The sequence below is a fragment of the Streptomyces huiliensis genome (assembly GCF_020037025.1).
In the GTDB taxonomy this organism is placed as follows: domain Bacteria; phylum Actinomycetota; class Actinomycetes; order Streptomycetales; family Streptomycetaceae; genus Streptomyces; species Streptomyces huiliensis.
In genome coordinates this window covers 1-45,788 of the sequence record NZ_JAIQLH010000106.1, presented here as the reverse complement: position 1 = coordinate 45,788, position 45,788 = coordinate 1, and the positions used below count along the sequence as shown (strand labels likewise).

The following is a 45,788-nucleotide window of genomic DNA, read 5'->3' as shown; positions in this document are numbered from 1 at the left end:
GATGGTGTTGCCGCAGAGGTTGATGGGCACGTGGATCGGGATCTGGATGTTGTTGCCCGAGATCACACCCGGGGAGCCGACGGCCGCGCCCTTGGCCTCCGCGTCGGCGAGTGCGGTGCCGGTGGCGCCGGCGAGCGCCGCGCCCGCGGTGGCGGTGAGAGCCGCTGCCTTGGCGATTCGTGACATGGGGTGACACCTTCGTTCGGTCTGACAGGGTCGCTCACGGCCGGTGACGGCCGGGAGTCCGGATCAACGCCGGATCACCCCGAAGGTTTCGAATCGTGCGGCGGACGGGTGACCGGGCGCGGAACGGCCCCGCGGTCCGCCGGAACGTGCCGCTACGGCCGTGCGGTGCCCTTACAGGTCTGTACAGCCGCGCCCCGCACCGCGTACAAGGGACGGACGGGAGACGGGTACGGAGGGGCGACCATGGGCGGGATCGCGATCGTCGGAGCGGGGCAGGCCGGGCTGCACCTGGCGCTGGGGCTGCTGGGGGCCGGGGGCGGCGGCGCTGCCGGCTCCCCGGCCTCGTCAGGCTCCTCCGGCTCCTCCGGCTCGTCAGGCTCCTCAGGCTCCTCAGGCCACGAGGTGCTGCTGGTGTCCGACCGGACGCCGGACGAGATCCGCGCCGGGCGGGTGCAGTCGACGCAGCAGATGTTCGCCCCGGCCCGCGCCCTGGAGCGGGCGGCGGGGCTGAACCTGTGGGACGGCGGGACGCCCTGGATCACGGGCAGCCGGCTGATCACCGCCGACCCGCCGGGCGAGGTCGCCCGGACGTTCGGGGGCACGCTGGACGAGCCCGCGCAGTCGGTGGACCTGCGGCTGAAGACCGCCCGCTGGCTGGAGCTGTTCGAGGAGCGCGGCGGCCGCGTCGAGTACCGCTCGGTGACCGCCGACGACCTGCCCGGCCTCGCCGCCGCCCACGACCTGACCCTGCTGGCCTCCGGCCGCGGCGGGCTCGGGTCCGTCCTCGGCCGCGACGAGCGGCACAGCCCCCACGACCGGCCACGGCGCCACCTCGCCGTCGTCTACCTGCACGGCGTCGCCCCGCATTCGGAGGAACCGGGGCGGATGCGGGTCATGTCCGTGCCGCGCGCCGGTGAGCTGTTCGTGCTGCCGGGCCGCACCCTCTCCGGCCCCTGCACGATCCTCTTGTGGGAGGCGGTGCCGGGCGGCCCGTTCGACCGCTGGCAGGACGCCCCCGGCCCCAAGGAAGTCCTCGCGCGCTCGCTGGAGCTGATGCGGGAGTACTTCCCGTGGGAATACGAGCTGTGCCAGGGCGCCGAGCCGACGGACGCGGGCGCCGCGCTGACCGGCGCGGTCACCCCCGTCGTCCGGCACCCGGTGGCGGAGGTGGCGCCCGGGGCGCACGTCCTCGGCATGGCGGACGCCGTCGTCCTCAACGACCCGCTGACCGGGCAGGGTTCCAACAGCGCGGCGCACTGCGCCGACGGGTACCTGCGGGCGATCCTTGACCGCGGCGACCGGCCGTTCGACCACGCCTGGCTGCACGGGACGTTCGCGTCCTGGTGGGAGCGGCACGCCCGGCACGCGGCCGCCTTCGCCAACCTGATGCTCGGCCCGGTCCCGGACCACGTGCGGCGCGTCGTGGCCGCGGCGGCGGAGTACCCGGAGATCGCCCGGCGTTACGTCAACGGCTTCGCCGACCCGGCCGGCTACCGCGACTGGCTGCTGGACGCGGACCGGGCGGACGCGTACCTGGCGGCGGTCACCGGGCGGCGGCCGGCGGAGGGCTGACAGTCGGCGGATGAAGGCCGGCGGGTGGCCGCGTGGATCGTGCGTTAGCGTGACCGGGTGAGCACGACACCGGCCGCCGCCCCGGCCCCCGCACGACGCCACGCAGGCCAGGGGCCCGTGGTGGCCGCGGTGTCCCTCGGCGGTGGCCTGGGCGCGGCGGCCCGCTACGGCGCCGGGCTGCTGTGGCCGACGCCGGACGGCGCCTTCCCCTGGACGACGTTCCTGGTCAACGCCACCGGCTGCGCGCTGATCGGCGTCCTGCTGGTGACGATCGCGGAACGGGGTTCGCCGCACCGGCTGCTGCGGCCCTTCCTCGGCACCGGCGTGCTCGGCGGCTACACGACGTTCTCCACCTACGCCGTCGACGTCCACCGCTTCCTGGCGGACGGCCGGACGGCCACCGGGCTGCTCTACCTGGCCGCGACGCCGCTCGCCGCGCTGGCGGCGGTGTGGGCCGCGTCCGCCGTGACGCGCCGGCTCGTCGGCGGGGGCCGGCGGTGATCCCGCGCGGTCCGGCGCTACGGCTGACGGTGTACCTCGGCGAGTCCGACACCGCGCACGGCAGGCCGCTCGCCTCGGAGCTCGTCCACCGTGCGCACCGGGCCGGGCTGGCGGGCGCGAGCGTGTTCCGGGGCGTCGAGGGCTACGGCGCCTCGTCCCGCGTGCACACCGCGCGGCTGCTGTCGCTGAGCGAGGACCTGCCGGTGGCGGTGGTGGTCGTGGACGTGCCGGAGCGGGTGCGGGCGTTCCTGCCCGTCGTCGACGAGCTGCTGGACGAGGGGTCCCCCGGCGGTCTCGTCACCCTGGACGAGGTCGAGGTCCACCGGGGGTGAACTGGCTGTTCGTCGTCGCCGGCGCCATGGCCGGCGCTCCGCTGCGCTACCTGACCGACCGGGCCGTCCAGGCGCGGCACGACTCGGTGTTCCCTTGGGGCACGTTCACGGTCAACGTCGTCGGCTGCCTGGTGCTGGGGGTGGTGACCGCCGCGGCCCCGGAGGGCGTCCGGCTGGGGCTGGGCACCGGGCTGTGCGGGGCGCTCACCACGTACTCGACGTTCTCGTACGAGACGCTGCGGCTGGCCGAGGACGGGGCACGGGGGCTGGCGGCGCTGAACGTCCTCGGGAGCGTGGCGGCGGGGCTGGGGGCGGCGTACGCGGGGGCGTGGCTCGGCGGAGCCCTCTGACCGTCACCCCACCTCTCCCAGGTGCTCCGTCCGACGTCACTCCGCCTCTCCCAGGTGCTCCAGCAGCACCTCCCACAGCTCCCGTGCCGCGCGCGGCGGGGGCGCGTCCTTGCGGTGGGCCACCGCCACCGTCCGCCGCATCCGGTCGCCCGCGAACGGCGTGACGCGCAGCCCCGAGCGGGCGGCGACCATGCCGGGGACCACGGCGACGCCCAGCCCGGCCCGGACGAAGCCCAGGACGGCGTCCATCTCGCCGCCCTCCACCGTGAACGACGGCTCGAAGCCGGCCGCCCGGCAGGCGGCGATGGTCATCTCCCGCAGGTCGTACCCCCGCCGGAACATGGCCATCGGCAGGCCGCGCAGGTCCTCGACCCGGATCCGGGTCCGGCGGACGGGCGGCGGGGCGGACGGGGACGAGACGACGACCAGGTCCTCGCGGAGCAGCTCGGTGGTGGTCAGGGCGGGGGCGCCGACGCCCAGCGGGGTGATGATCAGGGCGAGGTCGAGGTCGCCGGCGGCCAGGTCGCGGACCAGGTCGCGGGAGCCGCCCTCGTCGATGAACAGCTCGATGCCCGGGTAGCGCGCGTGGTAGGCCCGCAGCACGTCCGGCACCAGGCTGGCGCACAGGCTCGGCGGCGCGCCGAGCCGTACCCGGCCGCGCCGCAGCTGGGCGACCTCCTGGACCTCGCGCCGGGCGGTGTCGGTGTCGGCGAGGATGCGCCGGGCGAGCGGCAGCAGCGCCTCGCCGGCGTCGGTCAGCGTGATGTTGCCGCGCGCCCGGTGGAAGAGGTCGGCGCCCAGCTCCCGTTCCAGTGCCCGGATCTGCTGGGAGAGCGACGGCTGGGCGACGTGGAGGGTCTCGGCGGCGTGGGTGAAGTGACGTACTTCGGCCACTGTGACGAAGTAGCGGAGCTGCTGGAGTTGCACCCCACCAGGGTAGATAGGCGCTCCCTATGGAAACCAGGCCCATCATGTCTTGGACGCATGGAATCTTGCCGACCTACTGTCGGCGGCATGGCACTGGCGACCCGGACGGAGCGTTCCCCGTCCCTCATCGGCACCTTGTGGCGCTCGACCGTCGGCAAGAAGGCGGTCATGGCGACCACCGGGCTGATCATGCTGGCGTACCTGGTCGCCCACATGATGGGCAACCTCAAGGTCTTCTTCGGGCCGGGGGAGTTCAACCACTACGGGCACTGGATCCGCACCATCGGCGAGCCCTTCCTGCACCGCACCTGGTTCCTGTGGATCGCGCGGGTGGTGCTCGCGGCGTCCGTCGTGCTGCACGGTGTCGCCGCCTACCAGTTGAGCCGCCGGGACCTGGCCGCCCGCCCGGCGAAGTACGAACGGAAGCGGGCCCGGGCGAGCTACGCCACCCGCACCATGCGCTGGGGCGGGGTGATCCTCGGTTTGTTCGTGGTCTGGCACATCCTCGACCTCACCACCCTCACGGTGAACCCCAACGCCGAGGAGGGGCGCCCGTACCAGAACCTGGTGGCCTCGTTCGACCGCTGGTGGGTGAGCGCCTTCTACATCGCGGCGATGCTCGCCCTCGGCCTGCACATCCGGCACGGGTTCTGGAGCGCGGCCCAGACGCTCGGCGCCAACTCCCCGCGCCGGGACCGGGCGTTCAAGGTGATCGCCAACGGCCTCGCCGCCCTGCTGACCCTCGGCTTCCTCGCCGTCCCGATCGGCGTGCTGACAGGAATCGTGAGCTGACATGCCCGACCACGACGTTCGTTGGACCACCGGCGACCCGATCGCCGACACCAAGGCCCCCGACGGGCCGATAGCCGAGCGCTGGGACCGCCGCCGCTTCGACGCCAAGCTCGTCAACCCGGCCAACCGCCGCAAGCAGACCGTCATCGTCGTCGGCACCGGCCTGGCGGGCGGCGCGGCCGGCGCCACCCTCGCCGAACAGGGCTACCACGTCGTCCAGTTCTGCTACCAGGACTCGCCGCGCCGGGCGCACTCCATCGCCGCCCAGGGCGGCATCAACGCGGCGAAGAACTACCGCAACGACGGCGACTCCGTCCACCGCCTCTTCTACGACACCGTCAAGGGCGGCGACTTCCGGGCCCGCGAGTCCAACGTGCACCGCCTCGCCCAGGTGTCGGTGGAGATCATCGACCAGTGCGTGGCGCAGGGCGTGCCGTTCGCCCGCGAGTACGGCGGGCTGCTCGACACCCGTTCGTTCGGCGGCGTCCAGGTCTCGCGGACGTTCTACGCGCGGGGGCAGACGGGCCAGCAGCTGCTGCTCGGCGCGTACCAGGCGCTCTCGCGGCAGATCGCGGCCGGGAACGTCGAGATGCACGCGCGTACGGAGATGCTGGACCTGATCGTGGTGGACGGGCGGGCGCGCGGCATCGTGGCCCGCGACCTGATCACGGGGGCGGTGAGCACGTACGTCGCGGACGCGGTGGTGCTGGCGACGGGCGGCTACGGCAACGTCTTCTACCTCTCCACGAACGCCAAGAACTCCAACGCCACGGCCATCTGGCGGGCGCACCGGCGCGGCGCCTACTTCGCCAACCCCTGCTTCACCCAGATCCACCCCACCTGCATCCCGCGCTCCGGCGACCACCAGTCCAAGCTGACGCTGATGAGCGAGTCGCTCCGCAACGACGGCCGGATCTGGGTGCCGAAGGCGAAGGGCGACACGCGTCCGCCCGGGGAGATCCCGGAGGACGAGCGCGACTACTACCTGGAGCGGATCTACCCCGCCTTCGGCAACCTCGTTCCGCGCGACATCGCCTCGCGCGCCGCGAAGAACGTCTGCGACGAGGGCCGCGGCGTCGGCCCCGGCGGGCAGGGCGTCTACCTGGACTTCGCGGACGCGATCCGGCGGCTGGGCCGGAAGGCGGTGGAGGCGAAGTACGGCAACCTCTTCGAGATGTACGAGCGGATCACCGCCGAGGACCCGTACGAGGTGCCGATGCGCATCTATCCGGCGATCCACTACACGATGGGCGGCCTGTGGGTCGACTACGACCTCCAGACGACCATTCCGGGTCTGTTCGCGATCGGCGAGGCCAACTTCTCGGACCACGGCGCCAACCGGCTCGGCGCGTCCGCCCTGATGCAGGGCCTGGCCGACGGCTACTTCGTCCTCCCGTCGACGATCAACGACTACCTGGCCCGGCAGCCGCACACCCCCGTCGCGGAGGATCACCCGGCGGTGACGGAGGCGGTGGGCGAGGCGACGGACCGCCTGGCCCGGCTCCTGTCCGTCGACGGCGACCGCACCCCCGACTCGTTCCACCGCGAGCTGGGAGAGCTGCTGTGGGACGAGTGCGGCATGGCCCGGACGGAGAGCGGCCTGCGCAAGGCGCTGGACCGGATCCCCTCGTTGCGGGAGGAGTTCTGGCGCCGGATCAAGGTGCCGGGGACGGGCGAGGAGCTGAACCAGTCCCTGGAGAAGGCGAACCGCATCGTCGACTACCTGGAACTGGCCGAGCTGATGTGCCTGGACGCGCTGCACCGCACCGAGTCCTGCGGCGGCCACTTCCGCGAGGAGAGCCAGACGCCGGAGGGGGAGGCGGCGCGCAAGGACGAGGAGTTCTCGTACGCCGCGGCCTGGGAGTTCACGGGCACGGGCGCCCCTCCCGTCCTCCACAGGGAAGAGCTGACCTTCGAATACGTCCACCCCACCCAGCGGAGCTACGCGTGAACCTCACCCTGCGCATCTGGCGCCAGCGCGACGCCGGCTCGGCCGGCGCCATGACCACCTACGAGGTCAAGGGCATCAGCGAGGACATGTCCTTCCTGGAGATGCTCGACCACCTCAACGAGGAGCTGATCCTCGCGGGCGACGAGCCCGTCGCCTTCGACCACGACTGCCGCGAGGGCATCTGCGGCGCCTGCGGCATGGTCATCAACGGCGCGGCACACGGCCCGGAGCGCACCACCACCTGCCAGCTCCACATGCGGCACTTCTCCGACGGCGACACCATCGACGTCGAGCCGTGGCGGGCGGCGGCCTTCCCGGTCGTGAAGGACCTGGTCGTGGACCGCTCGGCCTTCGACCGCATCATCGGCGCCGGCGGCTACGTCTCCGCCCCCACCGGCTCCGCCCCCGACGCCCACGCCACCCCCGTCCCCAAGCCCGCCGCCGACCTCGCCTTCGAACACGCCGAGTGCATAGGCTGCGGCGCCTGCGTCGCCGCCTGCCCCAACGGCTCGGCCATGCTCTTCACTTCCGCCAAGGTCGTTCACCTCAACGTCCTCCCCCAGGGCGCCCCCGAACGCGAGTCCCGCGTCCTCGACATGGTCGACACCATGGACGCCCAGGGCTTCGGCGGCTGCACCAACACCGGCGAATGCGCCACGGCCTGCCCCAAGGGCATCCCCCTGACGGCCATCGGCCGCATGAACCGCGAGTACCTGCGGGCCACGGTGAAGGGGCGGGGGTGAGGACGCCCGCGCCGGGCGGGCCACCGTACGACGACCTTCCGGCGGCTCAAGGTGCCTAGCGGCCTGGGCTCGGGCCCCGGCCGGGGCCGGCCTGCGGCAGATGGAAGGGGCGAGCCGCGGGAGCGGGAGCCTGTGCGGGTCGGGGCACCTGGGGCTGGAGCTCAGGTGGCCGCCTCCTTGGGGAGGTCAGTCGGGCGGCCTTGGCCAGGGTGCTCTGGGGGCCGGCTGGTGCGGCACTCTGCGAGGCCGGGCCATTGACCAATAGCTTGCCAAAGGGGCCCTGAACCGTCGCCTTCCGCTGCGCCTGGCCCTGAGCGAGCGGCTTCTGCTGCGCCACGGGCGTGGCCTGCATGGATGCCTCGACCAAAGCCTTACTTGCGTGGTCCCAGGAGTATGCCTTGAGCGCCTCGCGGAGCTCCTTGGCGTTCTCACGCCTCTGGGGGAGGTCGGCCTTGAGTTCGCTGATGGCCTTGGCCCAGTTCCGGTACCGGTGGTCCGGATTCTTCGGCTCGGGGACGATACACGGCTGCCCGATCTCAGGCGGGAACTTCGAGTTGTCGCCCAGAAACTGCGCGGCGCCACTCTCCTGGTTCACCAGGATCGGCACGCCGTGCCCTGCCGCCTCTGTGGCCACCAGACCGAAGCCCTCGTGCTTGGACGGCATGATGACCGCATCGGCACTCTTGATGTCGTTCTTGAGCTCGTTGTCGTCCTCAGTGAACGGTTTGACGGTGACATTGCCCTTGCCGCCCCGCCATTCGGCTGCGTTCGCGATTTCGTCGAGCTTTTTCGGGTCTGCGCCACGGATGGTGAGGTGGACATCAAGGCCCGTCTCGTTCAACTTCTTCACGGCCCGCAATGCGTCATTCACCCCCTTCAGCGGGTCATCCGTACGTCCCATGAGCAGAAGGTTGAGCCGACCGTCGTGCGGTTGGCGCTTCACCAGCTCCCCGATCTTCACACCGGGGATCAGTTGGTGTGAATCGGGCACATGCTGCCCTGTCGAGGACAGCCGCTCGGCCTCCACCGTCAGCAATGGGCCAACGCCGACGACCATATCCGCACGGTCCATCACCTCGCGCTCGATCCGGGAATCCCGGGCGGCTTTAGTCTGGGCATGCACCGGGTCATCGGCGTGCTTGACCTCGGCGAGCCGTTCCGGGCTGGTGTGCAGGAAATGGGCGATCTTCGCGTCCGGGTACCAGCGGTCCCGCAGCTCGGCCGCAGCCGGGCCGGAAAACCGGGAGTGACCGACAATCAGATCGAAGGGGCGCCCCTGCGGGTCAGGAAGACCGTGGGTGCGGGGGTCGAGGGTGGACTGAAACTCCATCCACACGCGGCCGTCCACGCCGCTCGGTACCGGAGGAGTCGAGACTATCCTCGCGCCTCGGTGGGGCTGCGTGTCCGGATCGGTGGTGAACAACGTCACGTCGTGTTCTTTGGCGAGCGCCTCGGTGATGTGCTGGTTGAACACCGGAACGCCGCCACCGCCCATGCCGCTGATGTCACAGACGACAAGAATGCGGTACCGCTTGTCTGCCATGCGCCGCACTCCCCTCAGAACCCGACGTGATCGCTCAGCTCACGGCCGATCCTCCAGAGGAGGAACTGGCCGATCTCGTAGGCGCTGTAATGGATGAGCCCCGTGCTCCGCCCAGGCGTCAGACGTGCCGCGTATTCGTCGAGGATCTCGGCGAAGACCAAGGCACGGGTCGCGGAGATCACCACATTCTGCGTTTCGCCGCGGTCCGGGTAGTACTGCCGCTGGTACTCCTCCGGCGTCCACGGAAGGGAGCCCTTGGCGTTCAACCCTCGCCAGTCGGTGGCACATTTCTCGAAGGACACCGGCTTCGCGTCCTCTTCTGGGCCGGACACGAGCCCCACGACACTGTGCCGCGTCGGATCGATCTGCTCGTACTCCTCGCGCCACGCGGGGGCCGGGTGGCCGGCCAGCATCCGCTGGATGTCGGCGGCCGCCTGGGCCGCTGACAGCTCGACCGTGAAGTCCAGCGTGCCCTTCAGTTCCTCCGGAGAGGGCATCGCTTCCGCCGCGCTCCACGCCGCGCGGCGCAGGGTCTCGAAGCGCTCGGGAAGATCGGGAAGGTCCGACACTGGACGGGAAACCGAAGCGATCCAAGGCGCCTTCCCAGGATGCGGTGTCGGCGTGGCGATGCCCAGCGGTGCGCGCAGGGCGTCTGCGGCCTCGTGCGCCACGACGCAGAGATCCGTTGCGCCGGAGCCGATGGTCACCGCCGGCCTCCCCGGGGCCAGCCGGTGAAACAGCTCCGGGAAGATGCCAATCGTCGCGAAGTATGTCGAAGAGGGGATGATCACACAGGCGCCGGGCTCCATGTAGTAATCCGGGTACGGCTCCTGGCGTTCCACAAGGAATCCCGGGTCGGCGTCAAGCCGCTGCTTCCAGTCCAGTACCGCCTCGTCGAAGGCCAGCGGGCGGTTGCCCGGGCCCCGCCGGGAGATCAAGTGCCGCGCCGGATCGGAAGTTTCACCTGGATGGGGCGATCCCAATGCCTTTTCGGCGTCCCTCAGTGCCTGTTCCAGGTGCTGCCACGCCTTCCGTCGCGCAGTGGGCCATTCCGATTCATGCTCGTCCCGCCAGTCGGGCCCCTGTTGGGCCCACAACATGCGCGCCGCGGCCGAATAGACCTGCTCGTAGGCATCCGTCAACGTCATCTGTTCAGTCATCTGTACATCCTTGCGATAGAGCTTGATCGGCTAACCATCGGGCCGGGACGCCCGATGGTCGTCACGCGGGAAATTCCTCCACCGTAGGAGTTTGCTTCGGCCGGTGTCCGCCGATGCGGCATCCGGCGAAGGGGCCGTCGGGGTCTCGGAGCGTCTGCATCGTGGGTGCCAGGTAATCCCTGTGCCACATCGCCGGACCGGTCAGTCCTCCGTTCGGGCCCGTGAGTTCCTGCCAGGCGAGCCACAGCGCATGCAACTGGGCTACTGCTTCCAGGTGTTCCCACCACTGAGGGCACCACGGCAAGCGGGACGTAGCCTCCCGGCCGTAGACGGGGAGGAGGAGACCGCTCACCCAGCCGACGAGGCCTTCCATGGCCGCTCGCTGGTCTTCGCCTTCCAAATAAAGGATGAAAGGTGCGACCGGGTGAGCGGCCTCCGCGACAAGGTCGCTCATCTGAGCAACGTCCCCCTATTCGCCCGCGCTGTGATGGCCTTGACCTCGGCTCTAGCGGCCGCCTGAATGCGATCTGCCCCTGGTTCCTCGTACCAGGGGCGCAGCCGGATAAGGGCCGGTTTCACACCTGTGGCAAGAAGGAGAGCAGTGCCCTTGGGAAGGGCTCGGATCCGATCCGCCGGCATCACTCGCTGGAGACGGGTGGAGGTGGAGCGCGAGCGTGTGCCTTCACCCTTCGAGTAGCTCACCGTGGTGACGTCGTGTTCTCCGACGAGCCTGGAGATCTTCTCGATGAAGTCTGCGTCATCCAGCCCGGCACCGAGGAGTTTGACCGTGGCAGCCCCCCACAGTGCGTCCATTCCGGCCTCGCCCCACACACGACTGCCCTGCCGGTAGCTCTGCAGCAGGGTCACTACGTTGATCCCACGCGAGCCGAGGTGTGAGTAGAGGTCAGGCAGGTCGGAGATTCTGCAAACGTTCGCGGCCTCGTCGAGTACAGCGGTCATGGGGGGATCGAGGCGCCCGCCCATACGCTCGGCCGCCCGGACTCCGGCACGTAGAACGGAGTCGGCTACCGCGGCGATGACACCGGCGGCCGAACCTCCGCCGTCCTTCGAGAGGAGGTAGAGCGTGTCCTGACTCAGTGCGTGCGCCTCGGGACGGAACTGGGGGAAACGAGGGTCGGGGATCACCCAGGCGGCGATCTCCGGGTCCAGGAGACAGGCCACGCACTGGCGGGCGGTTTCATAGATGCCGTCGCGCGTTTCGACCGCGCCCCTGATCGTGCCCTGCAGTTGCTCGGCGAGGGCCACCATGCCAGCGTCGCGCAACAGGTCGACGGGCGTGCGGTCCGCCGGGTCAGCCAGCCAGGACAGTACGTCCGTCACCTGTCGATTCCCACGGTTCGCGGCATGGAACAGCGCGGTGAGCGTGTTCTGTGCGGCAGAGATCCAGAAGTCCCGCTTGGACGCATCATCGTTGACCGCTCCCACGAAGTGCCCGGCCAGTCGGCGGGCTCCCTCGATCGTGGCAGCGTCGGTGAGCATGTCCCACCACATCTCGCGAGGAGTATGCGCGATACCCTGCGGATCGAACTCCCATACCGTACCGACACGCGCCCGCTCGGCCTTGGTGACGCTGTAGACATCCGCCTTGTTCGAGGTGAGAAGCACAGCCCCCCGCGCGCGCAGGACTCGGGGGACGGCGATGCCCGTCGACTTGCCGGCTCGAGGAGCCATCAAGTCGAGCTCGACGTCCTCGAAGGACGAGCGCAGCTCCGGGCCGTTCGGCTCCAGGTTGCCCAGGAGATTGCCGGTGTCGTCGGGCTCCAGGCGCTTGACGCCGGCCAGCGCCGGCCGTAGCCGCCGCGCGCGTTCCGCCGCCCCCTTGGGCAACATGCCCGCCAGCTCGTTCCGGCCCGCCAAGCCGGACGGCTTCTTCCCCCACTTGCTCAGCACACGTACGGTGCCCCATCCGATGCCGGCGAACAGCAGGACCGTCAAGGCCCAGAAGAGCCAGGTGGGCGGGGCCGGCGAGTAGGCCGCGCCAGGGCCCCGGACGATGGCGAGAACGGCCGTCGTCGCCGGGTCGTCATGCACCCACCTCGGCCGTCCTCGCCCAGACAGCAACGCCGCCAGCGGAGCGGTAAGCAGGGTGCAGGCCAGCGACGCGACACCGATGAGGATCAGCGCGGGCGCCAGGAGGGAATCGGCGTCCGTTCGGGAGGGACGCGGGCTGCCGTGGGGTGACACCGTCAGATCACCATCCGCTCGTCGGTTTCGAAGAGCTTGCGCTCGGTATGGGAGAGCATGAGCTGGACCGCGTGGGAGCCGCCGCCGCGGCCGACCTTCCACAGGGCGCGGCCACGTTGTCCGGCGCCCCAGGAGCCGATGAGGTCGCATTCAGCGTCGGTGAGGCCGATGGCCTCACGGGTCAGGCGCAGGGGCTTGGTGTCCTGAGCGAGTTGGATGCGGGTCTCGCAGGAGGCGATGAGGTCCTTGGCGATGGCGACGGCCTCGCTGCCGGCGGAGCCGACGGCTTCGAAGTCGGACAGGCGGTGGGTGGCCAGGAGCTGGATGGTGCCGGTGGCGCGGGAGAGCCGGAGGTCGGCGTCGATCTTGCGGACCATGGCGGCGCCGCCGGAACGCATCTGCCGCCACAGCTCGTCGCGGACCACGATCCAGGGCCGTTCGCCGGGGCGGTCGATGGCGCTCTGGGCCCAGGAGGAGACGCAGGTGAGGACCATGGCGACGGTCTCGTCCCCGTACTGCTCCAGGGCGGAGATGTCCACGGACTGGATGGGGGCCTGCCAGTCCAGGCCGATGCTGGTCTGCTGGTCAAACAGGCCGCCGAGGTGACCGGTGATCATGCCGCCGAGGGCGGAGCGCAGGGAGGTCATCTGCTCGCGGGCGAGCTGGACGTCGTCGCCGCGGACGCGCAGTTCGCGGGCCATCGCGTCGGTGGGGTCCTTCAGCCGCTCGTAGACCAGCGGGAGGGTGGGCACGCTGAGGGTGCTCTGGCCGTGGAGTTCGCCGGTGACCTCGCGGACGGCGATGTCGAGGCACTCTTCTTCCTGCGGTTTGAGGGTACGCTTGAGCTGGAGTTCGAGGAGGGCCTTGAGCAGGGTGAGGCGGCGGCGGTGGATCTCCTGGAGCCGGGTCTTCAGCTCCGGGCCGCTGATCTTCTCCAGGCCGTGGCCGAGGGGGCCGGCGTCCAGCGGGTTGAGCCGGCCGGTCAGGCCGGGGCCGAGGCGGACGGGTTCGACCCCGAGGTGCTCGCACAGGGCCCGGTACTCGCCCTTGACGTCTCCGGCGATCAGGGTGCGGTGGCCGAGGGCCATCAGGCGGAAGCACAGGGCCTTGATGTGCGCGGACTTTCCGGACCCGGGGATGCCGGTGATCATCACGTTCGGGTTCGTGCACAGCCCTTCGCGCACCCAGGCGGCCGGATGGGCGGAGAACGCCTGCATGGTCAGGGTATTCCAGCCGATGTAGACGCCGATCGGCGGCAGGGAAGCGGCGTGCAGGAACGGGTAGATTCCGCTGGCCCGCTCGGTGTCGGCGCGCACCACCTCGACCTTGGCAGGGGACGCGGCGCGGCCGGCGAACGGCCCGGACCACCCGCGTTTGGGGGCCACGCGCATGGCCGCCGCCGGGTCCTCCAGCAGGCGCGAGCGCCGCAGATCTCGGGCGGAGACCTTGGTCTTCGCCGGGGCCGGCTCGGCGGGCGCGTCGAGGAGGTCGGAGATGGTGGCGGCCTTGAGGGAGGTGTCGTCCTTCCCCCGGGAGAACAGCGGCGCCATCAGATGCCCACCCTTCGCTCCGGCAGGCCCTGCCCGAGCGGGAGGGCGGCGACGGCGAAGGCGGCGTCCTGCGCGCCCCAGACCCGGCGGATCTCCAGCCCGGCGTCGGAGGCGTCGGCCTGGAGCTCGGCGCAGGCGGTCTCCAACTGGTCGAGGCTGGTGACAGTGACGGCGATCAGGCACGTCAGCCGGACGACGCCGTGGCCGGAGGCGCGGGCGATGTCCTGGGCGCGGGCGGTCATCGCCTCGCGGCGCTCGTCTTCGGACTCTGCCCGGCCGGTCTTCGCGCGCAGCTTGCGGGCGGTGTCGCGCTTGGTCTTCTCGCGGGCGAGTTCCTGGCGGGCCTTGGCCGGGCCAATCGGTTCGTAGACGAGGGAGAGCGAGCGGCGGGCGTTCTGGCGCGGGCGCAGCAGGGGCTGGAGGAAGGTGGCGTAGACCTCGCTGCGGGGGAAGGCGCGGACTTGGTAGGTGACGGTCCAGGCGCCGTCGTGCCGGTACAGGCCCCAGCCGGTCTCGGTCGCGGCCGGTCCGGCGAGTTCGGGGTCGACGCCGCGTTCGGCGCCCGACCAGGCCGGGTCATCGGCGGCGGTGTTGCGGGCGGCAAGGGCGAGTTGGGCCTCGGGGTCGTAGGCGGTGCGGATGGCCTGCGCGACGCCGCGGGGGCCGAGCCACTCGACGATCTGAAGGCCCGCGCTGGACAGGGAGCCCTGCATCGCGTGGATTTCGCGTACCAGGACGGCCGCGGCGCCGATCTGCCCGCCGCCGGCGCCCTTGATGGCCAGCCGCGCGCGCGAGGAGGACAGGGTCAGGGCGAGGTAGGTCTCGCGGATCGTCGCGGTCGGCCCGGCGCCTTCCATCAGCTCGCCCAGTGCCTGGACGGCCGCGGCCGGTGCCTCGGCGGCGGTGTGGCGCTCCGTCCACGACCGCAGGGCGGCGCCGTCATCGGGCAGGGAGCGCTGGTGGACGCTGATCCGGGTGATCGCACCGCCCTCCTTGCACTGGGAGCGCAGGAAGGCGCCCCAGGCGCGCACGCGGGCGTTCTGCCGGTCGGTGTCGACCAGCGCGAGGCCAGGGAAGGTCACGCGGCAGATGGCGGTGTAGGTGCCGTCGACCGGGTTGTGCATGACGCCGAGGGTGCCGCCCAGGCCGTCGGGGGCCTCCAGCAGGTGCAGGCGCGCGAGCACCCCGGGCAGGTCCATGGGCTGTTCGCCGTCCTTGGTGCGGGGGGCGAAGACGCCGGAGAGGAAGATGTTGCGGTTGGTGGCCACGGCGATCTGGTGCCTTACTGCGAGGACGATCCACTCGTCCGCGCTCAGCCCGAGCACCCGCCCGAAGGCGAGCACGAGCAGCAGTGCGGCGAGGGGGAGGAAGACGAGGGCGGCGGTCCAGCTGTGCTGGTAGATCGGGATGAGCGCGACCACGCAGGCGCCGGCCACCAGGGCGAAGCCGACGCCGCTGAGGTTGCCCATGAAGCCCGAGCGCTCGGACTGCCACCCGCTGAACGTGTTCGGAGTGGACATCAGGCGTCACCTCCCTGGGCGGGGGGCGTCGCGGTCGGGCTCGGCGGCGGCGTCGACTCCGGCCGCGGTGACGCGGGCGCGGTCGTCGGCGCGGTGGCGGCTGGCTGCGGGGGTTCGCTCTCGTTCGTTGGTGAACCGGCGGCCGGCGGGGCGGACTCACCGCCACCGCCACCGGCGCCGGCGCCGAAGCGCGGGGGTATGACGACGTGGCGTCCGCCGCCCTGGCCACCCTGGTCGAGCCCGGCGTGCGCGGCCGCGCTGCCGAAGCCGCTTTCGACGGCGTCCTTGCCGAGCGCGGCGAGCTGAAAGCCGAGCCCCGCGCTGGCGCGCGCCCGGGTTCCGAGGCTGCCGCCGCCGGTGCCCTTCAGGCGGCCCTTGACCGCGTCTGCCGACCAGAAGCCGCCGCCCCGGTTGCCGCCGTTGCCGGACCCGGAGCCGCCTCCCCCGCCTCCGCCGGCGGTCGCCGCGTTGTCGCCCTCCAGGGCGCGCGTGTAGTTGCTGCCGCCGCCGACGGTGCCCGGGCCCGCGAGCGCGGGCTGGTTGCCGCCGAACATCGACGACACGCTCGATCCCAGGGAGCTGACCATCCCGGAAGCCATGCCCGCACCGGCCCCCACGGTGGTGAAGGTGATGAACTTCGCGATCGCCGGCCAGGCGAAGCCGGAGAGGATGAAGATGACCAGGCCGACGAGAATGTTTTGCATCCCCTGGCCCTCCTTCATCGCGGAGAAGCCAATGGAGAAGCAGATGACGATCACGGGCTTCATCAGGATCATCGCGATCAAGGCGTTGCGGGCCTTGGGCCACCACTCCTTGGTCGCGTCCTGCATCTGTCCGGCGAGTGCGATCGGCATCATGGTGACCAGGATCATGATCGCCGCCTGGCGAACGAGCATCTCCATCCACAACATGCCGATGGCCAGGATCGTCAGGATGCCGAGCACGATAATCGCACCGATGGAGTGCGCCACGATGCCGCCGCCGCCTATGAGGGCGCCACCGGCTCCTGCGCCGCCGATCATGCCGGAGAACATCGTGCCCAACTGGACTTCCATGGCCTTCTTGGCGCCTTTGTCGCCGTCCTGGACCGTCAACTCGATCATCGAGGTGCTGAAGATGTCGCACCAGTTCAGGGCCGTCTGGACGCAAATCCAGTAGGTGGCGGTGATAAAGCCCCATTTCGCCAGCCCGGTAATCGCCGTGGCGAGCGGCCCTCCCTGCTGGGAGATGCCCACCTTGCCGAACTGAATAAGCAGCAGGAAGGCCGCGACGAGAGAGGATACCCCCATCATGATCTCAGTCGGCCGCTTGATTCCCGTCTGCGCCAGATTGACCCTAGAAACTTCATCGAAGAACGAGGCGAACTGTTGGAGCAGCCATATCACGGCCTCGCCGATGACCGCCGCGACCTCCTTGAGCGCCTTGAACGCCAGATCGGATATCTTGCCAGCCAGCCAATCGATCGGCCCAGTATTCTTTGTGAACTTGTCACCCAGCTCCAACTTGCATTTTTCAATAGGCTTACCTTGCTTCTTCAAGCAGTTGGTCATAAACTCGTCGAACTTTTTATAGTCCTCCGGCGAGTTATGCTTTCGCGCACCCTCACGCCACCGCCTCAGGGCGACGTCCTGTACGTTTTCCTTCTGCTTGTCGGTAGGGTGAGGGTTCTCTTCATCGCCGCAGACAGTTTGCGCCGGGAAGTCCTCAGGGCACTTTACCTGCGGTCGGCATGAGTGCTTTTGGTCGCCGTGTCGCCTCTCCCATGTCTCAGCATCAGTGCGGTTGCAATATGCGCGAGTTTTCTCGTCTACACCGATGGTGATGCTTTCCTTTTGTAGCCATTCGGGGTAGTCCTCCGGAGGGCCAGGCTTATCCGCTGCCGTCGCGAAGGAGACCAAAAAGGCCAGCATCATCATGGCCGCGCTGCAAACCGCGCCAAAGCGCGCCAGGAACCTACTCAACGTCGACCAGTCTCCAGTCATCTGCCCAGGCGTGTTTGCTATCCGGGTCCCACGGCATCGGGTAGGAGGTTTTCTTGACGTACTTCGGTTCTTCGGTGAGTTTCCAGTCGTCGCCTTCCCACTTGTAGAAGACGTGCGTCGTCTGGTCCTTCAGCGGGTTATCGTCAGTGGCCTTTCCCGGCAGGGAGGCGTATTGGTCATAGGCCATCCACACTTCCACGACGTCCTCACCGCTATCAGAGGCCACGGCGCGCATACGAGCGGCTTTCACCTGGGTCGTGAAGGTAATGCCTGCGGGAGTTCCGCCGGAGGGGGCAAGCCCGGCAGCTTCACGCGCCGTGCGCACCTTGGATACGTACTTGTCGACGCTTTCCTTGGAGTCCCGCGACACGATGGCCTCCATCTGGCGTCGCGCGATCGAGTCGTCGAGGAGGTCCAGCTCCTGCTGGTGACGGACCGCCGCTATCAGACCCCCCACCCAGCCCCGGGGGAAACCGACACTGGCGCCGTCTTTCACCCCCCGGCTCCGGGGAATCGTGTGGTGGCGAGACGTGGCGGGAGTCCAGTTCCCCGAGCGGCCCAGCACACGATCGGGGGCTGACGGCGACGCGGTAGGCGTCTTGGCAGTCTTTGCCGCCGGAGGGTTCTTCTCGCTGCTCTCGCCCCCACCGGTCAGCAGCAGGACACCACCGACAAGGAGCGCGACGACGGCGACACCGATGATCAACAGACGTATGCGCGCTCTGCGGGCGCTCGTTTGGTAGTCCACCGGGCGCTCACTTGCCCATGTTGTAGAACATCATCACCAAGCCGCTGGTGACGCTGATGCCCAGGCCGGCTATGAGGCTCCACAAGATCGCCTGCTTGCCGCGGGCCGCCAGGCCGGCGCGCTCGGAGTTGTGGCCGACGGCCACGCATCCCCATCCGGTCAGCCCGCCGAGCACCGCCAGGGCCAGGCCCAGACCGGCGGCCCAGCCGAGGATCTTGCTGGTGGGGTCCTTGAGCTTGTCCGGCACGGTGGGCTTGAAGTCCGGAACAGGCCCGTCGGCGGCAAGGTAGGTGACGGCGTGGTGCAGAAGCTGGCTCATGCCGACGCTCCTTCGAGTTCGGGGGAAGCATGGTCAAGTGAGCGGGCAGCAGGAAGTGCTGCCGGAACGGGGGCCGGTGGCAGGGGGTCGCCCCAGGCCGTCTTCGCGGCGTCGAGGACGGCCTGGGCCAGCTCGGTGCCGGCCTGGACGGTCCGGGCCTTGAGCCGGCCGAAGGCACGCAGACCGCCGACGCGGACCTGCGGGTCCCACGGCACGGTGACGACGGCCGACACCCTGCCCTGGAGCATGGTGATGGCCGCGCGTACGGGGGCGGGCAGACGACCGTCGGCGAGCGAGACCACGGCGACGACCGTGCGCTGGAGCGGCAGGCCCTCGGCGGTGGCGGCCTGGACGGCGGTCTGGAGCGCCTGGACGCCGTCGCCGTTGGCCGCCGCGCACAGCACGGGAACAGCGAACGGCAGTCCGCACCAGGCCGCCGTCGTCCCCGGCCGGCCTTCGCACCGGGCGGTCACGATGTCGTGGGCCACGGCGTGCCCAGTGTCGGCCACGACCGTCTGCCAGCCCCCAATGGCCGCCAGCTGGTACCAGGCCGCGGGGTCGGCGGGCAGCGACAGCGGCGGGCAGCTCCAGTCCTGATGGTCGGTCAGCACCTGCCACTCCCCGGCAGGGCCCTGACAGCGCGAGGCGGCATCCCGAACCTGACGGCGCGACAGAGGCACGTCGGAGGGGACGGCCGACAGGCCGCCGCCCGGGAAGGTGACCCACGCCGGCCAGGGCGAGGACAACCGCGGCACGGTGTCGAGCACGGCGGCGGTGCCCGCCGCGGCCAGGGAACCGGCCAGGAGGCCCGCCACCGTGGACCGGCCGCTGCCTCCGGCCGCCGACATTACAGGTAAGGCCAGACGGGCGTGAGTCGGCAGCGGAACGAGAATCGTTTTCCTGCCCAAAGCTCCCCCGGCATTGCAACCGTATTTTCTCGGCCAAACCTTGAGGTGCATTTCTAGCAGGTGTCCTTGGTAGGGCCAAGTTCTTTGCTGCACGCACACGGCACGGTCGGTCACCTCCCGTCAACAACCATGCCCTTTCGTCCCTTTCCTCGCTTTTTAGCGAACATGGGCCTTCAGTGGCTTAGCTTCTAGTTTGGGGCTTTTGGTGACTACCCACGGTGCTGGAGTGATTGACGGTGCGACTTGAGACCGACCATCCTTGGCCAGAGCTTCGCGGCGGACGATTCACCTGAGACCGGAATCTTCGCGCCATCAACACGAGGGGGGAGTTTGAATCTCAAGAAGATTCTGATACCCGGGATCGCACTTCTGGCCGTCAGTCCGCTTGCCATCGGTCTAGGGCTCTTGTTTTTTGTCGCCGCTTTCCTGACTGATGACGAGGGAGGGGACTACAACCTCGCCTCCAACACCCTGAAGGTAGGGAAAGGGGCCGTCCCTCCCGAATACGCGCCCCTTATCATAAAAGCCGCGAACGCTTGCGATGCCGGGCTCCCCGCCTCCATCCTCGCTGCCCAACTCTCGGCAGAGAGCAATTTCATGCGGGACGCGGAATCCAAAGACAAAGACAAGAATCCCCTCGCGAAGGGAATCGCCCAGTTCATCGACAGTACATGGGAAACTGAGGGGGTTGACGGGGACGGCGACGGGGTGAAGGACGTATGGAATCCCGCGGATGCCATTCCTGCCCAAGGGAGGATGATGTGCAGGCTCCTCAAGGACTTCAAGAAACACCCTGAATACAATGGCAGCCCCATCGAGCTAGCCCTGGCCGGGTACAATGCAGGACCGGGAGCCGTACATAATCGCAAGGGTGTCCCGGGTCCTTCATTCGCCGGCGGTGAAACATACCGATACGTGAGGGACATCATGGCGAATGCGCCACGGTTCGCCGGCTCGGTGGGGACGAGTGAAAACCCCGCGCAGAAAGCGCGCCAGGCGGTCGAGTGGGCCATGAAGCAGCGCGGCGGCTGGTACCAGCTCGGCGGAGACTGCACCGACCCGCTGGGGAGCAACTCCGCCAAGTGGTGCGACTGTTCGTCCCTGATGCAGCAGGCTTACAAGTCGGCAGGTGTCGACATTCCTCGGACCACCTGGGATCAGGTAAAAATCGGCCACCAAGTCGACATCGATCACCCGGCTCCGGGCGACCTGGTTTTCAACCCGGGGTACGACGGGTCGGACGCTCTGCCGGGCCACGTCGGGATGTACATCGGCGACGGGAAGATCGTGGAAGCGCCTCATACCGGCGCGCAGACCCGCGTGGTCTCGTACGACAGTTGGCGCCATTCTACGACCCCGATCACGCGCATCAGCAAGGTGGTCCGCGTCGTAGAGGCCGACACCGCTCCGGGGAATTGGGGGCGGCCTGTCCATGGCTCCATCGGAACCCCTTACCACCAGGCGGGCGGCATGTGGTCCAGTGGCTACCACACCGGCGTGGATTTCGTGGTCCCCTCCGGCACGCCCATCCACGCCATCGGCCCCGGCACGGTCGTCTCGGCCGGCCCGGGTGGCGCCTACGGCAACCAGGTCGTGATCAAGCACGAAGACGGCATGTACAGCCAGTACGCCCACATGACCCGGGTCGAAGTGTCCGCCGGTCAGACGGTCAAGGGCGGCCAGGAGATCGGCATATCGGGCGCCACCGGCAACGTCAGCGGCCCCCACCTCCACATGGAAGTCCGCACCGGCCCCGCATACGGCAGCGACGTCGACCCCGTGGCCTACATGCGGCGCAAGGGCATCGACATCTGACCGACCGTCCGGCGAACACAACGACGATCACGAACCACACGAGGAAACGGTGAACGACGACAACCTGCTCCACCGGCCCTGGGGGACCGTCACCCACGAGTTCTGGCAGGGCACTACACCGGAGCCGCACCACGAAGCCGAAAAGGAGAACGCCCTCCCCCCGGCTCGTCAGGCGCCAAGCTCGGACGTGACGGAAGCCGACAGCGCCGAGCCCGGCGACAGCCACCGCGGGGCCGCGGCGCCGCCGCCACCGCCCGAGAGCTACCGTGAACGCATCGCGTCCATCGCCGCGGCCTTCACCGACCCGCAGGACGTACCCCGTCTCCACGCGGCGAGTGCGGAGGCGGAGCGGGTCGACGAGGAGTTCACCGCCACCTACGGCGACAAGCACTCGCACACGATCCAGATCCGCGAGCTACGAGGATGGATCGCGCACCTGCTCGGCCAACCGGAGGTCGCCGCTCGCTGGTACCTGCACACCGCCGGCTTGCAAGCCCAGGCGCGAGGGACCGAGGATCCGCTGACTCAGGCCTCTGCTCAGCGGGCGGTTCAGCATTGGCGGGGCATTTCCGATCTTCAGGCGCGGCGCGCCGTAGGAGCCGAGTTGTCAGTTCTGCTCGCTGCCATCGTGGGTGAGAACAGCGAGCACTACCGAGCGGTCCGCGACAACGCTTCCCTCGGTGCGGTTTCCTGACGACGACGTTGAGTCCACGGTCGTAAAAGAGAGCAGGCAACCCGCGGCCGCGGTACGTGGTTGATCAACTGTTCATGCAGTCTAGGAACGACTGTTCAGATGGCTGTGGCGTTTCACAGCGACGAGTGGGGTATCAAGAGCAAACCACCGGGGACCGGGGCAGGCCGCCGCCTTGCTGCACGGCTCGGTACGTACCCGGACGAGGTGGAGCGCATCGAGGTCGGCGGCGTCCTGCCCGTGACGTCGGACCCGCTGCTCCGGCTTGCCGGCGCCTTGGACGTCGGCGTGGACGCGCTCAGGAGCGACGGTCCGGGCGGGTGAGGGGCCGGTGCCAGCGGATCTCGCCTTCGTGCCGCTCGTCGGTGGGGGTGAGGCCGGCGGCCGTGGCGACGGTGGCGGAGGCGTGGTGGGCGGGGTGGATGTGGGCGATGACGGTGTGGACCGGCTGCTGTCGGCCGAGCCAGTCGACGAGGGCCCGGGCCGCTTCGGTGGCGATGCCTCGGCCCTGCCACGGGGTCCCCACCACCCAGGCGATCTCGGCGACGCGGCCGGCGTCGTTGCCGGACGGGCCGACGGTCGCCTGGACGGTCCCCGTCAGGCGGGACTCGTCGCGGAGCCGGATCACCCAGTTCAGCCAGGAGACGGCCGGGTCCGGGGAGCCCGCGGTCATGCGCTCGTAGCGCGCGCGAAGGGCTTGCGGGCTGTCCGGGGTGCCGCCGGTGAAGGTGTGCAGGGCCGGGTCGGACAGCACGGCGGCCATCTCCCGGGCGTGGTCGACGCGCAGGGGCAGCAGGTCGAGCCGTGCGGTGCGGATCGGTTGGGCGGTGCGGGCGTTCACGCCGCGATGCTGCGGGGACGGGGGCGGGTCGTCAAGGCCGTCGGCCGTAGCATGGAACACATGACTGACGACGTGCGCGCGTCGACTGCCGAACGCGAGGCGGTCGTAGAGCGGTTGAACGAGGCGGTGGCCGAGGGGCGGCTCGACTTCGGCGAGTTGGGCGAGCGGGTGGAGCGGGCGCTGAGCGCCCGGACCCACGGCGAACTGGCCGCGCTCACCGCCGACCTGCCGCGCCCGGCCGGCGCGGACCCGGCCAAGCCGCTGACGCTCAACGGCGGCCTGCGCGGCGTGAAGCGCGAGGGTTACTGGACGGTGCCCGCGCGCATCGTCGCCAACGGCGGCATGGGCGGCGTCGTCCTCGACTTCACCGCGGCCGAGTGCCGGCTGCCGGAGGTCGTCGTGGAGGCGGACGGCGCGATGGGCGGCGTCGTGCTCGTCGTCCCCGAGGGCTGGGCGGTCGACACCGACGGCATGGAAGGCGGCGTCAGGGACAAGACCGCCACCACCCCCCGCCTCCCCGGCGCCCCGCTCATCCGGCTCAGCGGCACCCCGGGCATGGCGGGCGTTGTCGTCCGCCACCCCAAGCGGCGCGAACTGCGGCGCACCAAGCGGCGTGGGGAGCTCACGCGGGATTGAGGGTTCGTGTGCGGGAGTTGACACTGTCACTATCGTGACCGGATGAGCCACGAAGCGATCAAGCTACGCCCTGTCCAGGCCGACGACCTGCCGGTTCTGGAACGCTTTCTGACCGAACCCGAGACCGTCGCACCCTTCCAGTGGAACGGCTGGGTCGACGCCCGGAGATGGCGGCGCCGTTGGGAGCAGGACGGGATGCTCTCCGCCGACGACGGCCGGCTGGTGATCGTCCGCAGTGAGGACGGCTTCAGCCAGGGCGACGCCGCCGACGGCCGGGGCGGGGCGCCGCTCGGCTTCGTCGGCTGGCGAAAAGTCGACACCTGGGGCCCCTCGCACTCCTGGAACATCGGCGCCCAGCTCTTCCCGGAATTCCGCGGCCGCGGCGCCGGCACGCAGGCCCAACACCTGCTGGTCCGCTACCTCTTCGCCCACACGACCGTGCACCGCGTCGAGGCGGAGACCGACGCGGAGAACACCGCGGAACGGCGCTCCCTGGAGAAGGCAGGCTTCACCTTCGAGGGCATCCTGCGCGGCCGCACCTTCCGGGACGGACGGTGGCGGGACGCGGCGGTGTACGGCGTGCTCCGGGACGACCTGCTTCCGGGCGACCTGCCCCCGAGCGACCGGTAGGCGGTAGGCACGGCGCCGGCGTCTCCGCCGGCATCTCCGCCGGCATCGACACGGGCCCGCACCTCGCCGCCCGCCTCTGCGACGAGGCCACCGCCCGGGGGGTGCGGCGGCTCGCGCTCCGGCTGATCGACGACGCGGCGGCCTGAGGGACGCGGTCGCCCGTGCCCGTCTCAGGGGCAGACGTGGCCCATGGGGTGCCGGCCGATGACGGCGATCCCGTGCACCGGGTCCTTGCCGGCGCAGAAGTTGACGGCCGGGTCGCCGTTGCGGACGGGCGTGCAGGAGAGGCCGACCGGGGTGTCCGGGTCCCGCAGGGTGACGCCGAGGGGCTTCAGGACGGAGGCCACGTCGGCGTCGCGCGCCGCACCGACGCTCCGGCACTGCATGGGCCGCGTGGAACCGTCGACGGCGAACGCTTCCCCGTCGGCGATCAGCGGCAGGGCCAGCGGCAGGGACAGGGACACGACGAGAGCGGCGAGACAGCGGGCGATCGTCTTCACAGGGGTCCTTCGGGCGGCGGCTGGAGGTGCTTCTCGCTCATCCGTTGCTCCGCCGGCGCGGAAACAAGCCGCCCGCACCCGGGAACCACCCGATGGAGTACACCCCGCGCCAAGAGACCCCCGCCATTTTCACCATAGAGCCGGGAGGGGGAGTTGCCGCAAGACCGGGGCCCGGCCTCAGAATCGGGCTCCCGGCCGCGTCATCGCCGGGCCATCCGCACGTCACGGGGGACCGAAATGCGTGTACTGCTGTCGACCATCGGAACGCGGGGCGAGGTGCAGCCGATGGTGGCCCTGGCCACCGCCCTGCGGGCGCTCGGCGCGGAGGCGCGCCTGTGCGTGCCGCCGGATTTCCGGAAGTGGGTGGAGGGGCTGGGGTTCCCCGTGGTGCCCATCGGACCCGCGCTGCGCGGGACCGCCTCCGGAAGCGGCTTCCGCCCCACACCCGAGCAGCTGCGCGCGCTGGCGGAGGGCACGGTCGTCACCCAGTTCGCGACGCTCCCGGAGGCCGCCGAGGGCTGCGACGCCATCGTGGCGGGCGGCGGCCTCCAGATCGCCGCCCGCTCGGTGGCGGAGGCGGCCGGCCTCCGCTACGTCCACGCCTCCTACTGCCCGGTGGCCCTCCCCTCCGCGCACCACGCCCCGCCCCCGCTGGCCCTCCAGGGCCGGCCGCTCGCACCCGACGACGCCGACCACCGCGCCCTCTGGGCCGAGGACGCCGCCCACGTGAACGCCACCTTCCGCGACGCCCTCAACGCGCGGCGGAAGCAGACCGGTCTGCCGCCGGTGGACGACGTCCGCGGCCACATGCTGGGCGCCACGCCGTGGCTCGCCGCCGACCCGGTACTCGGCCCGTGGCCCGGTACGGGGAACGAACTGTGGCCCGGTGCGGAGGACGAGCCGTGTCCCGGTACGGATGACGAGCCATGGCAGCCGGGCGCCTGGCTGCTCCCGGACGACAGCCCCCTCTCCCCCACCCTGGAGGACTTCCTCGCCGCCGGCGAACCCCCCGTCTACTTCGGCTTCGGCAGCATCCGCGCCACCCCCGGCCTCGCCGAGGCGATGACCGCCGCCGCCCGCGCGGCCGGCCGCCGGGCGCTCATCTCGCGAGGCTGGGCCGGCCTCGCCCTCGTGGACGACGCCCCCGACTGCCTCTCCGTCGGCGACGTCAACCAACGCGCCCTGTTCCCCCGGGTCGCGGCCGTCGTCCACCACGGCGGCGCCGGGACGACCACGGCCGCCGCGCTGGCGGGCGCGCCGCAGGTCATCGCCCCGCAGATGTACGACCAGCACTACTGGGCCCGCCGCGTCCGGGAACTCGGCACCGGCGCCGCGCACCCGCCCGCCCCGCCGACCGCCGACTCCCTCACCGCCGCCCTCCGGCAGGCCCTCCACCCGGACACGGCCGCCCGCGCCCGTGCGCTGGGCGCCAGGGTCCGTACGGACGGCGCCCGGCGCGCGGCGGAACGCCTGCTGACGGGCGGGGCTCCCGCGGCCCCCGGCCCGGTGCCCCTTCCCCCGGAGGAAAGCGGGACGTGAGGAAACACGGCGCGTACGTGACGCCCCTTCAGAAACGCCCTGCCGCCCCTCCGCCCTGCCGCCCCTCCGCCCTGCTGCCCTTCCACGCTGCTGCCCCTCCGCGCTGCCGCCCCTCCGCGCTGCGCGCCGGCTCGCTCTCGTTCCGCGGCTCGGTTTCCGGGGGAGCACGATCCCAGAGTGCGGCGGCCGTGACCCCGCCGTCCGACCCCGGACAACCGCTTTCCGGGCACGTCAGGGCCTGCGTCGGCCCGGGACGCGCCCGGAACGGCATGTCCGGCCTACCAGGCGACGACGACGAGCCCGTCACCGCCCTTGATACCGGCCGGGCCCGTCTCCCCCTTTGAACCGGACTTGGAGTTCTGGTTCTTGGCGGTGGAGGAGATGGTGATGCCTACGATCCCGCCCATACCTCCACAGCCCACGTTCTGACCCGCCGCGTACTTCCCTCCTCCGTTGCCGCCCTTGCCCACGCCCTCCGGCCGGTTGTAGGTCTTGCCGCCCGGCAGGGTGATGCTCGGTGTCGAGGCGGTGGGTCCAGTGCCGCCGGCGGCGTATTTCGCCGGACAGGACCTGGCCGGCGAACCCTCGGGGACCCCCTTGCTTGCCCGGCCGGCCTTGCCCGCGCCACCGGCTCCGCCGGTCGCGCCGACGGTGCACGAGCCGCCTCGCCACGTGGTCGCGTAGGGGAGCTTTTCGGCACCCCCGGCAGCAGTGGTGGTCGCTCCGGCCCCGCCCGTGGAGCCCTTCGCGGTGCCACGTCCGCCGCCTCCGCCGCCTCCCCCTCCGGCTCCGCCGGCGGCGGGGCCGGACTGTCCGTAAATGCGACTGTTCGGCGCCATCACCTCGGTGGACCCGCTGCCGGAGCCCTTGTTGCCGTTGGCGCCGGCGCCGCCGTTCAGGCCCCAGCCCCAGGTGCCGTTCCTGCCCGGGCTTCCGCCGCCACCGCCGGCACCGCCCTTCCCACCGGCACCGCCCTTGCCGACCCTGACGACGTACTCGCGGGCCGGCTCCGTCTGGCAGCGGACGAAGGCACCCGCCGTGCCCGCGCCGCCTCCGCCTCCGCCACCTCCGGCCGCCCCGCCGCCACCGGGGGCTCCGGCGAAACCGAATCCCTGACCGCCGCCTCCCCCGCCGCCGCCTCCGCCTCCGCCGCCTCCCCCGCCGGCGCCCCAGATGTAGAACTGGAGCTGGGTGACGCCCTTCGGGGGCTGCCAGGGGTGCACGCCCGCGTTGAAGACCTTGTATCCGTGAGCGGGAGCCGAAGAGGCCGCCGGCGCCAGGTACCCGCCCAGCAGGCACGCCCCCGCCATCGCGCCGACCCACAGCCTGCGATACATCATGCGATGGTCCTTTCCGCCCGGCCCGGAGCCGGGCAGCCTATGACTCGTGTGCGTCCCGGGGCCGCCCGAGTGGCACGGCCCGGGAACGAGGGAGACGGTCAGGACTCGCTGGGCTCGTCCGCGCCGTTGAGGCCGGTGTTGAGCTGCCGCGTCGAGCACGTGGCCGTGTCCACGGTGGTCCCGAACAGCTTGTTGAGCTGCTGCGGCCCGTCGTTGAACGCATTGCCGTTCGTGTGAGCCGGCAGCGTGTCGGAACACGTGATCGTGTCCGCAGCGGCGGTCCCTGCCCCGGCCAGGCCCATGGCCCCGGCGAGCAGCGCTCCGCCCGCGACGAGTGCCGCCGCGCTCTTGAGCTTCCTCATGTGTCCTCGTTTCCTTCCGCTCAGGTCAGCCGGGCCGGTACGTACCGGCCCGGCTGACCCGGACAACCGGGCCGGACACGGGCCCGTCACGGCCGACCATCCGAACGACGGATGATCACTTTTTGACTGACCGTCACCATCTCCCCTAGGTACTAAGGGTGTTGACCTCGCGCACGCACGCACGCACGCATGCACGCACGGGCGCACGCGGTGCCTCGGAGTCGGCAGCGCGCGGCGACAGCCCCCGGACACTCGAACGTCGTGCGGAACGGCGACGGGAAGCCGGACGGGAAGCCGGCCGTCAACGAGACGTTCTAGTTCCGCCCGCGCTTCCGAGCCCGGTTCGCAGGGGTACGGGTGCCGACGACCGCCGTCCCCCTGACGGAGGCCGTCACCCCCGACTCCGCCCGCCCGGGCACGTCACGCCACAGCGCCGCGTACGCGGTGAACCGCCGCACCCCGCACCGACAGCAGGTCGCGACCCCACTCCGCGCCACCACCCACTCGGCGAGCGCGTGCCCGCACCCCGTCCCCACCATCAGTGCACCCACCGGTGATGCCGCCCCATCGCGACGATCCACCCCTGCGCGGCGACCCGGTCACCCTGCCGCGACGCGGCGTAGTACGCCTCCCGAATCCGCCGGCACTCGGTGCACGGCGCGGGGCGGCGGGAAGCGGGGGGTGGGGGGAGGGCGGCTTCGGGCATGGGGGTACCCCTTCCGGTGGTCAAATACCTGGTGTGCTCCCAGGGTTGCGGCCGGTCGGTACGCTCCGGAAGGGCAGGACCCATAACATCGCCGAAGTTATTGATGCGAGGTGCACTGCTCATGCCCGTCGAGACGGACGTACCGGACCCGCTGGGGTCACCGCTCGCGTTCTTCGGCTCGGAACTGTCCCGCCTACGCAACGCGGCGCGGCTCTCCCAGTCCCGGATGGCCAGAATGGCGCGTACCACCCAGCCGATGATCAGCTACGTGGAGAACGCGAAGCGGGTGCCCTCGGAGGACCTGGCCAAGGATCTCGACTTGGCCTTAGGAACCGGGGATCATTTCGCGCGCTTGTTCACACTGGTAGTGAAGTTCGTCTACCCGGGGTGGTTCCGCTCGTTCATCGAATTCGAACGGGAGGCATCAGCGATCAGCGCGTACGCGAGCACCCTGATTCCCGGACTGCTCCAGACCGAGGGATATGCTCACGCGATTCTCGCCGGTGGTCGTCCGTACGACATCGATCACCTGGTGACCGCCCGGATGTCGCGTCAGGACGTCTTCGACCGGCCAGACCGGCCACTGACGTGGTTCATCGTCGACGAGTACGCGATCAGCCGCATGCTGACCACACCAACCGTCATGAGGGCGCAGCTCGAACGCCTACTGGACGCCCAGGACCACCCGAAGACCGTCATCCAGGTGATCCCGCACGACACTCCCCCGCATCCCGGCCTGGCCGGGCCCTTCATCAACCTGAACTTCGACGTCGGGGCGGACGTCGTGCACATCGACGGCTTCCTGCAGGGCCGTACGGCCCTGGATCCGGACGAGGTGTCCGCTGCGGAACACGCTTACGACCTGATCAGGGCGGTCGCCCTGTCCCCGCAGGCTTCCGCCGACCTGATCTGGCGGCGCCGAAAGGAGCTGGCTCGTGCGTGACGCGGGCGTCGCCCTCCGCTTCGCTCCCGTGCGGGCCGTGCGCATGGTGGCGCCCGCCACCTGACCGTCACCGACGGGGGTGCCGTGATGCGACCTACTCAAGCGTTGCCGGGGCCGCAGCTCACCTTGATGACCTTGCCGCTGTGCTTGGTGATGATGCGGTACCAGCCCTTCCCCCACCGGCTCGAAGCGGAAGCGCAGGCTGCCCGCAAACCATGTGCCGGGTGAACGTCCGGAAACCGGACCCGCGGCGGGGCGAACGGGTGGAGGGGATGACAGGCTTCCCGAACGCCCGGGTGAGGAATCGATACGGCCGGTCGCGCGGGAGTGACATGACGCGTGACGGCACGCCGAACGGGAAGCACTGGCCCGACAGTCGCTCCCACGAAAGGCGAGCCCATGCTTTTCTCCGTCACCCTCCCCCTCGTCGCAGGCATCGGCCACCTGGTGGCTCTCGCTGCGGGCAACCTGCTGCGCCTGTCCGGCCTGCCCTTCTAGTCGGCCCGAATCCCGGCAGGGCGCACACCTTTGGGCCGCCGCCCCCGCACGGGCCTACCGCGCCCCCGGTCCCGTCTCGACCGATCCCGCGCGGCCGTCGATGAGGGCGGCGAGCCCGTCGAGGACGCGGCGGAGGCCGAACTCCCAGGCGTGTTCCGGGCTGTAGGCGGCCCGCTGCGCGGCGCCCGCCGCCGAGCCGACGCGGGCGGCGGTCGGATAGGCGCCCGGGTCGAGGACCCTGTCGAGCACGGGAGCGTTGGCGGCCCACCACTGCTCGTCGTCCATCGCGCTGTCCTGCCGCACCTGCCGCGCCTCCGCCGCCGAGCGGGCGTTGGCCTGGACGAAGGTGAGCAGGAAGGTCAGGGCGGCGTCCATCTCGACGTCGTGGAGCCCGAGGCCGTCGAGGGCCGACAGTTCGTGCTCGTACTTGGCCATCATGCCGGGCCCGAGCGGCGGCCGGCCGGTGGAGATCGTCGCGGCCCAGGGGTGCGCCTCGAACAGCGCCCTGTTCTCCTCGGCGACGGCGGTCAGCCGGTCCCGCCACGGCCGACCGGCGGTGTCGGTCCGGGACATCCGCAGGTAGGCGGTGTCCAGCATGAGATCGAGGAGTTCGGCCTTGCCCGGCACGTAGGTGTACAGCGTCATCGGCACCACGCCGAGCCGCTGCGCGACGCGGCGCATGGTGACGGCGTCCAGGCCGTCGGCGTCCGCCAGGCCGATGGCGACGGCGACGACCGCGTCGATGTCCAGCCGCTTCCGCGGGCCGCGCCGCGGGGTGCCGGCGGGGACGCGCCAGAGCAGTTCCAGGGTGCGGGCCGGGTCGCCGGCGCTGCTTCGGTCGAGGGGCACGGGGACATTCTGGCGCATGAATTACTCTGTACGTAGTACGGTGTACTGCGCACAGAGTAATAGTCGCGCCTGGTCAAGGAGGATCCGATCGTGTCGATCACCGCTTCCGCCGTCTCCCTGAACGTCGATGACGTCGAGGCGTCCGCGGCTTTCCTCAGGGACCACTTCGGTTTCCGGACGGACATGGCCGCCGACGGCTTCGCGTCGCTGACCCGCGAGGACGCCGGGATGAACGTCATCTACCTGCGGCGGGGCCTGGCCTCGCTCCCCGATGACCAGCGCGACGACCACGCCGAGGGCGTGATCCTCGCCTTCGCCGTCGACGACCTGGAAGCGGAGCTCGCCCGCCTGACCGCCGAGGGCGTCGCGATCACGATGCCGCTGCGCGAGGAGCCCTGGGGCGAGCGGGCCTTCCAGGTCACGGACCCCAACGGCGTCATCGTCCAGCTCGTCGACTGGGTCTGAGGCCGCGCCACCCTCTCTTACGCGGAGGCGGCCAGGAACCCGACCATCAGGTCCAGCCACTCCTTCGGGCGCTCGACGAACGGCAGGTGCCCGGTGGCGAGTTCGGCGAGGCGGGCGCCGGGGATCCCCTCGGCGAGCTGGTGGTGGTGGAAGGGCGTGACCAGGCTGTCCTCGGTCGTCGAGATGACAAGGGTGGGGACGGAGAGGCGCGGGAGGTCGTCGAGGACGTCGACGCGGCTCGCGAGGTCGACGTGTTCGAGGGCGCCCGGGGGGACGGCGTCCCAGCCGGCCGCCAGCATGGCATCGACGTCGTCCTGCGAGAGCGCGTCCGCCGCGGGCGCGGTGAAGCCGAGCAGGGCGCCGAAGGCGGTGAGGCCGGCCGGGTCGTCGGCCTGCAGCAGCTGGCGCCACAGCTCGGTGGCCAGGGTGAACCGGGGGTTGGGGCGGGCGAAACCGGCGGTGAGGACGAGGGCCGTGACCCGCTCCGGGTGCCGGGTGGCCGCACGGACGGCCACGGCGGCGCCCAGCGAGTAGCCGGTGACGGCGAACGTCTCCAGGCCCTCCGCGACAGCGGCGGCGACGAGTTCGTCGGCGACGCCGTCGAGGGTGAGGGGCGCGTCGGAGCGCGGGGTGCGGCCCGTACCCGGGTAGTCGGGGCCGACGACGGTGAAGTGCTCGGCGAGGCCGTCCATGAGCGGGCCGTAGTTGGGCTCGATGCCGCCGCCGGCACCGTGGGCGAGGAGGAGGCCGGGGCCGCTGCCGCGGACGGTGCGGTCGAAGGTGGGGGTGGGGAGGGAGGACATGATTCCTGCTTTCTGTGGTGGAGGTGAGGCAGAGTGACTCAGGGATTGGAGCGAGTGCCCGGCCGTTTGAAGGCCAACACGGCGGCGGCCGCGACGACGAGACCGCCGAGCCAGGCGAGGTCGTCGAGGCCCATGCCTCCCCCTCCCCCGCCCCCGAGCCCGGAACCGGAGCCGAGGGCCTGACCGCCGAGCGCGGAGCCGCCGGCCGTACCGAGGTTGAAGGCGGAGGCGGTGACGGCGGTGATCAGGGTGGGCGCTCCGGGGGCGGCGGCGAGGGCGCGTTCCTGGAGGAGGGGGATGAGGGCGGCGGAGACCAACCCGAGGACGAGCACGGTGAGCGCGGCGGTCCAGCGGGCGTGGCTGCTCAGGGCGAACGACGCGAGGACGGCGGCGAGGACGAGGAGGGTTGCGCGGAGGGCGCGTTCGGGGTCGCGGTCGGCGAGCCGGCCGCCCAGGACGTTGCCGAGCAGCGCGCCGGCGCCGAAGGCGGCGAGGAGCAGGGTGACGGCGTCCGCGTCGAAACCGCTCACGTCGCCGAGGAGCGGGGAGATGTAGGTGTAGAGGGTGAAGAGACCCGCCTGCGCGAGGACCGTGACCGCCAGGACCCGGGCCGTACCCCGGCCGAGCAGCGCCCGGACCTCCGCGCGGGGCGCGGGGCGCTGCGACGGCTCGACGGGGCGGACGAGTACGGCCACGGCCACGAGAACGAGCACGCTCAGCGCGGCGATCCCCCAGAACGTCGTCCGCCACCCGTACCGCCCGCCGACCCACGTACCGAGCGGCGTCCCGAGGACGGTGGCGAGGTTCCACCCGGCGGCGACCACGGAGATCGCCCGTCCGCGGTGCGCGGCGGGGGCGGCCGAGACGGCGATGACCAGCGCGGTCGCGAAGGCGGTGCTGTGCGTCAGCGCGGTCACCATCCGCGCGACGGCGAGCGCCCCGACCCCGCCGGCCAGCGCGGCGCCCGCGTTCCCGGCGGCGAACACGACCAGCAGCGCCATCAACGCCCGCCGACGCGGCAGCCGCAGCATGGCGACGGTAACGACCGGCCCGGCCACGGTGACCACCAGCGCGTACCCGGTAACGAGCCCCCCGACAGCCGGAATCGGCTGCTTCAGGTCGGCGGCGAGCTCGGGCAGCAGCCCGACCATGACCCACTCCCCGGTCCCGACGAGAAACACGCAGGCGGTGAGCACGGCGAGGGCGACAGCCGGGGACCCGGGGGAGGGCGGAGGTGTCTGCGCTATTTGCGCTACGGAAGTTGGGCGACGGACCGCCCCCGTGGGAGTGCTTGGGGCCATGCGGCGACGCTATGGTCTGACATCGATGTGAGAGTCAAGCGCGGGCGGGAGGGGCGTGAGTGACGACGAGGGCTTCGCCGGCTCACCGAGTCTGGGAGCCGCCCGATATGACGGCTTCGCCGGACTCTCGACAAGTGAGTAAAAACCCGGCCCGGCGGAGACAAATCCCCAGGTGGCGGCCTGTGCTCCCCGCGTGTGCGGGGGTGGTCCCCCTGTCGAGGGTGGAACGGAACGTTTCCAGGTGTGCTCCCCGCGTGTGCGGGGGTGGCCCCGCCAGCATCGTGGCCCAGGCCCCGGTGGATGGGTGCTCCCCGCGTGTGCGGAGGTGGTCCCCAGGTGCGGCTGTCGTGGAGCGTGCCGGTGGGGTGCTCCCCGCGTGTGCGGGGGTGGTCCCGCCTCCGTGGTCGGCGACGCGAACGTCTGGACGTGCTCCCCGCGTGTGCGGGGATGGTCCCCTCGGCTACGACCTGGCGGTCATCGCCCGGGAGTGCTCCCCGCGCGTGCGGGGGGGGTGGTCCCGCTCGGTACGACCTGACGGTGATGGACCGCGAGTGCTCCCCGCGCGAGCGGGGGTGATCCTTTCCTGATGCCGGTCCTGGTACCGGCGTTGCAGTGCTCCCCGCGCGTGCGGGGGGGGTGGTCCCGCTCGGTACGACCTGACGGTGATGGACCGCGAGTGCTCCCCGCGCGAGCGGGGGTGATCCTTTCCTGATGCCGGTCCTGGTACCGGCGTTGCAGTGCTCCCCGCGCGTGCGGGGGTGGTCCCCGCTGCTGGCTGGTGAGCAGCTGCGCGACGCGGTGGTCCCCGCGCATGCGGGGTGGTCTCTTGCCGATCGCCGCGCTCAGGGTGTCCGCAGTCCCCGCCCGGCGGGGGTGGCCCCAACTTCACCGCGTTCTACGCCCGCAAGCTCGCGCGGTCCCCGCACAGGCGGGGATGGCCCGGCGAGCGCATCGAGGTCAAGCTCCGCTTCCAGCCAGCCCTGCGCCCGCAGGGGCGGCAGCGGGGTGGGCGCCGCCGCCCACTCCCCCGAACCCGGTGGGCAGGCAGCGGCGCCAAGTGGCCGCGAGCTCGTGCCCGCAGCCTCGTTCGGCTACTTCGCCGCCGAGTCGACCGCGCTGGAGGCGCCGGAAAGGGCGGACTGGGCGGTGGAGTTGACCGTGTCCTTCGCGGCGGTCACCGGGCCCGGCTCGGAGGCGGGGGCGGAGGCGCTGGAGGGGGGCGGCGGCTGCTCCTCCGAGGACGAGGAGCCGGAGGCCTTCGCGTCGTACTGGTACGTGGTGGTGACCTTGCGCTCCTTGGTGATCTTGCCCGGAGCCGGGGAGACGATCGCCACGGGCAGCGCGCCCAGGTCGACACCGCCGCGGTGGCGGCCGTGGTGGTCGTCGGCCATGGCCGTACCGGCCTGGCCCAGCACCATGCCGCCGGCCAGCAGGGCCAGCGCCACGCCAACCACTCGGTTGCGCATCGACATCTTCGATCTCCTTAGGAGAGGGGGGTACGGGGGCACCGCCCCCAGACGGAAGCGGCGCCGTGCGCACGGCGGGGCGGTTCGGTTCCCGGGCCGGGCATGGCCCGTGCCACCGGGGGTCGGATGGAGTGACACGGGCCACCGGCCGGGAAGGCCGCCCCTGCCGAGGCAGCAGAGAACTACCGGTGCGATCAGCAGGCCGTCAAAACATCCGACCGGAAAGCTGTCCCGACCCGTCGGACGCCACCGCGGAAAGCGAACGGCCGTACGCCGAGCGCCCGTTGAAAGCGCTCGCCATACGGCCCCTACGTCATTTCAAACCCGGGCAGTGCCATCCGATGCGGTGCCCCCCGCCCGTCCTCCCTGACGGCGGCCACCTGAACGGGGGACGACATCGCGCCACCCGCTCGGACCGCCGCCACGGCGGCATCCGGACGTCATCCGGTTGACCGCCCCTCACCCAGGACGAACGTCACTGCGCTCCGAACACCTGCGTCCACCGCGGCCCGCCCGGCGCATGGTTGATGCCGACGCCTATCTCGTCGAAGGAGCAGTTGAGTATGTTCCGGCGGTGCCCGTCGCTGTGCATCCAGCTGTCCATCACGGAGGCGGCGGACTGCTGGCCGTACGCGATGTTCTCGCCGTACGTGCTCCACCGGTAACCGGCGGCGGTGATGCGGTCGCCGGGGCCCTTGCCGTCCGGGTTGGTGTGGTCGAAGAAGTTGCGGGCGGCCATGTCGTCGGAGTGGCCCTGCGCGGCCTGCGTCAGCTGGGAGTTGAGGCGCACGGCCGAGCAGCCGACCTTGGCGCGCTCGGCGTTGACGAGCGCCGTGACCTGCTGCTGGAGCGATCCGCTCACGTCACCCTTCGAGGCCGCGGGGGCCTTGGCGGCCGACTTGGCGGGGGTCCGGCTGCCGCCGGAGGTCTGCGTTCCCTGCTGCCGGGACCCCGACCCCGTACCGCTGCCGGAGCCGGAGCCGGAGCCGGAGCCGGAGCCGGAGCCGGAATCCGATCCGGAGCCGGACGACGTCGCGTCGGCGGCGGAACGTTCCTGCACCGTCTTGCCCTTTCCGTCCCCCTTCCCGGACTTGTCCTTGTCCTTGTCCTTGCCCTTGTCCTTTTCCTTTTCGGCTGTCTTGGACTTCTTGTCGTCCTTGCCGTCCTTCGCGGCCTTCGCCGAGGCGGAGGGCTTGGCGCTCGGCGTCGGGCCGGCGGTGCCCGCGCGGTCGCCAAGGGGGACCGCGGCGTCGCCGGTGGTGACGCGGGTGCTCGCCTCGGTGCCGGAGGACGAGTCGGAGAAGAACTGCGAACCGCCGATCACCGCGCCGCCGGCCACGACGGCGAGGGCGGCGGCGCCGATCGCGACGCGCTTGCCCTTCGCGCCGTGCTGCTTCGACTTCGCCCTGGGGTTGTTCCGCTTCGCGTGGGTCACGCCGTGCTTGCCTTTCGTCGTCTTCACTGGGTTCGCCGGATGGCTGTGCTGTGCGGGGTGAGTGGTGTGAGTGGTGCCGGAGGTGTGGTTCTCGTGAGCGGCATGTGGCGCATGCGACGCGCTCGACCCGTCGCCGTACCCGCCGGACCCGCCGCCGTGCCCGCCGCCCGGCCCCACCGCGCCGACCGCCTCCGTCCGCAGCACCGTGGAGCTGCCCCACCAGTCGAGGAGGGCGCCCGCGACGGGAACCAGGCCGAAGCCGACGAGCAGCCCCTCCGCCGGGACGAGCGACGTCCAGGCGCCGCCGCAGGCGCCGCAGCCGCGCGCGTGGCGGGCCACGCGCTTGCGCCAGAGGGCGGACGGGACGCCGTCCCACGTCGCGACGACCCCGTCCAGGCCGGGACAGCGCGGACTGGCCCCGAGGGCGCGGACGATGCCGCGGGCCGTGTCGAGCCGCTCCTTGATGCGCTGGACGCGGACGGCCGTGTGCTGCGGGGTGAGGCCGAGCGCGGCGGCGACCTCGGCGCGGCTCAGTTCGCCCGCGGCCTCCAGCCACCACAGGGACAGCACCTCGCGCTCGCCCTCGTCGAGCCAGCGCGTGGCCTCGGCGACCTCCTTGCGCTGGCCTTCCAGGCCGAGCCGCACGATGGTCACGGCGACGAAGTCGGCCGCCGGGTCGGGCACATCGGCGCCGGTCCCGGGGAGCCCGTCGAGAGGGGTCTCCGGACGGCGCTCGCGCCAGTGCGTACGGAGCTGGTTGGTGGTGATCGCCACCAGCCAGGAACGGAATCCGGCCAGGTCGCGCAGCTCCCCCAGCCCGTTGATGACGCGGAGCATCGTCTCCTGCACGACGTCGTCGACGTCCGCGTGCCCGTTGAGGGCGCGGCCGACGATGTTGTAGACGAGTGGCAGGCAGGCGGCGACGAGTTCGTCCTGTGCCGCCGTGTCCCCGGCCCGCGCCGCTTCGACGAGCGCAGCGTTATCGGTTCCCACGTGCCTCACGCACCTCTCTCCGTTCGCATCCGACACCTGGGAGACGGAACGCTCCCGACCGGATAACAAAAATTGCAAGATTCTTGCATCACGGCGGACGGGGGTGCGGCGGGGGCCGGTCAGAGGGCCCGGCAGGGGCGGCTCGGCGGAGGTGAGGGTGATCAGTCGGGGCGGGGGCTCAGAGCCGGCGCAGAGCCGCTTCGACGCCGTCCCCGCCGTGGGAGTCGAAAGCGATGCCGGCCTGCGGCGCGTGCCGGCGGACCAGGTTCACGGTCTGCTCGAAGAGCGGGAGCAGCGGTTCGGTCTTGCGGATGCCCCCGCCGATCACGCCCACGTCCCACGGGCGCTCGGCCAGGGACGCGACGAGGACGGGCCCGCCGACGCGTCGAACGCGACCAGCGTCGTGGCGCCCCGGCCGGCGCCGTCGGCATCCGACCGGGGGATCACACCCTTGCCCTCAAGCGCGCTTGAGGTCCTACGGTCGCCATATGAGCCGCACGGCGTGCGGGCTCTGCACCCGAAGCCCCACAAAGGCGCCCGAAGCACCACACAGGCACAAAGGCACGAAGACGCAAAGGGGCATCCCATGACAACCGAACAGATCTCCGACGCCGAACTCGCCGGACAGCCCGCCGCCTACTGGACCGGGGTCGCCTACGAGGCGCTCATCGCGTACACCAGGGCCCGGCAGGCCGAGAAGGGTTACACGCAGCCCCAGTTCTGGCTGCTGCGCAACCTGTCGGCGAACGACATCTCGCCCGACGGCGCGGGGATGACCCTGGCCGAGCTGCGGCAGGCCATGGCCTCCTACATCCGGCCCGAGGACGACCTGGCGGCGGAGTCCGCGGTACTCGTGGAGCGCGGCTGGCTGACCCGGGACGCCGACGACCGGCTGTGGCTCACCGCCGAGGGGGAACGGGCCCGCGTCGACCTCGCGCGCAACGCCCCCGCGATCCGCGCCGCCCTCCACGAGGGCATCGACGACGCGGACTACGTCACCACGGTGAAGGTGCTCCGGCAGCTGATCCGCAACGCGGGCGGGACCGCCGCCTGACGAGCTGGGGGGGGCAGGAGGGCTAGGGGCCTGGGGGCTGGGGGGCTGGTCCGTCAGGTCAGCGGGTGAACGACGAGCCGGTTCTGCTCCCCGTCGAAGAGGTCGGCCAGGATCACGGCCTCCTCGCGGTTCCCCTCGAAGAGGCCCCGCTGGTCGACGTGCACGACCAGGACGTCGTGGCTGTCGATCACTTGCGAGATGCCGCGGGCGTTGATGGTGTCCCACCATGCGTTGAGGTTCCTGCCGAACCATTCCGGCAGGCTGCACGGCCCGGTCACCGCGTCCCAAAAGTCGTCGAGGGTCTCCATCCGCCGGCCTCGCAGGTCGACCGTCAACTCGCTGTTCGGTGTCACCGCGGCAGCGTATCCATGCATCACCGGCGGGAGGGGGCGCTGTGGAGATCACGGTGCAGTGGGTCAGGACGTCATGGACGAAGCGGTCCAGGGGCGGTGAGGCCGCCGCTCGGAGGAACGCGGCTCCGGTGGGCTTCACGGTGCCGGCGGCCTCGGGGCCGTTCGCGCACGTGGTCCGCATGCACGAAGAGGACCGGTTCGAGCCGCGGGAGTCCCGGGAGGAGCTGCGCCCGGTCGCCGTCGGGCTCGGACTCGGGCTCGGGCTCGGACTCCGGGAGACGGACGGCCGGCTGCGGGTGCTGCCCCGTGTGAACCCGCTCTTCGGGCTGCCGCCCCGCCCTCGCCGGCCGCCGGCGGTGCGGCTCCGCTCGGGCGAGTGGGTGCGGTGGCAGCTGAACTACCGCTTCAGCAGCGCGGCGGGGGTGCGGGACTGGTCGTACTGGTTGGACACGTTCAACATCGCCTACGGTCCTGTGGACGGCGACGTGTTCCTGTCGGAGCCGACCGTGTTCGTCGACGAGTGCGGGCCATTGAGGTAGCGCCGGCCGACGGCGGGGCGCCGACGGCGCGTGAACGGCCCGCCCCGCCCCCGTCCCTGCACCCCCGCTCCTCACCCCTCCTCCCCCACCGGCACCAGGAACTCCCGCAGCATCCCCGGCGTCGCCGCGTCCGCGAACGCCGCCGCGTCCTCGGCCGCCATGTCGCGGATGCGGTACCCCTCCTCACCGGCCGCGACGGCGGCCGTCGCCGTGAGGACGCCGGCGCGGCGGGCGAACGGGGTGCTCGTGAACGTCCAGGCGAGGACGGCGTCGCGGTCGAGGATCACCGTGTCGCGAGTGAGGGTGCCGGAGCGGATGACGAGCCGCCTGCCGCGGAGGGCGTGCCCGAGGGCGCGGTAGGCGTCGTCGGCGAACGTGCGGGCCACCGGGGTGGCGAGGAGCAGCCAGGCCGCCCCGCAGTACAGGAGCACCGGGGTGAGGAGCGCGCCGAGGATCCCGAGCGCGACGGCCGGCGGCAGGGCGCACCAGAGCAGTACGCGGACGACGCGGCGGCGCCGGGCGGCCGGCGGGTGGGGGCGCAGGTCGCCGGTGTCCACGTGTTCGCCGAGGACGCCGGCGCAGACGCGTTCGGCTTCGGAACGGGGGGCGGGCGGGAGGAGGGTGCTGCGTGCGCGGTTCTCCTCGCGGTCGCCGAGACCGCCCGCGACGGCGCGTACGGTGGCGCCGCCGCCGAAGCGGAGGAGCAGCGGTTCGCGCAGGACGACGCCGCGCAGCCGGGCGCGTTCGATAGTGACGGACCGGGTGGTGAGCAGGCCGTGGCGGACCCTGAGGGTCTCCGCGTCCGTCCGTTCCAGCCGGTACCGCCACCACGCCTCGGCGTAGAGGACGACGGATCCGAGCGTGCCGAGGACGGTGACCGCGAGGATGAGGAGGGGGACGGTGATCCAGAGGGCGCTGTTGCCGAACTCGTCGAACGCGTCGCGGACGACGCCGATCCGCCAGGGTTCGATCCCCATGCCGTCGAGGACCCGCCAGACCGCGCCCGCGGCGGCCAGGACCCCGCCGAACACCCAGAAGGTGAGCGGCGCGTACCGCAGCCAGCGGGGGTCGGCGGTGGACAGGACGGGGTCGTCGTCCGCGTCCGTCCACCCGGCTGCCCGGGCGAGGAGTTCGGAACGCAGCCGTTCCCCTTCGGGCCGGGTCAGGGCGTCCAGCGAGACCTGCCCGCGCCCGCCGGTGCCGGCCCGGAGGACGACGAGGCCGAGGACGCGCTGGACGGGGTGGGCGGTGAGGTCGACGTTGCGGACGCGGTGCAGGGGGACGGACTTGGTGCGCCGGGTGAGCAGGCCGGTGCGGAGTTCGAGCGCGTCCGAAGTGATGCGGTAGTGAGTGCGGAGCCAGGTGAGGGAACCGAGGGCGGTGAGGGCCGCGAAGACGGCCGCGAGGATCGCGAGGCTGATCCACACACGGGCGCCGGGGCGGCCCCCGGTCGCCAGAACGGCCAGCACGAACGAGCCAAGGGGCGCGCCGAGCCAGGAGCAGTGGGCTATGAGGGTGCGGGGGGCCAGGCGGTGCCAGGTGTCGGTGGGGGTGGGGGTGGGGGCGTGCCCGGTGGGGGCGTGCCCGGTGGGGGTGCGTCCGGCGGGGGTGCGTCCGGCGGGGGCCGGGTCGTCGGGTGCCGGGCCGCGGTACGCCGGTACGCCGGGCATTGGGCCGCTGGGGGACGGGACACTGGGCGTCGGGCCAGCGGGCGTCGGGCCGCCCGACGCGCCGATGCCGAACAGGTGGCTGCCGTATGGGCGGTCGTCGTACGGGTGGTCGCCGTGCGGGTGGTCGCCGTACCGCAGCCCGGCGTATGGACGGCCGTCGTATGGGTGATTGCCGGACGGGCGGTTGTCGTACGGGCGGTGGTCGGACGGCGGCCCCGCATGCGAGCGGTCGTCGTACAGGCCGTGGTCGTACAGCGACGTCGCGTACGGCGACGGCCCGGCGTACGGGCGGTCGTCCGGCAGCGCGCCCCCGGGCTCCTCCCGCCACGGCCCGTGGCGATGGGGATGGTGGTGATGGTGGTGATGGTGGTGGTGACCTGCCGCGTCGGTCATGCCGCGTCCTCCCGTACGTACCGGGCGGCCCGGCCGACGCGCTCGGCCATGCGCCGGGCGTCGTCCTCCGCCAGTCCGGAGATCTTCACGGCGCCGGCCGTGGAGGCGGTGGTGACGACGACGGTGGCGAGTCCGTAGCGGCGCTGGAGCGGCCCGACCGTCGTGTCGACGGTCTGCACGCGCGAGAGCGGCGCGATGCGGCTGCGCTGCCAGAACCAGCCGTTCGTCGTGTACACGGCCGCCTCGCCGACCTCCCAGGCGTGGATCCGGTAGCGCCAGGCCGGCATGGCCAGCTGGTAACCGAGCGCTGGCGCGGCCAGCGTGACGGCGACGAGGGGCGCGAGCCAGGGCAGGGCGCCGGGGAAGAGGAGTGCGGACAGCACGAGCAGGGTCGCCGCCGTCAGCAGCAGCGGACCGCTGACGGTCAGCAGCGCCTGCACCGCCCACCAGCGCCGGGCCCGGGGGTCGACGCGATGGCGGGGCGGCCGGAGGGTGACGGGCGCGCCGCCGCCGCCTGTGCCGGTGGTGTGCATGGAGTGCCCCCTGGGGACCCGGATCTTTCCAGGTCAGTTGTATTGCTTCCGACATCGGTAAGGTATGGCAATACGACCGACTTGTAAAACGGAGGTGACCGTCGCGGTGCCGAAGCGCGTGGACCACGAGGAACGGCGACGCCTGATCGCCGAAGCGCTGTGGCGCATCGCGAGCTCGCGCGGCCTGGAGGGGGCGAGCCTGCGGGACGTCGCCGCCGAGGCGGGCATCTCGCTGGGGCAGTTGCAGCACTACTTCTCCGGGAAGGACGAGATGCTCGTCTTCGCCCTGGAGCACATCAGCACTCTCGCGGAGGCGCGCATCCGCGACCGCCTCTTGGCCCTCTCGGGCGCCTCCACCGCCCCCTCGCCCCGTACGGTTCTGCGCGAGTGCGCGGCCGGCATGCTGCCACTGGACGACGAGTCCCGCACCGGCCTCCTCGTCGGCATCGCCTACTTCGTCCGCGCCCTCTCCGACGAGCGCATGCGGCGCCACGCGCAGGAGGGCCAGCCGAAGCTGCGGGCCTTCTTCGCCGACCAGTTCCGGGAGGCGGTGGCGCGCGGCGAGGCGGGGTCGGGGCTGGATCCGGAGCTGGAGGCGATGCTGCTGATCGCCCTGACGGATGGGCTGACGAGTTCGGCGTTGCTGGAGGTCATTACGCCGGAGGAGGCGATGGGGTTGGTGGACCGGCACTTGGAGCGGCTGTTCGTGCGGTAGCGCGGCCGCGTGATGATGGGGGGTTCGCCCCGGCCCCGCCCTTTCACCGTTTCTCGCGGGGGCGGCGCCCCCGCACCCCCGGGCCGGAATCCCGGCGGCCGGCGGAACGTTCACCTTCCGTGATCGACAACGCGCACCCCCTCGCCTACGAGGACATCAAGGCCGCCGGCGACCGCATCACCGGACACGTCCGCCCCGTGACCCTCGCCCCGATGGAACGGGACGTGTGGCTGGCACTTGAATTCCTGCAGCACACCGGCTCGTTCAAGGCCCGCGGCGCCCTGAACTTCATCCAGGCCCACCTCGACGCCGGCACCCTCCCCGACGCCGGCGTCACCATCGCCTCCGGCGGCAACGCCGGCCTGGCCTGCGCCTGGGCCGCCCGCCGGCACGGCGTCCGGGCCACGGTCTTCCTGCCCGCCACCGCGCCGGCGGTGAAGGTCGCCAGGCTGCGCGGTTACGGGGCCGACGTGCGGCTGGTCGGCGACGAGTACGCCGAAGCGGCCGCCGCCTGCGAGGAGTTCGCGACGGTGACCGGGGCGCTCGCCTCACACGCCTACGACGACCCGCTGATCACCGCCGGAGCCGGCACTCTCCTGGAAGAGATCCACCGCCAGATCCCCGACCTGGACACGGTCGTCGTGGCGGTCGGTGGCGGCGGCCTGTTCGCCGGCGTCGCCACCGCAGCCCGGCGGCACGGCATCCGCACGGTCGCCGTGGAACCGGAGCACTCCCGCGCCTTCAACGCGGCCCTGACGGCGGGGCACCCGGTCGACGTCCCCGTCGACTCCATCGCCGCCGACGCTCTCGGCGCCCGCCGCGCCACGATGTTGGCCCTGCACGCGGCCCGACAGGGCGACGTGCACTCCACCCTCGTCCCGGACACCGAAATCATCCGCGCCTGGCGTAAGTTGTGGGACGACCACCGCCTCGCCGTGGAACACGCCGGCGCCACGGCACTGGCGGCGCTCCTGGCCGGGAAAGCGGACTCCGCCGCTTACGGCTACCGGCCGGGCGAGGGCGAGAAGGTGTGCGTAGTCCTGTGCGGCGCCAACACGGATCCGGCTACGCTCGGGGCCTCCGCGAACTGACCACTACCGAGGGGGTTCAACCAACTGACTTAGCAGGTGGTCACCGTGCTGTTTGGGGTACCTACCGCGTGACTTAAGTTGTGTCAGAGGAGAGGTGAGGGTGGCGGCGGCATGGCCGACTGCAACCACACCCGAGAGGTTGATATGTGCAGCAAATTCGCTTTGCCCGTTTCCGTGAAAGTGAGTAAAAACGCGGCTCCCCGCGCATAAACCCGCAGGTCGCGCCCTGTGGTCCCCGCGCACGCGGGGGTGGTCCCGGGCTGATCAGCATGCTGCGGCCGTGGTCGGCGTGGTCCCCGCGCACGCGGGGGTGGTCCCGCCTCAACCGCACCCGCTACAGCCCCGGCTGGGTGGTCCCCGCGCACGCGGGGGTGGTCCCGCGGACCTGTTGCTGGGGGTGGGGGAGGTCGTGTGGTCCCCGCGCACGCGGGGGTGGTCCCCGCGCTCGCGGGGGTGGTCCCGCTACGAGCACGTGCCCGTCGGAGGAGACGACGTGGTCCCCGCGCACGCGGGGGTGGTCCCCGCGCTCGCGGGGGTGGTCCCGCTACGAGCACGTGCCCGTCGGAGGAGACGACGTGGTCCCCGCGCACGCGGGGGTGGTCCCGCTTCGAGCACGTGCCCGTCGGAGGAGAAGACGTGGTCCCCGCGCACGCGGGGGTGGTCCCCGCGCTACGAGGCCGTCGACTTCGTCCAGATCGTGGTCCCCGCGCACGCGAGGGTGGTCCCGTCGGCGCGGCGTGCCGCCGACTCGGGATCCCGTGGTCCCCGCGCACGCGGGGGTGGTCCCAGCACGTCGTAGGGGACGGGCTTGCGTGGGGCGTGGTCCCCGCGCACGCGGGGGTGGTCCCTACATCGAATCCGTGGGCGGAAAGTATCTCTCGTGGTCCCCGCGCACGCGGGGTGGTCCGCCACCCACGGGCCTCAATCGGCTCAGCAACGGCCAGACCGTCCGCCCAGAACCGCAGCGGCGCCAAGCGCCGCAGCCTCACCCCACCCTCCGAGCCGCCCGATTCCTCCCCCCAGTCCCAGGCGAAAGCGCCACCGCCAGCTCATCCAGCGCATCCGTCAAAAGCTCAGCCCCCCGCACGGTCACCCCCGTATCCCCCTCCTCCGCAGCCCAAGCCGCCACCCGCACCCGCAGCTCCGTCCAGTCCAGCGGCCGCCGTTCACGGACAGCGGCGACCGCGTCCGGTAGCAGCTTCCGCAACGTGTCCGCGAAGGCCGCCGCGCCAGGCGAAGCGGGCGCGTCAGCCTCAGGCAGATGCGCCTCCATGAGCATCGTCACGCGCCCCATCGTCGCCAGCGCCGACTCCGCCGCGCGTTCGGCGCTCCTCGAGAGACCCCGGTGGCGGACCGGTTCCTTCTGGGCGCGTTCGGCGGTGTCCTCCCACTCGCGGCGGGCCGCGCGTGCGTCCAGGAGGGCCTCGCGGACGCGGCGGGGGCGGCGGCCGGCGGGGTCGGCGTGGGCGGTGAGGACGGCGAGTGTGTACTCGCCGTTGGCGCGGAGCCATTCGGCGAGGCGGTCGCGGAGGCGGCGCGTCTCCCAGACGGGGAACAGGGCGTACGCCGCCATCGCCAGCAGGCCGCCCAGCAGGGTCAGGGCCACCCGCGCCTGGACGGTCTGCGACCACCCCTCCCCCACCACGCCCAGCAGGAACACCACATACCCGCCGACACACGCCGACGCGACGATGTAGCCAGCCCCCGTGAACAGGTACAGCAGCCCGACGCAGACCACCGCCAGCCCCGCGCACACGTACACGCCCGGGTGCAGCAAAGCCGTCACGGCCGCGCCCGCCAGGACGCCCACCACCGTGCCGACGAAGCGGGCCACACCCCGCGAGTACGTCTGCGCGAAGTCCGGCCGCATGATCATCACGGAGGCCATGGGCGCCCAGTAGCCGTGCCCCCACGGCAGCGCCGCGCCCAGCACGTACCCGACGCTCGCCACCGCCGACAGGCGGACCGCGTGCCGGCCGATCGGCGACGACCAGCGCGCCTCCCGCCGCACCGCCCGCAGGGCGAGCGGGATCAGCCGGTGGACGGTCGGGCGGAGGAGGTGGCGGTACTCCTCCGGCGGGCGGTCCCCGGGTGGCGTGTCCGACGACGCGGCCCCGGACGCCGCCGCCGCCCGCCGCGTCGGGCGAATCGGTTCGTCACTGCCCTCCACCGCGTCGCCGAGCAGGGCGATCAGCCGGTACGCGGACCGGCGCGCCGCGCCCGTCAGCATCGGGCCGGACTCCGGCACCCGCAGCACGTCCAGCGCCTCCGGCGGCAGCCGCACCGGCCCGCCCCTGCGCACCGACCGGGCGACCGCGTCGAGGACGGCCGCGGCGGC

44 protein-coding genes and 3 pseudogenes are annotated in these 45,788 nt (G+C 71.6%); 20 read left to right on the top strand and 27 right to left on the bottom strand.

Features of this window, described 5'->3' with window-relative positions; translation table 11 throughout:
- On the bottom strand, nucleotides 1-186 hold a 186-nt coding region (locus JNW98_RS19860; protein WP_223769599.1), incomplete at its 3' end, for a chaplin.
- 243 nt (nucleotides 187-429) lie between these two features.
- On the opposite strand from JNW98_RS19860, the gene JNW98_RS19855 reads away from it, so the two are divergent.
- Genes JNW98_RS19855 through crcB form a run of 4 tightly spaced genes read left to right on the top strand, consistent with a single transcriptional unit; the run spans nucleotide 430 to nucleotide 2,941 of the window.
- Nucleotides 430-1,758, top strand: coding sequence for a styrene monooxygenase/indole monooxygenase family protein (locus tag JNW98_RS19855; protein ID WP_223769598.1), 1,329 nt, complete (start codon nucleotides 430-432; stop codon nucleotides 1,756-1,758).
- Between the two features lie 57 nt (nucleotides 1,759-1,815).
- Nucleotides 1,816-2,259, top strand: coding sequence for a fluoride efflux transporter FluC (locus JNW98_RS19850; protein WP_223769597.1), 444 nt, complete (start codon nucleotides 1,816-1,818; stop codon nucleotides 2,257-2,259).
- The gene (locus JNW98_RS19845; RefSeq protein ID WP_223769596.1) at nucleotides 2,256-2,591 is read left to right on the top strand and encodes a DUF190 domain-containing protein; all 336 of its coding nucleotides are present in this window, start codon (nucleotides 2,256-2,258) and stop codon (nucleotides 2,589-2,591) included. The genes JNW98_RS19850 and JNW98_RS19845 overlap by 4 nt, the downstream gene beginning before the upstream one ends.
- On the top strand, nucleotides 2,588-2,941 hold the full coding sequence (crcB, locus tag JNW98_RS19840; protein WP_223769595.1) for a fluoride efflux transporter CrcB: 354 nt from the start codon (nucleotides 2,588-2,590) through the stop codon (nucleotides 2,939-2,941). The genes JNW98_RS19845 and crcB overlap by 4 nt, the downstream gene beginning before the upstream one ends.
- 36 nt (nucleotides 2,942-2,977) lie before the next feature.
- Here the strand turns inward: crcB and JNW98_RS19835 are convergent, their stop codons facing one another.
- Entirely contained in the window at nucleotides 2,978-3,868 is an 891-nt protein-coding gene (locus JNW98_RS19835) for a LysR family transcriptional regulator (protein WP_223769594.1), read from the bottom strand.
- A gap of 87 nt (nucleotides 3,869-3,955) precedes the next feature.
- On the opposite strand from JNW98_RS19835, the gene JNW98_RS19830 reads away from it, so the two are divergent.
- Genes JNW98_RS19830 through JNW98_RS19820 form a run of 3 tightly spaced genes read left to right on the top strand, consistent with a single transcriptional unit; the run spans nucleotide 3,956 to nucleotide 7,354 of the window.
- Nucleotides 3,956-4,660 carry a succinate dehydrogenase cytochrome b subunit gene (locus tag JNW98_RS19830; RefSeq protein WP_223769593.1) on the top strand — a complete coding sequence of 235 codons (705 nt, stop codon included), beginning with the start codon at nucleotides 3,956-3,958 and terminating at the stop codon, nucleotides 4,658-4,660.
- Between the two features lies 1 nt (nucleotide 4,661).
- A complete protein-coding gene (locus JNW98_RS19825) occupies nucleotides 4,662-6,611 on the top strand; it encodes a fumarate reductase/succinate dehydrogenase flavoprotein subunit (RefSeq protein ID WP_223769592.1) in 1,950 nt (649 codons plus the stop codon).
- Complete coding sequence (locus tag JNW98_RS19820; protein ID WP_223769591.1) at nucleotides 6,608-7,354, top strand: succinate dehydrogenase/fumarate reductase iron-sulfur subunit; 747 nt, start codon at nucleotides 6,608-6,610, stop codon at nucleotides 7,352-7,354. Before JNW98_RS19825 ends, JNW98_RS19820 begins: the two co-directional genes overlap by 4 nt.
- 55 nt (nucleotides 7,355-7,409) lie before the next feature.
- Here JNW98_RS19820 and JNW98_RS19815 read toward each other — a convergent pair whose 3' ends face one another.
- The 10 genes from JNW98_RS19815 to JNW98_RS19770 form a co-directional block, all read right to left on the bottom strand.
- Nucleotides 7,410-8,897 carry a glycosyltransferase family 4 protein gene (locus JNW98_RS19815; protein WP_223769590.1) on the bottom strand — a complete coding sequence of 496 codons (1,488 nt, stop codon included), beginning with the start codon at nucleotides 8,895-8,897 and terminating at the stop codon, nucleotides 7,410-7,412.
- 14 nt (nucleotides 8,898-8,911) lie between these two features.
- Nucleotides 8,912-10,057 (bottom strand): hypothetical protein, encoded by a 1,146-nt coding sequence (locus JNW98_RS19810; protein WP_223769589.1) that lies wholly within the window; start codon nucleotides 10,055-10,057, stop codon nucleotides 8,912-8,914.
- Nucleotides 10,058-10,118: 61 nt separating this feature from the next.
- The gene (locus JNW98_RS19805; RefSeq protein WP_223769588.1) at nucleotides 10,119-10,511 is read right to left on the bottom strand and encodes a DUF4913 domain-containing protein; all 393 of its coding nucleotides are present in this window, start codon (nucleotides 10,509-10,511) and stop codon (nucleotides 10,119-10,121) included.
- Nucleotides 10,508-12,109, bottom strand: coding sequence for a type IV secretory system conjugative DNA transfer family protein (locus JNW98_RS19800; RefSeq protein WP_223769587.1), 1,602 nt, complete (start codon nucleotides 12,107-12,109; stop codon nucleotides 10,508-10,510). The genes JNW98_RS19805 and JNW98_RS19800 overlap by 4 nt, the downstream gene beginning before the upstream one ends.
- A 155-nt stretch (nucleotides 12,110-12,264) precedes the next feature.
- Nucleotides 12,265-13,812 carry a putative type IV secretion/conjugal transfer ATPase gene (locus JNW98_RS19795; RefSeq protein ID WP_223769586.1) on the bottom strand — a complete coding sequence of 516 codons (1,548 nt, stop codon included), beginning with the start codon at nucleotides 13,810-13,812 and terminating at the stop codon, nucleotides 12,265-12,267.
- On the bottom strand, nucleotides 13,812-15,332 hold the full coding sequence (locus tag JNW98_RS19790) for an SCO6880 family protein (protein ID WP_223769585.1): 1,521 nt from the start codon (nucleotides 15,330-15,332) through the stop codon (nucleotides 13,812-13,814). The genes JNW98_RS19795 and JNW98_RS19790 overlap by 1 nt, the downstream gene beginning before the upstream one ends.
- A complete protein-coding gene (locus JNW98_RS19785; RefSeq protein WP_223769584.1) occupies nucleotides 15,332-17,314 on the bottom strand; it encodes a hypothetical protein in 1,983 nt (660 codons plus the stop codon). Before JNW98_RS19785 ends, JNW98_RS19790 begins: the two co-directional genes overlap by 1 nt.
- On the bottom strand, nucleotides 17,286-18,062 hold the full coding sequence (locus JNW98_RS19780; RefSeq protein ID WP_223769583.1) for a hypothetical protein: 777 nt from the start codon (nucleotides 18,060-18,062) through the stop codon (nucleotides 17,286-17,288). Before JNW98_RS19780 ends, JNW98_RS19785 begins: the two co-directional genes overlap by 29 nt.
- Nucleotides 18,063-18,069: 7 nt before the next feature.
- Complete coding sequence (locus JNW98_RS19775; RefSeq protein ID WP_223769582.1) at nucleotides 18,070-18,381, bottom strand: hypothetical protein; 312 nt, start codon at nucleotides 18,379-18,381, stop codon at nucleotides 18,070-18,072.
- Nucleotides 18,378-19,229, bottom strand: a complete 852-nt coding sequence (locus JNW98_RS19770) for a hypothetical protein (RefSeq protein ID WP_223769581.1) — start codon at nucleotides 19,227-19,229, stop codon at nucleotides 18,378-18,380. The genes JNW98_RS19775 and JNW98_RS19770 overlap by 4 nt, the downstream gene beginning before the upstream one ends.
- 303 nt (nucleotides 19,230-19,532) lie before the next feature.
- Between JNW98_RS19770 and JNW98_RS36650 the strand changes: the two are divergent.
- The 4 genes and pseudogenes from JNW98_RS36650 to JNW98_RS19750 all read left to right on the top strand — a co-directional run.
- Nucleotides 19,533-20,636, top strand: a pseudogene (locus JNW98_RS36650) (C40 family peptidase); the annotation flags it as partial.
- Nucleotides 20,637-20,711: 75 nt separating this feature from the next.
- Nucleotides 20,712-21,104 (top strand): annotated as a pseudogene (locus tag JNW98_RS36925) (M23 family metallopeptidase); the annotation flags it as partial.
- A gap of 49 nt (nucleotides 21,105-21,153) precedes the next feature.
- Nucleotides 21,154-21,798 (top strand): hypothetical protein, encoded by a 645-nt coding sequence (locus JNW98_RS19755; protein WP_223769580.1) that lies wholly within the window; start codon nucleotides 21,154-21,156, stop codon nucleotides 21,796-21,798.
- A 99-nt stretch (nucleotides 21,799-21,897) separates the two neighbouring features.
- On the top strand, nucleotides 21,898-22,119 hold the full coding sequence (locus tag JNW98_RS19750) for a hypothetical protein (RefSeq protein ID WP_223769579.1): 222 nt from the start codon (nucleotides 21,898-21,900) through the stop codon (nucleotides 22,117-22,119).
- Here JNW98_RS19750 and JNW98_RS19745 read toward each other — a convergent pair.
- Nucleotides 22,094-22,636, bottom strand: a complete 543-nt coding sequence (locus JNW98_RS19745) for a GNAT family N-acetyltransferase (RefSeq protein ID WP_223769578.1) — start codon at nucleotides 22,634-22,636, stop codon at nucleotides 22,094-22,096. The two genes, JNW98_RS19750 and JNW98_RS19745, sit on opposite strands and share 26 nt — an antisense overlap.
- A 60-nt stretch (nucleotides 22,637-22,696) precedes the next feature.
- Here JNW98_RS19745 and JNW98_RS19740 point away from each other — a divergent pair, with 60 nt between their 5' ends.
- Together JNW98_RS19740 and JNW98_RS19735 are read left to right on the top strand one after the other, a co-directional pair.
- Nucleotides 22,697-23,272: a DUF1707 SHOCT-like domain-containing protein gene (locus tag JNW98_RS19740; RefSeq protein ID WP_223769577.1), complete on the top strand. Its 576-nt coding sequence runs from the start codon at nucleotides 22,697-22,699 to the stop codon at nucleotides 23,270-23,272.
- 42 nt (nucleotides 23,273-23,314) lie between these two features.
- On the top strand, nucleotides 23,315-23,902 hold the full coding sequence (locus JNW98_RS19735) for a GNAT family N-acetyltransferase (RefSeq protein WP_223769576.1): 588 nt from the start codon (nucleotides 23,315-23,317) through the stop codon (nucleotides 23,900-23,902).
- 170 nt (nucleotides 23,903-24,072) lie between these two features.
- Here JNW98_RS19735 and JNW98_RS19730 read toward each other — a convergent pair whose 3' ends face one another.
- The gene (locus JNW98_RS19730; protein WP_223769575.1) at nucleotides 24,073-24,402 is read right to left on the bottom strand and encodes a hydrophobin family protein; all 330 of its coding nucleotides are present in this window, start codon (nucleotides 24,400-24,402) and stop codon (nucleotides 24,073-24,075) included.
- A gap of 237 nt (nucleotides 24,403-24,639) precedes the next feature.
- Between JNW98_RS19730 and JNW98_RS19725 the strand changes: the two genes are divergently transcribed.
- Nucleotides 24,640-25,941, top strand: a complete 1,302-nt coding sequence (locus JNW98_RS19725) for a glycosyltransferase (protein ID WP_223769574.1) — start codon at nucleotides 24,640-24,642, stop codon at nucleotides 25,939-25,941.
- 278 nt (nucleotides 25,942-26,219) lie between these two features.
- On the opposite strand, the gene JNW98_RS19720 is transcribed toward JNW98_RS19725, so the two are convergent.
- The 3 genes from JNW98_RS19720 to JNW98_RS36920 form a co-directional block, all read right to left on the bottom strand.
- Entirely contained in the window at nucleotides 26,220-27,281 is a 1,062-nt protein-coding gene (locus tag JNW98_RS19720; protein ID WP_223769603.1) for a hypothetical protein, read from the bottom strand.
- 98 nt (nucleotides 27,282-27,379) lie between these two features.
- Complete coding sequence (locus tag JNW98_RS19715; protein ID WP_223769573.1) at nucleotides 27,380-27,643, bottom strand: hypothetical protein; 264 nt, start codon at nucleotides 27,641-27,643, stop codon at nucleotides 27,380-27,382.
- A gap of 314 nt (nucleotides 27,644-27,957) precedes the next feature.
- The gene (locus JNW98_RS36920) at nucleotides 27,958-28,182 is read right to left on the bottom strand and encodes a DUF6255 family natural product biosynthesis protein (protein WP_223769602.1); all 225 of its coding nucleotides are present in this window, start codon (nucleotides 28,180-28,182) and stop codon (nucleotides 27,958-27,960) included.
- 288 nt (nucleotides 28,183-28,470) lie between these two features.
- Between JNW98_RS36920 and JNW98_RS19705 the strand changes: the two genes are divergently transcribed.
- A complete protein-coding gene (locus JNW98_RS19705) occupies nucleotides 28,471-29,292 on the top strand; it encodes a helix-turn-helix domain-containing protein (RefSeq protein ID WP_223769572.1) in 822 nt (273 codons plus the stop codon).
- A gap of 552 nt (nucleotides 29,293-29,844) precedes the next feature.
- Here JNW98_RS19705 and JNW98_RS19700 read toward each other — a convergent pair.
- Nucleotides 29,845-30,639, bottom strand: a complete 795-nt coding sequence (locus JNW98_RS19700) for a TetR/AcrR family transcriptional regulator C-terminal domain-containing protein (RefSeq protein WP_223769571.1) — start codon at nucleotides 30,637-30,639, stop codon at nucleotides 29,845-29,847.
- A gap of 90 nt (nucleotides 30,640-30,729) precedes the next feature.
- Between JNW98_RS19700 and JNW98_RS19695 the strand changes: the two genes are divergently transcribed.
- Entirely contained in the window at nucleotides 30,730-31,104 is a 375-nt protein-coding gene (locus tag JNW98_RS19695; protein WP_223769570.1) for a VOC family protein, read from the top strand.
- 17 nt (nucleotides 31,105-31,121) lie between these two features.
- Here the strand turns inward: JNW98_RS19695 and JNW98_RS19690 are convergent, their stop codons facing one another.
- The 5 genes and pseudogenes from JNW98_RS19690 to JNW98_RS19670 form a co-directional block, all read right to left on the bottom strand.
- Nucleotides 31,122-31,907 (bottom strand): alpha/beta fold hydrolase, encoded by a 786-nt coding sequence (locus JNW98_RS19690; protein ID WP_223769569.1) that lies wholly within the window; start codon nucleotides 31,905-31,907, stop codon nucleotides 31,122-31,124.
- Between the two features lie 38 nt (nucleotides 31,908-31,945).
- The gene (locus JNW98_RS19685) at nucleotides 31,946-33,208 is read right to left on the bottom strand and encodes an MFS transporter (RefSeq protein WP_223769568.1); all 1,263 of its coding nucleotides are present in this window, start codon (nucleotides 33,206-33,208) and stop codon (nucleotides 31,946-31,948) included.
- 1,091 nt (nucleotides 33,209-34,299) lie between these two features.
- Nucleotides 34,300-34,680 (bottom strand): hypothetical protein, encoded by a 381-nt coding sequence (locus tag JNW98_RS19680; protein ID WP_223769567.1) that lies wholly within the window; start codon nucleotides 34,678-34,680, stop codon nucleotides 34,300-34,302.
- Nucleotides 34,681-35,149: 469 nt separating this feature from the next.
- Nucleotides 35,150-37,102: a sigma-70 family RNA polymerase sigma factor gene (locus JNW98_RS19675; RefSeq protein WP_223769566.1), complete on the bottom strand. Its 1,953-nt coding sequence runs from the start codon at nucleotides 37,100-37,102 to the stop codon at nucleotides 35,150-35,152.
- Between the two features lie 178 nt (nucleotides 37,103-37,280).
- A pseudogene (locus tag JNW98_RS19670) lies at nucleotides 37,281-37,549 on the bottom strand (hypothetical protein).
- 139 nt (nucleotides 37,550-37,688) lie between these two features.
- Between JNW98_RS19670 and JNW98_RS19665 the strand changes: the two are divergent.
- On the top strand, nucleotides 37,689-38,156 hold the full coding sequence (locus JNW98_RS19665) for a winged helix DNA-binding protein (RefSeq protein ID WP_223769565.1): 468 nt from the start codon (nucleotides 37,689-37,691) through the stop codon (nucleotides 38,154-38,156).
- Nucleotides 38,157-38,209: 53 nt separating this feature from the next.
- Here the strand turns inward: JNW98_RS19665 and JNW98_RS19660 are convergent, their stop codons facing one another.
- On the bottom strand, nucleotides 38,210-38,509 hold the full coding sequence (locus JNW98_RS19660) for a barstar family protein (RefSeq protein ID WP_308015634.1): 300 nt from the start codon (nucleotides 38,507-38,509) through the stop codon (nucleotides 38,210-38,212).
- Nucleotides 38,510-38,550: 41 nt separating this feature from the next.
- Between JNW98_RS19660 and JNW98_RS19655 the strand changes: the two genes are divergently transcribed.
- Entirely contained in the window at nucleotides 38,551-39,048 is a 498-nt protein-coding gene (locus JNW98_RS19655; RefSeq protein ID WP_223769564.1) for a hypothetical protein, read from the top strand.
- Nucleotides 39,049-39,119: 71 nt separating this feature from the next.
- Here the strand turns inward: JNW98_RS19655 and JNW98_RS19650 are convergent, their stop codons facing one another.
- Both JNW98_RS19650 and JNW98_RS19645 read right to left on the bottom strand, forming a co-directional pair.
- Complete coding sequence (locus tag JNW98_RS19650; RefSeq protein ID WP_308015633.1) at nucleotides 39,120-41,111, bottom strand: PH domain-containing protein; 1,992 nt, start codon at nucleotides 41,109-41,111, stop codon at nucleotides 39,120-39,122.
- Complete coding sequence (locus tag JNW98_RS19645; RefSeq protein ID WP_223769563.1) at nucleotides 41,108-41,644, bottom strand: PH domain-containing protein; 537 nt, start codon at nucleotides 41,642-41,644, stop codon at nucleotides 41,108-41,110. The genes JNW98_RS19650 and JNW98_RS19645 overlap by 4 nt, the downstream gene beginning before the upstream one ends.
- A gap of 106 nt (nucleotides 41,645-41,750) precedes the next feature.
- On the opposite strand from JNW98_RS19645, the gene JNW98_RS19640 reads away from it, so the two are divergent.
- A complete protein-coding gene (locus tag JNW98_RS19640) occupies nucleotides 41,751-42,359 on the top strand; it encodes a TetR/AcrR family transcriptional regulator (protein ID WP_223769562.1) in 609 nt (202 codons plus the stop codon).
- Between the two features lie 119 nt (nucleotides 42,360-42,478).
- Nucleotides 42,479-43,450 (top strand): serine/threonine dehydratase, encoded by a 972-nt coding sequence (locus JNW98_RS19635; RefSeq protein WP_223769561.1) that lies wholly within the window; start codon nucleotides 42,479-42,481, stop codon nucleotides 43,448-43,450.
- Between the two features lie 985 nt (nucleotides 43,451-44,435).
- Here the strand turns inward: JNW98_RS19635 and JNW98_RS19630 are convergent.
- Nucleotides 44,436-45,788 (bottom strand): FUSC family protein (locus JNW98_RS19630; protein ID WP_223769560.1); only part of this gene is annotated, 1,353 nt, incomplete at its 5' end.

Bases quoted from the DNA above. Each gene is read 5' to 3' on its own strand.
- JNW98_RS19705 (WP_223769572.1), top strand. From the start codon at position 28,471: ATGCCCGTCGAGACGGACGTACCGGACCCGCTGGGGTCACCGCTCGCG.
- JNW98_RS19805 (WP_223769588.1), bottom strand. From the start codon at position 10,511: ATGAGCGACCTTGTCGCGGAGGCCGCTCACCCGGTCGCACCTTTCATC.
- JNW98_RS36920 (WP_223769602.1), bottom strand. From the start codon at position 28,182: ATGGTGGGGACGGGGTGCGGGCACGCGCTCGCCGAGTGGGTGGTGGCG.
- JNW98_RS19750 (WP_223769579.1), top strand. From the start codon at position 21,898: ATGGCTGTGGCGTTTCACAGCGACGAGTGGGGTATCAAGAGCAAACCA.
- JNW98_RS19810 (WP_223769589.1), bottom strand. From the start codon at position 10,057: ATGACTGAACAGATGACGTTGACGGATGCCTACGAGCAGGTCTATTCG.
- JNW98_RS19645 (WP_223769563.1), bottom strand. From the start codon at position 41,644: ATGCACACCACCGGCACAGGCGGCGGCGGCGCGCCCGTCACCCTCCGG.
- JNW98_RS19795 (WP_223769586.1), bottom strand. From the start codon at position 13,812: ATGGCGCCGCTGTTCTCCCGGGGGAAGGACGACACCTCCCTCAAGGCC.
- JNW98_RS19740 (WP_223769577.1), top strand. From the start codon at position 22,697: ATGACTGACGACGTGCGCGCGTCGACTGCCGAACGCGAGGCGGTCGTA.
- JNW98_RS19650 (WP_308015633.1), bottom strand. From the start codon at position 41,111: ATGACCGACGCGGCAGGTCACCACCACCATCACCACCATCACCACCAT.
- JNW98_RS19790 (WP_223769585.1), bottom strand. From the start codon at position 15,332: ATGTCCACTCCGAACACGTTCAGCGGGTGGCAGTCCGAGCGCTCGGGC.
- JNW98_RS19785 (WP_223769584.1), bottom strand. From the start codon at position 17,314: ATGACTGGAGACTGGTCGACGTTGAGTAGGTTCCTGGCGCGCTTTGGC.
- JNW98_RS19825 (WP_223769592.1), top strand. From the start codon at position 4,662: ATGCCCGACCACGACGTTCGTTGGACCACCGGCGACCCGATCGCCGAC.
- JNW98_RS19815 (WP_223769590.1), bottom strand. From the start codon at position 8,897: ATGGCAGACAAGCGGTACCGCATTCTTGTCGTCTGTGACATCAGCGGC.
- JNW98_RS19830 (WP_223769593.1), top strand. From the start codon at position 3,956: ATGGCACTGGCGACCCGGACGGAGCGTTCCCCGTCCCTCATCGGCACC.
- JNW98_RS19735 (WP_223769576.1), top strand. From the start codon at position 23,315: ATGAGCCACGAAGCGATCAAGCTACGCCCTGTCCAGGCCGACGACCTG.
- JNW98_RS19855 (WP_223769598.1), top strand. From the start codon at position 430: ATGGGCGGGATCGCGATCGTCGGAGCGGGGCAGGCCGGGCTGCACCTG.
- JNW98_RS19690 (WP_223769569.1), bottom strand. From the start codon at position 31,907: ATGTCCTCCCTCCCCACCCCCACCTTCGACCGCACCGTCCGCGGCAGC.
- JNW98_RS19775 (WP_223769582.1), bottom strand. From the start codon at position 18,381: ATGAGCCAGCTTCTGCACCACGCCGTCACCTACCTTGCCGCCGACGGG.
- JNW98_RS19685 (WP_223769568.1), bottom strand. From the start codon at position 33,208: ATGGCCCCAAGCACTCCCACGGGGGCGGTCCGTCGCCCAACTTCCGTA.
- JNW98_RS19680 (WP_223769567.1), bottom strand. From the start codon at position 34,680: ATGTCGATGCGCAACCGAGTGGTTGGCGTGGCGCTGGCCCTGCTGGCC.
- JNW98_RS19715 (WP_223769573.1), bottom strand. From the start codon at position 27,643: ATGAGGAAGCTCAAGAGCGCGGCGGCACTCGTCGCGGGCGGAGCGCTG.
- JNW98_RS19725 (WP_223769574.1), top strand. From the start codon at position 24,640: ATGCGTGTACTGCTGTCGACCATCGGAACGCGGGGCGAGGTGCAGCCG.
- JNW98_RS19770 (WP_223769581.1), bottom strand. From the start codon at position 19,229: ATGTCGGCGGCCGGAGGCAGCGGCCGGTCCACGGTGGCGGGCCTCCTG.
- JNW98_RS19665 (WP_223769565.1), top strand. From the start codon at position 37,689: ATGACAACCGAACAGATCTCCGACGCCGAACTCGCCGGACAGCCCGCC.
- JNW98_RS19720 (WP_223769603.1), bottom strand. From the start codon at position 27,281: ATGATGTATCGCAGGCTGTGGGTCGGCGCGATGGCGGGGGCGTGCCTG.